This window comes from Massilimicrobiota sp. SW1139, assembly GCF_012027715.1.
In the GTDB taxonomy this organism is placed as follows: Bacteria; Bacillota_I; Bacilli_A; order Erysipelotrichales; family Coprobacillaceae; genus Allocoprobacillus; species Allocoprobacillus merdigallinarum.
This window is the reverse complement of record NZ_SJOR01000012.1, coordinates 1-57547: the sequence shown is the minus strand read 5'-3', so window position 1 is coordinate 57547 and position 57547 is coordinate 1. Positions and strand designations below refer to the sequence as shown.

Sequence of the window (57547 nt, the reverse complement as noted above, 5' to 3'; positions counted from 1 at the left end):
ATGATAATCTAAAATTTGAGCTGCTTCATTAAGCTTAGAAGCAAAATAAGACGTTGTTAAACCACCACTACAACTTAATAATATTTTAATTTTTGGTTTATCAACCAATTGTAGAATATTATTCATCATTTCATTAAAAAGTTCAGTAGCATGTTTCATAGTTTTCATTTGAAAATGAAGATAAAACTCAATATTTTGAGTCATTGTATTGGTAACACTTAATTCAATAATATTTAAGGGATTAAAAATAACTTGACTGAAACTATAATTGGTTTTAATATCTATGATATTTTCATTTTTATCATCAAGATAGATTTGACATTGACTTTGATCTTGAATTAAAATCCATTGCTTAAAAAGCATTGTGTGAATATCTCTTAAAAATTCATCCATAAAAAATCCCCCTTTATCTTTATTATAGAGGGAGAAATGGATAAAATCATATATTTTGCTAAAGTAGAAAATAATTTTTTAAAAAAAGTTCTATTTATCAATATTTTTGATAAAAAACTATCATAAATTGAAGAATGAATTGTTTTGTAAATAATAATCAATGACTTCTAAAACACCTTCATCATTAAATCCTGGTGCCATCCATTGAAAATCTTTTTTCATTTCATCTTTTGCATTTGCCATCACATAGCCATATTTAACTGTTGATAACATCTCTCGATCATTGTCAGCATCACCAAAAGCCATAACTTCATCAGGTGAAATATGAAACTCTTTCATTAACAATTGAATTGCCATGCCTTTGCTGACAAAACGAGGAATAATATCAATACAGGCATGTCCGCTATCAACAATTCTGATATTTTGACTGGCAATTTGAGTCAAATCATGAATACGTTGAGTTGTATTTTGTTGAGGTAAGTAAAGCGCAAATTTCACAATAGGTTCTTTAATGAGTGAAAAGTTTTGAACTTTTTTCACATGAGGAAAATAGGGAAGAAACATTTGATAATAATGTTCAGGTAATGATTCTAATGTGTAAGATTGATTTTTTGTACATACCCAGCATAAAACATCAGGCATTGTTTGAAGTGTATCAATAATCAGTTGACTATCCTGAGAGGATATATGTGCAAAATATAGCTCTTTACCTTCACTGATAATGTAACCTCCATTTTCAGCAATATAAGTTAATTCATTTTGAATATGAGGAAAACAGTTTTGAAGTTTCTTGTATGGATTACCACTTGCTACCACAAAGCGAATGCCTCTATCTTTTAATATTTGATAAATGTGATCAAAACGTTTTTGATTATAAGATGAATTTTCATCTAAAAACGTTCCATCCATATCTACCGCAATCATTTTTATAGCCATGAATTGATTCCCCTTTATTTGATATATAAGCATTATAACATAAAAAATTAAGAAAATATTAATAAATAGACATGAAAAATATGGATAATAAAAAGAGGAGGGATTGATATGAAAACAGTTATCATAAAACCCCATCATTTTATGGATATTTTTAAATTATATGGTACAGGAATTGAAGAATTTGTTCCTGACCAAAAGATGGGACATGATTTTTATGCTATTGCTAATGCTATTATAAAAAATCCTTATTTGCTTTGCCAACTGACAATAGAAGGGGATGATATATGTAAACCATGTCATTATTATCAAAAACATCAATGTCAGGATACTCTTTTTCATATTCAAGGTATTTCAAAAAAAGGACAATATAATCAATTGTTAGATCAAAGAATTATAGAACTGTATCAGCTTTATAAAACCCAATATCAAGTGTTGGAATTATGCCAGATATTTTATCGTCATCATGAACTTATAGCGAAGGTATGGAAAGAGGAAGATGATCAGCAAGTGGAGAAACGTCGTGACTTTTTCGTAAAAGGTGTAGAAAAATACTTTTTTAAATACAAAGATGATGTCATGACAAAATATTTTGAAGATATATAAGAGTCAAAAAGATGCAATCATGTGCATCTTTTTTCTAAATATTCATAAATAGATAGATTTTTTTGTAAAAAGAACTGTTTTAAATTCTGTTCATCAATAATTTTAACATGATGATAATCTAATATCTCATAAACAGATTTTCTATCCTGCGATGTTTCCTGATATAAGGAACTATTTATTTGAAAATGATTCCCATCTCGCATATGAAATTGATAGATAATATTATAATATGTCACAGGTCCAAAACCAATGCCACCAATCTTTTTTTCAACATGGATTTTAACATTGCAAATATCTTTGTATAAATAATGTCTGGCTATTTCATGGGTTGTGTTTTCTAATACTGCTTTTATACTCTTTGCCTTCATTTTATAGCTGTCAAATATATAGAAATCAACAATTCCAAATTCATAGTATTTTTCATGAAATAATATGAATATGAAAATAATTGTCAGGAGGATAACACTCAATAAATATAAACCCCAATGTATATGAGTCATTGTATGAGTATTGATAAAATATAAAAGAAAGCTCATAGTGATCAAAGTTGTAGAAATAAATATGAATATGATTTCTTTTAGAAATTGAAAAGGGGTTGTTTTTCTTCCTAATGTGACAACAGGGTAGGGCTTTATAAATTCAGATGCTTTATGAATAATTGATTTAATTTCATCATGTGAATGAGCAGGCTGATTTTGAAATTCTCCATCAATAATTGCATCTAACAAGGGAATGTTTTTTTGATTTAAATGAAAACATTTCTGTTGAACTTCTTCTAGATTTTCAATCTTTGCTTGTAAAAATTTTAAATGTTTATTTAGTATATTTTGAAATTGATCTGGATTTAGAAGAATTGTTTGAATCATTTCTAGAGGAATATCTAAATCTCTTAAAAAATGTATTTTTCTTAATATCTGGACATCTTCCTGTGTATAATTTCTATAACCATTTTCATCTCTTTTTGGCTTTAAAAAGCCTAATTTTTCATAATAGCGTATTGTTTGAGAATTGATTTGTAATAATTTTTCGACTTCTTTGATTTTCATATGCATATCGTCCTTTCGTCTTTAAGCGTCTATGATTATATTTGAAAAGAGTTATATATGATCTCTTTTATTATAACATACACCTTTCAATAACTATAAGGTCAATATGATTTTATAAAAAAAGAGCTTATAAGCTCTTTCAGGCTGTTGACAAAGTAAAAAAGTCAACAGCTTTTAGTTTTCAAATGAAAGAATATATGGTATTATATCTATTGTCGTGGATGACTTCTTTCCAAGTACGCAAACTTTGAGGCTCCACGACCTTTTATTTTATCATCATGTCATGAAAATATGATATAATGTAAGTGCGTATTTGGAGGTAAAATATTATGGCAATGACATGTTTAAACAATCGTAAAAATGACAGCTTTATTTTGAGTACTATAGATGAATTAGTACCATCAGATCACAAGGTAAGAGAGCTTGAGGAAGCCATTGACTGGACATTTATTTATCCATTGGTAAGACCGCTCTACAGTTCTTTTGGAAGACCAAGTATCGATCCGGTGGTACTTTTTAAAATGCTTTTTATTAACTTTACATTTGGTATTCATTCCATGAGAAGAACATGTGAAGAAATCAAGGTCAATCTTGCCTACAGGTGGTTTTTAGGATTGTCCATTGATGATGAGGTTCCAAACTATTCAACCTGGTCACAGAACTATATCAGAAGATATGGAGATTCAGAAATTTTTGATGAGATTTTCAACAGGATCATCGAAGAGGCCATAGCATATGATTTTGTGGATCTTGATACAGTATTTGGAGATGGAACACATCGAAAAGCCAACGCCAATAGTAGAAAACACGAAAACAAGGTCGTGGAGATCGTCAAGAAACATTATGATGATGAACTTCTGGAAGAAATCAACAAGGATAGAGAAGAACATGGAAAAAAAGCATTAAAGGAAACAAAGGATATAGAGCTTGCATATGATGAAGAAACAGGAGAACTGATTGAAGGAAAAGGGACAAAATCCATAAAGGTAAGCAAGACAGACCCAGAAAGCGGATGCTTCCATAAGGGAGAAAAACAGAAATGCTTTGCATATACAAATCTGACATTCTGTGATAGACATGGATTTGTACTGCATAATACAGTAGCACCAGGCAATCAGCACGATAGTGTTGTTTTTCATGATGCGTATAGAGAGCTACTGAATACCTATGGAGATTCAATACATAACATCAGTCTGGATGCAGGATTCATAACACCTGCAATATGTCGAGAAATCATAGAGGATGGAATCAGACCTTATCTGCCATATAAAAGACCCATGACAAAAAAAGGATTCTTCAAGAAATATGAATATGTCTATGATGAAAAGCTAGATATTTATATATGTCCAAATAATAAGGACTTGAAATATACCACAACAAACAAATCAGGATACAGGGAATACAAATCAAATCCAAAGGATTGTGAAGGATGTCCATTCTTAGAGCAGTGTACACAGAGCAAGAATCACCAGAAGGTCATCACAAGACACGTATGGGAGGAATATAGAGAATTGGCGGATGAAATCAGATATACACCAGAATGGAAGGACATATACCCGTTAAGAAAAGAGACAATAGAAAGAGTCTATGCAGACTGCAAAGAAAAGCATGGATTAAGGTTTACGAGAATAAGAGGACTAAAGAAAAATCAACAGGAATCGTTGATTATTTTTGGCTGCCATAATTTAGGCAAATTGGCGAGAATGAAAAAAAGGAGAGGTCTCATAAATACGACCTCACCGAACAAAAAAGAAAGACATATAAGGAAAATAGTACAAATTTATCAATTTTCATAAAAAATAAAAAGAAGTGGTAGATTTAATAAAAAATTCTACCACTTTGTCAACAGCCTGAAAGAGCTTATAAGCTCTTTTTATTTAATAATTTAATTTTTTTATTTTCTTCTCTATTTCTTTGATGATTTTGATGAATTCATCATCACTTTTTCCAGTAGGGTCATCTAAATTCCAATTATCATCAAAACTTTTACCTATATATGGACAAGTAACGTTACATCCCATAGAAATAGCGATATCTACTTGAGGAATATCTTGGACTAATTTACTATATTGGTTCTGTTCCATATCAATTTGATACATGTCTTTTATAAGTCTGACAGCATCCTGATTAATTTGAGGTTTCAATTCTGTTCCACAAGAGTAAAAATCATATCTGTCACTCATAAACTTTTTTCCTAATGCTTCAGCAATTTGACTGCGACATGAATTATGAACACACACAAATGCAATTTTAAGTTTTCTTTCCATATATTTATTGACCTTTCATTTTTATTGATAAAATATGTTTGACTTCATCTGCTGATAAAACTTTCCCAAAAGAAACAACTTCTCCATTCAATACTAATGCTGGTGTGGACATAACACCATAGGATGCAATTTGAGAAAAATCAGTGATATGTTCAATTGGTAAATTAAAATTGAATTCTGATAATGCTATTCTTACTGATTCCTTTAGTTTATCACATTTTTGACATCTTGAGCCTAAGATTTTTATTCCATCATCTTTTTTTAATTCTTCAGCTTTTTTAACACTTTCCTCATCAATCTGACTACAACAACATTCCTTTTTTTCTTTCTTTTTAAATAGATTCATATACATTCTCCTTTTCATCTTTCATAATCAAACTTTGATTCCACATTAAGAATATGTTCATTGTCTTTGCTTTTTCTAACTCTCATCTATTTTTTATCCAGATACTCATTCATATATTCAATAATTTCATCAATAGGATATTCCTTACCATCTTGTCGAAGTTCTAAGCCATTACATGTACATGCTCCAATAGCATGAATAGAATACTCTATTCCTTTTTCCTTTAATAACTGATTGATATCTACTATCATATTAAAATGAACAACATTTGCCATATACTTTCCTCCTAATACAATAAAAATGAAAATATGTTAAACAAATAACCAACAACTATAATCCCTGTTGTACAGATTGCAATAAACAATGCTAGAAGTTTGGGTTTTACAGCTTTTTTTAACATAATTAATGAAGGTAAACTTAATGTTGTTACTGCCATCATAAAGGCTAATACTGTTCCAAGTAAAGCACCTTTAGCCAGTAAAGCTTCGGCGACTGGGATAGTTCCAAAAATATCAGCATACATTGGAATTCCTACAATTGTTGCTAAAATAACTCCAAAAGGATTATTTCCACCTAAGATTCCTTCTATCCATGCTTCTGGAATCCAGTTATGAATAATGGCTCCAATTCCTACACCTATCAAAATATATGGAAAAACTTTTTTAAAGGTTTCTATAACCTGCTCCTTGGCATACTGAAGACGTTCTGTTTTACTTAGATCTGGTGAGCTAATATCTACATGACTAGATTTCATAATGAATGCTTCAACATATTTTTCCATATGCATTTTTTCAATAACTATCCCGCCAATAACAGCAATAATAAGCCCAACTATAACATAGGCGACTGCAATTTTGATTCCAAAGATACTCATCAATAAAACAAGACTTCCTAAATCAACCATAGGTGAAGAAATCAAAAATGAGAAAGTGACTCCTAATGGCAAGCCAGCACTTGTAAATCCAATAAATAGTGGTATAGATGAACATGAACAAAAGGGCGTCACCGTACCTAATAAAGCAGAAATTATATTTGCTTTTATACCATGAAATCGACCTAGAATTTTCTTGCTTCTTTCTGGTGGAAAATAACTTTGAATATACGAAATCATAAAGATCAATACACATAACAATACTGTAATCTTTATAACATCATAAATAAAAAACTGAATGCTGGCTCCAATATTGGAATTGATATCTATACCAACAGAAGTTAGCAATAAAGCAATCAATTCATTGAGCCAGTTCATTCCTAAAATTTGATTTTGAAAGAATAACCAAATTTCTTTCATAGTTCCTCCTTATATCGATATATTTCGATTTATATATTTGAATTTTTGCCACCCTAATGGTGGCTTTATAAAATGAAAAATCATTTACATGCAATAATTTTTTAAATACTGGATAACTTTTTCAATCCCATCACCTGATAAAGAATAATGTGACCACTTGCCATCCTTTCTTACATTCACAACCCTTGCATCTGTTAATATTTTCATATGGTGTGATAAAGTAGATTGACTTACATCAAGAATTTCTAAAAGTTTACATGCACAATGTTCTCCATCTTTTAAAATATTAAGAATTTTTAAACGATTAGGATCACAAAATGCTTTGAAAACTTTTGCTTCCTGTTCATAATCTTTATCCATATCATCACCTCATATCTATATTCTTCGATATGATATTAACATACATATCGATGATTGTCAATGTGATAAAAATAGGAAGAAATGACAAACTGTTAATTTTATATTTTCAAATATTTTTATATAAAAACAAATGGAAATAGTATACAATATTTAAAGGAGATGATTTCTATGAAAATAATTGCATTTACAGGAGCTGGAATATCAAAACAATCCAATATTCCAACATTTATGGAAAGACCTGATATTAGAGCAAAATTATTTAGAGATTATGCAAATACGCATCATGAAGAATATAACGAAGTCATTAGACAACTGAAAGCCAATATGAATGGAGCGAAACCTAATGATGCCCATTATGCCTTAGCTCAGTATCATATTCCAGTGATTACCATGAATATTGATGGTTTACATAAACTTGCTGGCAGTGATGCTTTAGAAATGCATGGTGGTTTACCTGACGATGATGAAATGGACATTGCCTGGTCATTATATAATAAACCTGTATTATATGGAGATCCTGCACCAAATTACCAAAAAGCTTATGAAATGGTATATCATTTAGAACCGGATGATGTCTTTTTGGTGATTGGGTGTTCTTATCATACAGCGATTGCGGTTGATTTAAGAGAAGTTGCGAAAAGTCGAGGGGCAAGAATTATTGAAATCCAGGAAGATGCTGCTCATAATGTCAGAAAAGTATTAGAAAAACTTATGAAATAAGTAGGTATTGATGGTGAAAAAAGTGATGGAAGAGAAAAAAGGTATTGCTTGATCATATTGATAAGATTCATACGACAGAATTAGGAATAGAAAGAATAAAAAGAAACTTAAAACTTGATACACAAGATGTTGTGGCGTACTGTCGAAATAAGATTTTAGACAAAAATTGTCATATTTATAAACGTGGTAAAAATTGGTATTGTGAGGTTGAGCAAATCAAGATCACTATCAATTCATTGAGTTATACAATTATAACTGCACATAGAATGACATAAACAGTTATCAAATAAAAAATATGAAAGAACGGAGATTCTTTTAATGAAAAAGGATATTCAAAAATGTTTGGAAATATATAAAGAACAGTTAAATCAAGGATATATACAAACTGCTTATTTGACTTTGATTCAATATGTTGGACAATTAAAAATCAAAATTTCCTAAAGATTATAAAACAGGAAATATCTCATTTGGATATTTAGATTATACTTATTTTGCTTTTTTTAATCAGTATTTAAGAGATCAAAAACTAAGGTTTGGAATTGTATTAAATCATGAAAACTTCAATTTGAATTATGGTTGATGGGACAAAATGCAGATATTCAAAGAAAATACTGGAAAATATTACAGAAAACAAAATGGAATCATAATCAAAAAATAATGCCTAAATATTCCATTGTAGAAATTGTTTTAGAAACAAACATAGATTTTGAAAATCAGGAAAGCATGACGCATCATATTATTGAGCGTTCAGTTTCTTTAGCATCACAAATACAAGAATATTTAATACAAATCCATAATGAATAATATATAGTCAAATCATTGTTTTATTCATGAATGGTGTGGATTCAAAAATATTTTCATATAAGTTTAAAAGAATGAGCATCAAAATATAGAGGTGTGTTGATATGGAAATTAAAGAAATTAAGAAAAATAAAAAACAATTTCTTTCATTGTTGCTTTTGGCTGATGAACAGGAAGATATGATAGATCAGTATCTTGAACGTGGAACAATGTATGTATTAGATGATGATGGTATTCAATGTGAATGTGTTGTGACTGATGAAGGTCATGGAATTCTTGAAATCAAAAATATAGCAACTAAGCCAGAAGCACAGGGAAAAGGATATGGGCGTATTTTGATAGAATTTATTGTTGAAAAATATAAAGAAAAATATTCTGTTTTACAAGTTGGTACAGGAGACAGTCCTTTGACAATTCCTTTTTATGAAAAATGTGGTTTTATCCGTTCACATAGTATTCAAAATTTTTTTATAGACCATTATGACCATCCTATATATGAGCAGGGTATTCAATTGATAGATATGATCTATTTACAAAGAAAGCTATAGATAGGTAAGATACAAAGGGTATGTAGAATATGTCGAAATGACATTAGCTAAATTAATAAAGATTTGTGATAAATGATGAAAGATGCATGATTATAGTTGATGATAAGTTCAATTCTAAAAATAGAATAATGATGGTTTATAGTAAACTGTATAATAAAAAAATCAAGTCATTATAACTTGATTTTTTCGTATTGCAATAATTGTTCACGTGCTTTTGTGTAATGCTTTAATTGTATAACAATTTGTTTACGTGTTTGTGTCGTAATATATTCAGCACTCACTATCGCAAATATTAATGCTACAACCATAAAGATAGGTGTAGAATATAAGAAAAATGCACTATGTGTTAATAAATATAAAACAATCAAACATGCAACAATAGATAATGTTTTGATTAAAATACGAATGCTTAAAAAGCGGGCATACATATCATTTCTAATATTCTGATATGTGTCTTGTAATAATGTAATAATTTCAGAGCATTTTTCAAGTGTTAATTCATAATCATTAATATTTGTACGAACATCAACTTTAATTGACATCTCTCAAACCTCCTCTTACACATCGACTACATTATAACACCGTTTGAAAAAAAATAAAGAGATTTACTTCAAATATAAAACATTGTATACTAAATACGGGTGATTCGATGAAAGCTTTAGGCCATTTCAAAACAATAACAAAACATAAATGGAAAGTCATGAAACTATGCTTTCGTATTGGTTTATATAAACAGGGTCTACTACATGATATGTCAAAATATTCATGGTGTGAATTTTCTACAGGAATCAAGTATTACCAAGGGGATAAGTCGCCAAATTCTGTAGAACGTCGTGACAAAGGTTATTCTTTAGCCTGGTTACATCACAAGGGAAGAAATAAACATCATTGGGAATTTTGGGTCGATTTTACACGCAATGGTTTGCAGCCTGCCAAAATGCCGACACGCTATGTTTTAGAAATGTTTTGTGATCGTATAGCAGCCAGTCAGACTTATCAAGGTGATAAATATCAAGATACATTTCCACTCGCTTATTATGAAAGGGGAAAATATTCTTATATTATGCACCCTGATACACGTGCTTTTTTAGAACATCTTTTACATTATCTTCATGATCATGGCTTAGATCAAACCATTGTATATATTCGTACACATCCAGAATGGAAGAAAAAATCATAACATGTATTCTTTTTCATATAGTATTTATAGGTGATACTATGAAAAAAATCATGTTTTTTTTGTGCTTTTTATTATGTATAGTCAATGTACATGCCGTTGATTTTCAAGGTCAATCATATATTGTGATGGAAAGTACTCAACACAATGTATTAGAAGGAAAAAATATTCATGAAGTCCAGAGTGTTGCTTCCATATCTAAGATTATGACAGCAATTGTTGCGATTGAAAATGGACAACTGGATGATGAATATGAGATTGGTGAAGAAGTCAATGAAGCATGGGGAAGTGGCATCTATATACATATAGGTGACCGCATTAATTTAAGAGATTTATTGCATGGTTTATTACTGAGAAGTGGAAATGATGCAGCTAATGTGATTGCAAAAAATGTTGGTGGAAGTATTGAACACTTTGCTGAAATGATGAATCAAAAGGCTCAGGAACTTCATATGACAGATACACATTTTTCTAATCCAACTGGTTTGGATGAAGAAGATGATGGAAATCAGTCCAGTGTTTATGATATGGCTTTGCTTATGTCTTATTGTAGTCAAAATCCTATTTTCAATGATATTGTCATGAAAGAAACTTATAAACGTGAAGATGGTGGGGGAACATGGCATAACAAAAATAGATTGCTGGAAGAATATGAGTATTGTGTTGGAGGAAAAACAGGATATACCAAAAAAGCAAAACGTACCTTAGTCACACGTGCAATTAAAGATGATGTTTCTTTAGTTATTGTGACGTTTAATTGTGGAAATGATTTTGAGTTTCATCAAAAAAAGTATGAAGAATGTTTTCAAAAATATCAAAATGTACTGGTTTTATCTAAAGGAATCTATCAGTATCACGGTCATTCATTTCTCATTGATCAGGATCTTTATTATTGTGGACAGGAAAGCCAAAATGTATCGCTGCAATCACAGGGTGATATATTAAAAGTTTATGTAAATGAAAATCCTATCTATGAAGTCAATCAGCAAAATGCTTTACAAATGATTTTTCAATATGCATGGATGTTGTTTGGAGAATGCATGAATGGCTAGAATCTGGAAATGGAGTGTTGTTGTCTTTTTGTTGATTGGTTTATGTCGTCATCAGGAAGAAGCCATGATGACAGCTTTAATGGATACACCATTTATGGTATGGGATTTACTTTTAAATGTGTTACTGGCAGCTTGTTTATGGGGTGGTTTTTTAAACATTATTCAAAAAACAGGATTCATGAATTATTTTTCAATTATTTTTAGACCATTGTTTTGTGTCATTTATGGACCAGTCATGAAACATGATGATGTTTATACTTATCTCTCTTCTAATGTGATTGCAAATCTTTTAGGTTTAGGAACACTTGCGACTTTGAGTGGTATTAAAGCTTTTCAAAAACTTCAGGAATACAATCCTCATCCACAACGTCCAAGTCGTGAAATGCTGACTTTAGTGATTATCAATACAGCAGGATTATGTTTATTTCCATCAACATTATTTATGATCAGAAAACAAATGGGCTCACAGGATATTTATGCATTTTATCCATATATGTTAGTTATTGGTATTACAATTATTATCATTGGATTGATTATACAAAGGGTGATTGATCATGAATAAGATTGTTTTTATTTTATTACTCTGTGTCTTTATTGATGGTTTAATCAAACATTATCCTTTATTTGATTTGTTTATTGAAGGGGTCAAAGACGCTTTGACATTATTTCAGACACTTTTTACAACATTAATGGCATTTATGGTTTTTGTACAATTACTTCAAAGTAGTGGAACTATTGAACTTTTGAGTCATCTTTTTCAGCCAGTGTTACAATTCTTACAGATTCCCATTGATATACTTGTACTCGGTTTGTTAAGACCTGTCAGTGCCAATGCTTCATTATCATATCTCTATTCGTTTTATGAAATGTTTGGTGTTGATCATCCTTTAAGTTTACTAGCAACACTTATTCAAAGTGGCAGTGATACAACATTTTATGTTGTGACACTTTATTTTTCTTCTATTCATATGAAGAAAACCCGTTATGCTTTACCTGTAGGTTTAACGATGGATTTTTTGTCTGTCATATTTGCGATTGTGATTTATTTAAAAATGTTTGTATAATTTGATAAACTATGTATAATGATAGGGAAAGGACGTGATACTGTGGAAAGACTACAAAAAGCAATTGCAGCGAGTGGATATACTTCAAGAAGAAAAGCTGAAGATCTTATTCGTCAAGGGAGAGTCGAAGTCAATGGTGAAGTCGTAAGTGAGTTGGGCTTTAAAGTCAAAAAAGGAGATTTGATCATGATTGACGGAAAGGCTCTTCAAAGTGAAAATAAAGTTTATTATGTATTTTATAAACCTAAGGGATGTATTTGTTCATTAAGTGATGAACTGGGAAGAAAAACGGTTATTGATTATTTGCCTGATGTGAAGGAACGTATTTATCCAGTGGGAAGATTGGATTATGATACATCTGGTTTATTGTTGATGACGAATGATGGAGAGTTTGCAAATTTAATGATGCATCCCTCATCACATTTAGAAAAGGTTTATGAAGTAAGTGTTAAAGGTTTGGTTAATGGTTTGACTGTTCGTCAATTAGAAAAAGGTATTTATCTTGAAGGAGTCAAGACATTACCTTGTCGCATTAAGATTGTTGGTAAAGATGAAGAACATGGAACAACCATGTTAATGATTAAATTGATTGAAGGAAAGAATCGACAGGTTAAGAAAATGTTTGAAGCTGTTGATCATCCAGTTAAAAGATTACATCGTTTACGTGTGGGAACAGTTGATTTAAAAGGATTAAGACCAGGACAATATCGTATGTTAAAACCTCAAGAAGTTAAAGAATTAAAGACGATGGCATTATCTAAGAAAAATGCTAGAAATCGTTAAATAAAGGGATATCTTGCAAGAGATATCTTTTTTTGTCGTTATTTGTATGATGAAGTTTATTGAAGACTGATATGAAGTGATTATAATAGAAAGCAAGGAGGATGAAATATGCGTAGTGTTGTTTTAGAACCGGGAAAAACAAATGTTTGTGGTATCTGTGGGGCTAAAGAGCCTTTTATTGAATATAAAGAATTAGAAGGTATTCATTTTATATGGTGTAATAAATGTCATACAATTAGCTTTTTTAAACCACCACAAAATGAAATGAAAAAACATTTAATTGAAAACGAAATGAATTCTTATCCATTAAAAAAAGAGCCTTAAGCTCTTTTTTTATCTTATTCATTAACAATTGCATCAACTGGACAAGATGCTGCAGCTTCTTTTGCAGCTTCTTCTAATTCAGCTGGAACTTCACCTAGAATGTTTTCTGCTAATCCGTCAGCGTTTAAATCAAAAACTTCTGGACATACTGCTGTGCAAGAACCACAACCAATACAATTTTCATTAACTTTATACATTTTTATTACCTCCTATTCATACGCCTATTATATACTAAATAGAATTATTTTAAAAGTTTATTTTATAATTTTTTATAGTTATGTTATAATGAGGGCGGTGATGCGAAATGGAGAAACAAACAAGAATTAATAAATATAAAGAATTAAGAGATGAAATGAAAGAAGAGGTAGCAATTGATCGTCAGATGACATATGAACAGGATGATGAAGAAGATGATTTTTTAGCTTTTTTACCTCAAAATCAAAAGAAAGATATTCAGGATACATTGATGGAACCTTTATCATATGAAACATTAAAGCCTGATAATGAGGAAATTAAATCTGCTTTAAATGAAGCAAAAGTGAATGTTGGTAAAGAACAATATAATACACGTTTAGATATTTTAAATAAAATTAAACAATCTGAGGAACATCAGCCTCAACATGCACAAACGTCTCAAACACAGGAAATAAAGGCTGAACCACAAAAGAAAATGTCTTTATTAGAAAAATTAGCTGCAATGTCGCCAGAAGAAGATGCCGAGGAGTTAAAGAAATATGAAGAAGGTTTGACTATTGCGGATTTTATGAAGGAAGATAAGAAAAAAACAAAACGTGAAAAAGTTGAAAAAACAAAACCAGAAAAAGTAGAAAAAACTAAACATAAAGAAGAAGTGAAAGTTAAAAAACAAAGAGAACAAATTGTAGAAGAAGATACAGAAGAAGAAAAAGATAGTAAATTAGTGACAATTTTAAATTATGTGATTATTGTTTTTATTGTGATCTTTATTGTTTTAGCATTCTTTATTGCTAAACAGTTGTTTTTTTAAAGAATTCAGTTGGTTTTGAAAAGTGAGGTTATAGAATATGACGAAAAGAATTTCAATTGCTATTGATGGTCCAGCTGCTGCTGGAAAATCAACGATTGCCAAAATGGTAGCTAAGAATTTAAATTATACATATATTGATACCGGAGCTATGTATCGTTGTGTCGCTTATTATGCCTGGTTAAATCATATTGATTTCCATGATGAACAAGGTGTATCAGCACTTTTAAAGGATATAGATATTCAAATGTTTCCAGATGGAACGATTCAATTGAATCATGAAGATGTCACATCATCTATTCGTGAAAATGAAGTGTCAATGGGAGCAAGTATTGTTTCTCAATATGAAGCAGTCAGAACTTTTCTCGTTGATAAGCAGCGACAAATGGCTCAAGGTGGCGGTGTGATTTTAGATGGTAGAGATATTGGAACGGTTGTTTTAAAAGATGCTGAGTTAAAGATTTATCAGGTTGCCAGCATTGAATGTCGAGCATTACGTCGTCATAAAGAGAACTTGCAAAGAGGTCTTGAATCCAATTTAGAAGACATTCAAAAAGAGATTGCTTTAAGAGATGAACAAGATATGAATCGTCTTATTTCTCCTTTAAAAAAAGCTGATGATGCCATTGAAATTGATACATCAGACATGACATTGGAAGAAGTTGTTGCAAAAGTGATGCAACTTGTAGAACAGAGAGTATAGGGAGTGAATAATCATGAGAAAAGGAATTGTAGCAATTGTAGGACGAGCGAATGTTGGGAAATCAACAATTTTTAATCGTATTGTTGGTCAACGCATTTCCATTGTTGAAGATACTCCAGGTGTTACACGTGATCGTATCTATGCGGATGCATCATGGCTGACACGTGATTTTAAAATCATTGATACAGGTGGAATTGAATTAGAAAATGCTTCTTTTACTGAACAAATCAAAATGCAGGCTGAAATCGCTATAGAAGAAGCAGATATTATTTTATTTGTTGTCAATGGTCGTGAAGGTGTTACAAAAGAAGATCTTTTCGTTGCTCGTTTACTACAAAAATCAAGAAAACCAATTGTATTAGCTGTTAATAAGATAGATGATCAGAAATTTAAAGATAATATTTATGATTTTTATAGTTTAGGTATTGGTGATCCAATTGCAGTATCAGGAAGTCATGGTATTGGTATTGGAGATGTTTTAGATGAAATTATTCATCAATTGCCTGCTGTGGATGAAAAAAAAGAAGATGATGTTATTCGTTTTTCAGTGATTGGAAGACCAAATGTTGGAAAATCTTCTTTAACGAATGCCATTTTAGGTGAAGAACGTGTCATTGTATCAGATATTGAAGGAACAACACGTGATGCTATTGATACACCTTTTGAAAAAGATGGACAGAAGTATTGTGTTGTTGATACAGCAGGAATGCGTAAAAAAGGAAAAATTTATGAAAATGTTGAAAAGTATTCTGTTTTACGTGCTTTATCAGCTGTAGAAAAAAGTGATGTTGTCTTAATGGTTATTGATGGGAATCAAGGAATTATCGAACAAGATAAACATGTAGCTGGATATGCCCATGAAGCTGGAAAAGCTGTTATTCTGGTAGTTAATAAATGGGATCTGATTGAAAAAGATTCTAAGACAATGAAAAAAATGGAAAGTCAGATTCGTGAACAATTCAAATATTTGGATTATGCCCCTATTATTTTTGTATCGGCTAAAGATAAAAAACGTGTTCATTTGTTGTTGCCGATGATTCAGGAGGTTTATGCCAATAGTCAAAAACGTGTTGTGACAAGTGTTTTAAATGATGTTTTGATTGATGCACAAACAATGAATCCAACAACAACATTTAATGGTGGACGTTTAAAAATCTATTATGCCAATCAGGTCAGTGTCTGTCCACCAACATTTGTTTTGTTTACAAATGATCCTCAATACTTACATTTTAGCTATAAGCGATATTTAGAAAATCGTTTACGTGATGCTTTTGGTTTTGAAGGAACACCTATTCATATTCTTTGTAGAAAAAGAGATTAAAAAATACACTTTTTAACATCGAAAGTTCATCGAAAATTTGAATCATATAAAAATAGGAATGACTGTACAATGAAAGCTTTGTCAATGGAAAAGCTGAACAATCATTTATATATGTGCATATATTAATCTTGGGTGATTCAAATGGATAAACAAGATAAATTATTGGATAAGGTATCGCAGAAAACGAATGTGTCTAAAGCTGATATTTTATCATTAGCAAATGATTTACAGACAAAAGACTTAAAAGATGAGCAAAATATCAGAGAATTTGTCAATAAGATTTCACGTTTGACAAATAGACAGGTGAAACCTGAACAAATGGATAAGATCATTCATATTATTCAAAACAATCAGGTCCCTTCCGATATAGATAAGCTTGTAAAATGATATTTTGGCTTGAAAAGGAATATAAGACAAGCTATAATGGAAATGATGAAGGGAAGTGGAAGGATGTATAAATTTTCTTGCAGAAAACTAAAGATTTGCATCTAAAAGATGCACGCAAGAAAATAGCTCTCTTTTTATCATGAATATAATTATAACGACAAGGACTATTTTCTTGTCGTTTTTATTTTATAAAGGAGGGATGTTTGATGTCGTTAATTCAGGTACAACACTTAACATTTGGTTATGAAGGAAGTTATGAACTTATTTTTGATGATGTTTCATTTTCATTAGATACTTCTTTTAAAACAGCATTGATTGGTCGCAATGCACGAGGAAAAACAACGCTTTTAAAGCTTTTGATGAAAGAGTATGATTATCAAGGTCAAATTATCATGAGTGAAGCATGCAGTTATTTTCCTTATACTATCAAAGATCCACAATTATTAACGATAGATATCTGTTATGAGATATGTCCAACACTAGAACAATGGGAACTTGAAAAAGAATTACACTTATTAGATATAGATGGCTTAGATGTCTTTTATCGACCGTTTGATACGCTATCTTATGGTGAACAGACGAAAGTATTATTGGCTATTCTTTTTTTAAAAAAGAATTCATTTTTATTAATTGATGAACCAACCAATCATTTGGATCAAAATTCTCGTGAACGCATTGCTAAGTATCTGCAAAGACAAAAAGGCTTTTTATTGGTTAGTCATGATCGTCATTTTATAGATAGCTGTTGTGATCATATTATGGCGATTAATCCAACAACGATTGATATTGTGAATGGAAATTTTTCTAGCTGGTATAATGATAAGACCAAAAAAGATGAAAGAGAAATGATGCTGAATAAAAAATTAAAGAAAGATATTGTAAAGATGGAAAAATCTAAACAACAAAAAGAAAATTGGGGGCATCAGATTGAAAAATCAAAAAGAGGAGCTGCTGATAAAGGCTATGTAGGCCATATGGCAGCAAAAATGATGAAGCGTTCTAAAAATATTGAAAAACGTCAAATTCAGGCTATTGAAGAAAAAAAGAAGCTTTTAAAGGATATAGAGGAATATGATGATTTAAAAATAAATTGTTTAAAGTATTTTCAAAAACAACTTATTCAGTTTTCACATTTTTCATTGTTTTATCAACAAAAGACTGTTTTTCAGGATTTATCATTAACAATCTGTCAAGGTGATCGTGTGTTATTAAAGGGACCAAATGGTTGTGGAAAATCAAGTCTGATTCATTTTTTATTAGGAGAGAAGATTAATCATAAAGGTGATTTTCATTGTGGCAGTCAACTGAAAATTTCCTATGTTCCTCAGGATTGTACATTTTTAAAAGGGAATTTGAATGATTGGATTCAAAAGTATGGAGCAGATCAGACAATGGTAAAGACTTTACTTAGAAAATTGGGATTTTCACGTTCACATTTTGATATCGCATTAGAAAATTTGAGCCAGGGTCAAAAGAAAAAAATCATGTTAGCTATTTCACTGGCAACCTCGGCCCATTTATATATATGGGATGAACCTTTAAATTATATTGATATTTTCTCACGTATCCAACTTGAAAATGCAATTTTAACTTATCAGCCTACTTTGTTGTTTGTTGAACATGATCAATATTTTCAACAGACCATTGCTACGAAAATAATGGATTTTCAAGAACTGGTTTGACAAATAATGTGTATCCATATACAATAAAAGACAAAGGAGAACACAGATGAAAAATTTAGTTGTTACAGATAGAGATATTTCAACTGACTTTTTTCAAAATTCAGTTATTGTGAATTTAAATAATATTCATTATTCAACATGTACAGGAGGATTATCTTGTTTAAAATGTGAGGGTTCCTGCTATTTTAAAGATGATATGAGTATTATTTCTAAATGGACAAATGATTGTCAGTTGATTATATATATTACAAGGGTGAAATATGGATGCTTTGATATTCCTTTTAAAAAGATGCTAGAAAGACTGGTCGTTAATCATGAGCCTTATTATACAATGGTGGATGGGGAAACCTGTCATTTGGGGTTAAGTCAGTTGCGTAAAAAATTATTGGTGATTGGATATGGTCAGGCAACAGATGCAGAAAAGAAGCTGTTTAAAGACATTTTAGATGATTCAACACTTGGTTTTTCTTATTCATCTGTTGATGCTTATTTTTGTGAAGAAGATGAGCTAGATGAAGTTTTGCGTACGTTTGGAGGTGTTGATCTTGGCTAAAATATTATTATTGAATTCGGGATTGAAACATACTCAAACATTTATGAAACCTTTTTTATCAAGATTAGAAGTTTATCTTGATGATCGTTGTGATTGTTTAGATGTTCGTTATGTATCGACCTTTGATGAACGTACTTTTTTTCAATATGATCAGGTTATTTTTCTTTTCTTCATTGCGCTTGATTCTATACCATCTTCAACATTAGAAATTTTTGAACGTCTAGAGTCACAGCCAAAAGGACCTACTGAAATTTATGCATTGATTGCTTGTGATGAATATGAACCTGAAAAATGTGATATTTCAGAGAAGATTTTACAAAATTGGTGTCAAAGAGAGCAATTACATTATAAGGGCAGCTTAAAAATTGGATCAGCACTTTTTATTATGAAGACGATTTCGCGTTTTGTTGTGTCTAATGAAATGAAGCGCCTTTCTGATGCTATTATTCATCATCAGGATTTTTATAGCAAGACAACAATGTTAACAGATCGTATTTTTATGAAAAAAGCAAATCAGTATTGGAATAAAGAAGTTAAGAAAATGAATAAGTTAAAACGAAAAAGACAAAAGCGTTAATGTGCTTTTGTCTTTTTTTATGAATGAGATTCTAAAATTTGCTTAATATAGTCTAAGGGTAAACGTAAGCGATGAGCAAGTTCTTCATAAGAAAAACCTTGACTCACTAATCTTTTGATAATTTTACGCATACTCTCTCCCACCTCGATAATATGACCATCCGGATCATAGAAACGGACAACTCTTTGTCCCCATGTGCCTTCTTTTGGGGGATGTAGTAAAGTCACATGATATTGGTCTAAAACTAACATAAAAGCATCAATATCTTCTGTTTCAAAGGATAATTCCACTGCATGATTAACCATCATAATATCTTGATCAGTTTTGTGAATGAGATCTTTCCAGATTTCTTTTGATTGAAGAACGATACCAGATGACAATGTGACTGAACCATGAAAATCTAATAAAACTTTTAATCCTAGAACTTGTTTGTAGAATTTTTTAGATTGTTCTAGATTATTGACAATTAAAACAGTATTTTTAAGTTTCATAATATCCTTCCTTTTCACTATGTTTCATTCTACCATAAAAACATGAACTTTTTTTTATCTTTTTGTAATTTGTTCTAAATAAAAAAAGAAATTCATATATTGATGTGTGAGAAGGAGGAAGTCTATGCAGACAATAGATATATTAAAAGATATTGGAAAAAGATGTGATGGTGACATCTATTTAGGGGTTGTTGGACCAGTCAGGGTGGGGAAATCATCATTTATTAAGCGTTTTATGGAAAAAGCTGTTATACCATATATTGATAATCCAGACGCTAAAATACGTGCTACTGATGAATTACCCCAATCTGGTGAAGGAAAAATGATTATGACTGTTGAACCTAAATTTGTTCCTAATCAGGCTGCTCACATTCAAATAGAAGATAATTTGGGAGTCAATATTCGTCTTGTTGATTGTGTGGGTTATGTCATAGATGGAGCGAAAGGTTATCAGGATGAGCAAGGTATTCGTTATGTCAAAACACCATGGTATTTAGAAGCTATTCCTTTTGATGAGGCTGCGAAAATAGGGACACAAAAAGTGATACAGGATCATTCAACGATTGGGATTGTCATGACTTGTGATGGCTCTATTTGTGAAATACCTGGAGCAGATTATGTACAGGCAACAGATGATGTGATTCGTGAACTTAAAGAAATTGGGAAACCATTTGTGATTGTTGTCAATTCAAAAGATCCACAAAGCCTACAGTGTAATCAGCTTGTTGAAGATTTGAAAGAGAAACATGATGTTCCTGTTATGGCATTAAGGGTAACTGAAATGAATGAGGAAGATATAACGCATTTATTAAAAGAAGCATTATATGAATTTCCAATTCATGAAGTTAAAATTGAAGTTCCTCGCTGGATAGCTTTAATGGATTCATCTCATTGGTTAAAACAGACATTGGATGAGTCATTAGAAAAATCATTATTAGAGATTCATCGTTTTAGAGATGTAGAAAAAATAGCAACGCATATGAGTGAATTTGATTTTATTCGCAAAGCTTATCTTTCATCTATTGATACATCTTCTTCATCAGCAACTTTACGTATTCAAGAAAGAAATGGTCTATATCAGGAAATATTAAATGAAATTTTGGGACAGGAAAAATTCGATGCGGCATTATTTTTAAAACAGGTACAGGATTTGAAACAGATGAGTCAGGAGTATCAGGCTTATCAAAATGCCATTAGAATGGTTAAACAGACAGGATATGGATATGCTTTACCTTTAATGGATGATATAGAATTAAGTGAACCTGAAGTGATTAAACAGGGACCACGTTATGGAATGAAACTTGTTTCAACAGCATCAACTATTCATATGATTAAGGTTGATATAGAGTCTACATTTGAACCTATTATTGGATCGAAAGAACAGGCAGAAGCATTTATTCAATATTTACAAAGTCATGGTGAAAATAATAAAGAAGCTATCTTTGATTGTGACGTTTTTGGACGTAAATTGGGTGATTTGATTAATGAAGGTATGCGTGTGAAATTAGCTTCTATGAATGAAACCGCTTGTATTAGAGTGCATGATATTTTAAGTAAAATTGTAAACAAAGGGAAGTCAAATGTGATTGCAATAGTTTTATAAATTTGTTATTGCGCTTAGGTTTTTGAAATGTTATACTACTACTTAGATTTAAGTAGGAGGCAGTATAAAAAATGAATAAAAAAGAGCTTATTGATATCGTTTCACTAAAAAAAGATTTAACAAAAAAGGATGCTGAAGCGTTAGTAGATACAGTTTTTGATACAATGATTGAAAGTATTTTAAATGGGGATAAAGTGCTTATTTCTGGATTTGGAACTTTTAAAGTGAATAATCGAAAAGAACGTAAAGGTGTAAGTCCTAAAACAAAAGAAGCAATGATTATCCCAGCTAGTAAAACTGTTTCATTTAAGCCAAGCAATAGATTAAAAGATGCAATGAATTAATTGCATCTTTTTTGACATACTGAGTTAACATAATGGGTATATTATAATTATTGAGGTGATGAAAAAATGTTTTTTCCGTTTTATGGAGTTTACTATAATAGCTATTATATGATTGGAACAATCTTTGTTATTTTGGCTGCTATATTGGCCTTATGGGCACAAATGAAAGTCACATCTACATATAGTCGTTATAAAAAGATAGCTAATATGCGTGGTATAAGTGGGGCACAGGTGGCAAGAGAAATATTGGATAGTGAGGGATTATATGATATTCAGATTTATGAAGTGAAAGGTCAATTAAGTGATCATTATAATCCTGGTCGCAAGACAATTAATCTTTCCAGTGATATTTATCATGGAACTTCTATAGCTTCTTTAGCTGTAGCAGCACATGAATGTGGACATGCCATTCAGTATAAAGAAAAATATATTCCTATTTCATTAAGAAATGCTATTTTACCAATTGCGAATGTTGGACAGTATTTAGGATGGATTGCCATCTTTATTGGGTTGATTCTTGGTCAAACAGACATTGCCTGGATTGGTTTTATTGCAATGTGTGGAATCTTGGCTTTCCAGCTGGTGACTCTCCCAGTAGAGTTCAATGCATCTTCTCGAGCACTTTCTATTTTAAAAACACGTTACTTAACGACTTTGGAATATGATGGTGCTAAGAAAATGCTATCAGCTGCAGCCATGACTTATGTTGCGGCTTTGATTTCAACATTAATGAGTATGTTAAGAATATTTTTGATTATTTTAGGTAATTCAAGAGATGAGTAAAGACCAGTGATGGTCTTTTCATTTTTGTTTTGCATTTTAGACTTTTTGTTATATAATAGAAACACTGGAGGTGGACAGATTGAAAAAACATACATTTATTATTTCAGTTGTTGTGTTAGTTATTATTTTAGCAGTTGTTTCTTTTTATATGTTATTTGTTCATGTTCCATATTATCAATATCATCATCAACTTGATGAAATTAGAAATGAAATTTGTGAAACAAATCAATATGAATATGATGATTATTTTAGTGAATATCGTGGTAAAGAAACTTATTATATTGTCAAAGTGAAAATAAATGGTGTTGAATCTTATGTGGCATATAATAAGGATTTAAAACTGGTAGATACTTATCAAGGTGAAGTGGCTGATGAAGCAGTTGTCCAAAAAGCTATTCAAGATAAATATCAGGTCAATATAGAAAGTATGGAAATTGGTTATGAAAATGAACGATTTGTATATTATGGACGTTACCAGGATGAGCAATCTTTGTTATATGTATATTATGATTTGGCAACTGGAGAATTTATAAAAGCAGTAAGGCTAGGAGAATAATATGGATGAATTATTAGATTATCGTTGTGTTGATTTTCAGAAGTTATTGATTTTAAAGTCTAAACAACTGCATATTTCTGATCAGGAGTGTTATGTACTATTGTTGATTATGACTTTAGATGATATAGGAGTTAAACCTATTACACCATCACAAATTTCACGTATTTGTTCTTTATCACTTCGAAAGATTGATGATATTTTGATGTCATTGGTTGATAAACATTGGATTTCAAGACAACATGGTTCATTAAATCTCAAGCCTTTACAAAAAATGTTGTTAAATCAACCAACTCAAACAGAAAGCCAGGATATTGATTTGGTTAGTATTTTTGAAGATGCCTTTGGACGTAGTTTAAGTCAAAGAGAAGTACAGTTAATTAATTCTTTAAAGTGTCAGGGCTTTGATGATGAAATGATTGTTGATGCTTTAAATGAGTCAGTGAAATCAGGTGTTATTACTTTTCGTTATATCGAAAAAGTATTGGATAACTGGGCACGTTATGGCGTTACAAAGCGCTATGCTCCTGCAAAGCCACAAACAAGTCATAATGAGGTTGAACAAAGTATAAAGGATTATAAATGGTGGGAAGAAAATGAATAAGGAAAGAGTCAAACGTATTTTAGATGTTTTTGATGAGATGTATCCAGATGCTAAATGTGAATTGGTTCATCATAATGAATTAGAATTGTTAATTGCAGTCATGTTATCTGCTCAAACAACAGATGCGAGTGTGAATAAATTAACAGAACAGTTATTTCAAAAATATCAAAGTGTTGAAGATTATGCGAAAGCCCCTTTATCGCAATTAGAAAATGATTTACGTACTATTGGTCTTTATCGAAATAAAGCGAAAAATGTCAAAGCAATGGCGCAAAAACTCATTGATGATTTTGATGGTCAGGTTCCTTGTGATCATGAAGCCTTACAGACATTGCCAGGGGTAGGGCGTAAAACAGCGAATGTCGTTATATCAGAAGGATTTAAAGTGCCTGCTATTGCAGTGGATACACATGTAGAACGTATTTCAAAAAGGCTTGGTTTTGCTTTTAAGAAAGATTCAGTTTTGGTGGTTGAACAAAAGCTACAAAAAGCTATACCTCAAGAAAGATGGATTAAAACGCATCATCAAATGATTTTCTTTGGTAGATATCATTGTAAATCTATAAATCCTGATTGTCAGCATTGTTCACTCATTGATATATGTAAAGAGCCTAAAAGAAAAAAATATTTAAATATAGAAAAAGACTGAAAACTCATTGTTGAGAATTCAGTCTTATTTTTTATTGCGTTGGAGTTTGTGTCGGTGTTGTAGGCTGAGTTGGGTCAGGTTGTTGTGTTTGACTTGTGGTCATGAATGAATCAGTACCAAGAGTCACAGTTTGACCATCAGCTTGTGTATGTGTAAATGTGACAGAATAAGTTGTTCCAGCGGATAATTGACTAAATGTGATTGTACCACTTTGTTGAAGTGTTTGATTTGTTCCATTTAACGAAGCTGTAATGGAAGTTCCAGAAGGGACAGTGACCTGATATGTAACTGAACTTTCTGTTAATGCAGTACGTGTATAGCTTGCAGGCGTTGTGTCTTCTACTGTGATTGTTTGTGAAATCTTATTAGAAGTTCCATTGCCACTTTCAAAAGCATAGTATCCTGTTACAGTATATGTACCAGGTGATAATGTGTAATTTATTGTTCCAGTGGCACTATTTAAAGTTTCACTATGAACAACATTACCAGAGGCATCTGTAATATCAACTTTATAAACAACTTTTCCATATAATTGATTAATATTACCTAGATATGGAAGTGTGTAACTATTTCCACCAGCTGTATATGTTTTTGTAGGTGTTGCATCTTCTGTCATGCTCTTTGGATCATATTCAGTGAATGTGACATTGAGCTTATCATCAGCAAGTTCAGCTGTAAAAGATGACAGATTATTTAAACTAGAACCATTTGCACTACCACTAGGTGTATTGTTCTTTTTGAATAAACCAGAAACAACACGATTATCAGGCACACCTTCACCTGGAGTCACATATGGATAAATACCTGATACACAGCTTGCTTTTACTAATCCAGATGGTTGAGAAGGATATGAATTTTTCATACCATCTTCATGTAAGAATTTGGCAATCATCGTTGCGATATTATTGGAATCGCGATTGCTTTTTGTATAATAACCTTCTTTTTGATCTTTAGCATTATAACCTGTCCAGACACTCCATGTATAATCTGGAGAAAAAGCTGATAACCAGGCATCTTTATTTTGACCACGAATTTTTTCATTAACACTTGTATCATCAGCATGGTTAGAAGTTCCTGATTTAGCACCAATCTGATAACCTAAATTTAACATACTATACATTCCTGTTCCAGATTTGACATAGTCAGTCATGATATCACGAATCATATAAGCTGATTCTTCAGAAAGGGCTTGTGTTTTTTCTTCTTGATATTTTTGATCAATTTCAATAACTTCACCAGTTGTTAATAATTCGATTTTTTGAACTGTATGAGGTTCAATATAAGTTCCACCATTCGCAATGACAGCATAGGCACCAGCTTCAGATTCAGGAGTGACACCTTGTCGCCATGCTCCAATTGCATAACCAATGTCAACTGATTCGCCTTCCATATCAAATCCCAAGCTTTCAAGATATTGAGTTGCACCATCAATACCAATACCATCACCAACATCATTACCATTACAATCTTTTCCAGTAATGACTTCACTAAATGTTTGTAAAGCAGCAGCATTCCATGAATTGCTTAAGGCACTTGAAATAGAAATATCACCATTATATTTTCTTCCGTTCCAGTTACTAGGAACAAAACCATTTGCATATTCATAAGGAACATCATGGACATAATGGGCTGTTGAATAATCTAAGAATTCAAATGCAGCAGCATATGAAATTAAAGGTTTTAATGAAGAACCAGGCTGGTTCTTTTGACCATAGCTTGCACCTGTTTGAGATGCATATGCATATGTTGTCCCTAAAGGTGTATAATCACGTCCACTTAAAACACCGACAATACGTCCTGTTGTGGATTCTTGAATAACAGCACCCACTTGAATTCTTGAATCCTGAAAATCATATGTTTCACCACTTGCAATATCATCTAATTGTTTTTGAACATCAGTATCAATATATGTATAGATACGCATAGGTGTTTCATATGGATCATAACCAGTTGTTTCCTGAACTTCACGAATGACTTTATCAGCATATGCCTGATATTGTCCGCTTGTTGAAATTGGATTTGATTTCAATGTATTTTCAACTGGAATAGCTTTTGTAGCTTCACATTCTTCTTCAGATATATAACCATGCTGTAACATTAAATCCAAGATTGTATCACGACGTTGTTGTGCTAAATCTAGATTTCTAAAAGGGTCATATCTGTTTGGAGAGTTTAAAGTACCCGCTAACAAAGCCGCTTCTGGTAATGTTAAGTTTTGTACTGATTTATCAAAATAATATCTTGAAGCTGCATAAATTCCAACTGTTTGAGGACCATATCCAAAATAAATTTTATTTAAATAGAGTTCAAGAACTTCTTCTTTTGAAATTTGAGAAGTTGCTTCGATTGAAAGAATAATTTCACCAATTTTTCTTTCAATTGTTTGTTCCTCATCAGGATAGTATGACTTTTTAATTAACTGTTGAGTAATTGTTGAACCACCAGCTGTAATACCACCTGCAGCAATATTACCTACTAAAGCTTTGACAATACGAGGAACATCAAACCCGTTATGTTCAAAAAAACGTGAATCTTCAGCAGCTACAACAGCATCAATCATTACTTGAGGAATGTCATTGTAACTGACATTTTTTTGAACACCACCACGAGCAACGGAAAACCACTCTTCACCGTCTGTTGTACATAAAACAGAAGATTCATCAGAAGTGAGTTTTTCCTTTGAAAAGCCTTCTACCTGTTTGAAAATCCCAAATCCCAAATACATACCAGCAGAAGTAATCATAACCGCAACAATTAAACAAACAACTTTAATAATTCGTCTTTTTTGTTTTTTGTTTTCTGTTTTGGTAGATTTTTTTCGGTTTATTTTTTTCATCATTCATCCTCCTTAAAATACCAATCGTCAACAACTTTTAAATAATCTAATCTTGGTTGATAGCCTTGGGGTATCAGATGTCCAAGATTTTTGATTTTTTCATATGTTATTGATTTTCGCTGGGAATGATAATAATCATTAATGATATGACTTGCGTCAATTAAGTATACCTCATTTAATGAGGTAAATGCAATAATAACAAAAGCAATCCCTCCATGATTGATGATTTTTTGTAGATGATCAATCTGATGTTTTGAAATATTTGCAAAAGGAAAGGTCTTGACTTTTGTTTCTTTAGCTTCAAAATCCACATATTTCCCACGATAAAGTCCATTATAGTCTGTGGTTGAAGGTGTTTTATAATAAGCTTCTACAATTTTAGCGGCTTCACGTCTGGGATAGTCAACTTTGACAATTTGAATAGGCGTTGGCTTTTTATAAATAACCGCAATATCATGTGAAAGATAATATTGATTCGATAATGTAATATCTTCTTCCAATGACATTCCACGATGAGCTGTATAATGTTTTTTATCGTGCGTTGATAATGTTGAAGATTGCCAGCTGCGTTTCATATTAGGGTAATTAACCATAATTATATCCTTTCATTGATTTACCATGTTATTATAACATATATTTTTCCCATCTTGTCTAATTTGTGTGTAAAATCATCTTTTTTTAAAAATATCTTGCATTTATAATTGTTTTTTGTGAAAATATGGAAGAGGAAAGGTGATGGATATGGCAAATAAAATACAGTTAAGTCCAAAAAAAATTTTAAACAAACATTTTCAAATAGATTTTAAGGGTTATAGTGCAACCGAAGTAGATTATTTTTTAGATACAGTTGTTGAAGATTATGAAACATTTGCGCAAATGTTGAATGAATCTTATGAACAGATTGAAAATCTACAAAAAGAAAACGAAGCTTTAAAAATGAAAATAGCAAATATGGAAAGAGAACATTTGATTCAACAGGATAATTTACGTTCTATGGAAGAAAATCTTTCATCTAATGTAGATTTGTTAAAAAGAATCTCTAATTTAGAAAAAGAAGTTTATAAAAATAAATAATGATTGCTTTTTTTTGCGATTTTGAGTAAAATATGCATGCTCATGAGAACCGATTGCTAGAAATAGAGGAAAGTCCGGGCATCCACAATCTGCGATGATTGTAGTGTTTGTACTGCATCTAATAAATGCAGGTAGCATCTTGCTAACGACAGACCTAAGACCTAAACCGTCAGGCATGGTTGATAAGTCATAAAGTGCCACAGAAACAATGTCTTTTGAAAAAAAGAGTGAAAAGCGGTAAACTCTGCAAGGATGAAACCCAAATTTTGGTAGGGGAGCTTCATAGAGGGAATTGAACTGATATGAAGATGTGTTATACACATAGATAAATAATCGGTTGAAAAACAGAACTCGGCTTATCAGAATGAGCAATTTTGTCGATAGAAATGTCGACTTTTTTTCTACCTAAAATAAAAATATTTATTTTTTTGACAGGAAATTATATAGATATAGGATAAAATTCATAACTTGTTCATAAATTCATAAAATAATAGTGTTGGTATTGTAAAAATAACTATTTTATGGTTTAATATGATTATTATTGAAGGTACATTTTCTGGAAATAAGGAGGTATTTTTTTGGATAATTTAGGTCAAAATATTCGTCAAAAAAGAGAAAAGAAACAAATGACGATAGAAGATTTATCAGCAAAAACAAAAATTTCAGTCGCTGTTTTAAGAGATATAGAAAATGGGAAATTTGATCGCTATAAAGGTGATGAAGCTTATGTAAAGATGTACCTCAAAAAAATCTCACAAGCTTTAGAGATGGATGGAGAACAGTTAACAGAGCAATATATAGAATTAACTCGTGAAATTGAGTTGGAAGAATTAAAGGAAAAAGAAATACAGGAAGATCATAATGAAGAAATTGTGAATAAAGGGAAAAAATTCTCTTTTAAAGCACCTCAATTAACTAGAAAACCTTCTGTATATGAAGATAAATCGCATGTAACGATTATTCGTGCGGCTATTATTTTGGTTTTAGTGTGTCTGGTGATTGTCGTTATTTGGTTTGGATTTTATGCAACACGTACTCAAAGTGATGATCCAGCAAAACCTGATAATCAATTGACAGTAGAAGGAAATGTGGAAACAACACCTCCAGATAATCAGCCGTCAAATTCTGGAAATAATGGTAATCAATCACAAACAACACAAGGAACTGTAGAATTTACTAGAAATGATTTTTTAGATTATAATTTCAAATTGCCTGCAGATGCCCAAACATTTACATTGAAAGTTGAATATAATGCACCTTGTTGGGCACAAATGAGAGTCAATGATGAGATATATGATCAGTTTGTATCAAAAATTTATCATGAAAATGAAGATGGTGAAACTGAAACAGTAGAATTGACATTTAATGTAAGTGATTTTGAAAGTTTAGATTTACGTAATGGTAATAATAGAGGACATCGTTATTATATTAATAATCAGGAAATTCCATTAACTGATGAAGATATCAATACTAATCAAGATAGACCAGTAGATCTCATTTTAACATTAGAGAAGGAATAATATGAATTTACCTAATAAATTAACAACAATTCGTTTATTGAGTGTCCCATTATTTATTATTGTTTATTTGATACCATATCAATCATTAGGTATTGAGATACCTGTTTTTGATGTTTTATCAACATCATTATCTTTATTGGATATTATTTTATTTTTGATTTTTGCTTTATCAGCATTGACGGATTATTTAGATGGTTATATTGCACGAAAACAGCATTTGATTACGACTTTTGGAAAGTTTATTGATCCAATTGCTGATAAATTGATTGTCAATACGACTTTGTTATTGTTAGCTTCAACACATGATATTCATATCATTATTCCTATCATTATGATTTCAAGAGATATTATTGTTGATGCTATTCGTTTGGTTGCCAGCCAAAAGAATGTTGTTTTAGCGGCAAGTTATCTAGGAAAAGCAAAAACAATGACACAAATGATTGCTATTTGTTTGCTGTTATTGAATAATATTGTTTTTGCTGGTTTGCATATTCCAATGGATCAGATCATGATTTGGCTTGCAACATTGATTTCTTTTGTGAGTGGAGTAGACTATTTTATGAAAAATAGACAATATATCATGGAGAGTATGTAAAATGGAAGAATTAGCTCAATTATTAATACAAAGAAATATTTCGATAAGCAGTGTAGAGAGTTTTACAGTAGGTGGTTTTGCCAAAACAATTGGTAGTATTAGTGGCATTTCGGCTGTTTATCGAGGAACATTAGTGAGCTATCAGACACGTATTAAAAGAGATGTTTTGCATATTGATGAAAAAATTATTGATCAGTTTGGCGTTGTTTCTAAAGAAGTCGCAGGACTGATGGCCATTCAAGGACAAAAAATGTTTGATAGTGATGTATGCATTTCTTTTACTGGAAATGCAGGTCCATCAGCAATGGAAGGAAAACCAGTTGGTTTGATTTATATTGGTATTGCCTATGGTGAAAATATATATACTTTTTGTTATCGTCTTTCTGGCAGCCGTGATGATATTCAAAAACAGGCTATTTTGATAGGAATTGAAAAAATTTTAGAAATTTTGAAGTAATTTCATAAAAAAGTGTTGTATATAAATAGTAGGAGGAATATTTTATGGCAGAAAAGAAAGTGAAAAAAACAGAATCAGTTGATGATAAAAAAGAAAAAGCATTAACAGATGCCATTCATTTAATTGAAAAGCAGTTTGGTAAAGGGGCAATTATGAAATTAGGCGATCGTGTGGCAGTTGATATTGATGTGATTCCTACCGGTTCGTTAACACTGGATGCTGCACTTGGTATTGGTGGTTATCCCAAAGGACGTATTATTGAAATTTATGGTCCTGAATCAAGTGGGAAAACAACATTAACACTTCATGCGATAGCAGAAGTTCAAAAACAGGGAGGAAGAGCTGCTTTTATTGATGCAGAGCATGCTATTGATCCTATTTATGCGAGAAATTTAGGAGTGAATGTTGATGAACTGATTTTATCACAGCCTGATAGTGGAGAACAGGGGTTAGCTATTGCGGAAACTTTAGTAAAGAGTAATGCGATTGACTTGGTTGTTGTTGACTCAGTAGCGGCTTTGGTTCCACAAGTTGAACTTGATGGTGAAATGGGTGATAATTCAGTTGGTTTACAGGCGCGTATGATGTCTAAGGCTATGCGTCGTTTGTCTGGACTTATGAATAAAACATCATGTACAATTATTTTTATTAATCAGTTAAGAGAAAAAATTGGTGTTATGTATGGTAATCCTGAAACAACAACAGGAGGACGTGCCTTGAAGTTTTATGCTTCTGTGCGTATTGAAATCAGACGTAGTGAAGCTATCAAAAATGGTAGTGAGATTGTTGGAAATAAAGTCAATATTAAAGTTGTTAAAAACAAGGTTTCACCTCCATTTAAAACAACATCTGTGGATATCATTTATGGTAAAGGTATCGCAAGAGATGGTGAAATTATTGATTTGGCAGTTGCTCATGATATTATTGATAAATCAGGAGCATGGTATGCTTATCAAGGTGAAAAAATTGGTCAGGGTAGAGAAAATGTTAAAATTTTCTTAGCTGAACATCCTGATATCATGAATGAAATTGAAGAAAAAGTCAAAGCACAGATTTTTGCTCATGAAGAAGCTTAACCAATATAGTTTTCTATATTGGTTTTTATTGTGGTCAAAAAGCAATCTTTTGATATTTTATTGTCAATTTCACAAAAATACGGTATAATATTTTATGTGTGTAATGCACAACAAGAAATTTGTCATAGGAAATAGGAGGAAGATTATGCAAGAATTTGGTGCCCCTCTTACTATTGTTACCTATGTTCTTTGTGTCGCTTTAGGATTTGGTTTATATTTTATTTTAACAAAATTAGGAGTATCTAAAGCTCATAATGATGCTTCTAGAATTGTGGATGAAGCCAATTCTAAGGCTGATAATATAGTTAAGGAAGCGATTCTTGATGCGAAAACACAGGCTTATGAATATAAGCTTGAGGCTGAAAAAGAAATCAAGGAACAACGCTTAGAAGTTACTAAATTTGAAAATAAACTATTGCAAAGAGAACAAAATATTGATCGTAGAGATATTGCTTTACAAGGTAGAGAAGATGTTTTGGAAGAAAAAGCAGTGCAATTAGAAAAGAAAAGTGAAGAACTAGGGAAATTAGAGGCTCAATTGAAAGTTCAGATTGATGCAAAAATTACGGAATTAGAAAAAATTGCAGCAATGAGCGCTAATGAAGCAAAAGAAGAGTTATTTAAACAAGTTGAACAAAAAATGTCAAAAGAAGTGACAGCTTATATCAAAGAGCAGGAAGATGAGGCAAAATCTAAAGCTTCGCTTTATGCAAAAGATATTATTGCAGCAGCTATTAATCGTTATTCACAGGAAGAAACGATTGAACGAACTGTTAATGTTGTTGCTTTACCAAGCGAAGAAATGAAAGGTCGTATTATTGGACGTGAAGGAAGAAATATTAAAGCAATTGAAAATGCAACAGGAGTAGAATTGATTATTGATGATACACCTGAAGCTATTACTATTTCTTGCTTTGATCCAATTCGTAGAGAAATTGCACGTCTTTCATTAGAAACGTTGATTAGAGATGGAAGAATTCAACCTGGTCGTATTGAAGAAGTTGTTCAAAAGACAAAAAATGAACTTCATGAAGTTATTCAAAAAACTGGGGAAGATGCTATTTTTGAATTAGGTTTATCACGTGTTCACAAAGAAATTATCATGTTGATTGGAAAATTGAAATATCGTACAAGTTATGGTCAAAATGCTTTACAGCACTCATTAGAAGTTGCGCATTTTGCTGGAATGATGGCAGCTGAACTTGGTCTCAACCAACAGCTTGCTAGACGTGCGGGATTATTACATGATATTGGAAAAGCTGTTGACCATGAAATGGAAGGTAGCCATGTTGAGTTAGGTGTGAAGTTTGCAAAGAAATATGGTGAAAATGCAACTGTTATTAATGCCATTGAATCACATCATGGAGATGTGGAACCAACAAGCGTTATTTCTATCTTAGTAGCAGCTGCTGATACTTTATCGGCTGCTAGACCTGGAAGCCGTAGCGAAACAATTGAAAATTATATTCAAAGACTTGAAAAACTAGAAGAAATTTCTAAAGGTTTTGATGGTGTTGATAAAGTATTTGCTATTCAGGCTGGTCGAGAAATTCGTGTTATCGTCAAACCGGATCAAGTTGATGATTTAACAAGCCATCAGCTTGCAAGAGATATTAGAGATAAAATTGAAAACGAACTCACTTATCCTGGACATATCAAAGTGACAGTTATTCGTGAAGTTCGTGCCAATGAAATTGCCAAATAAAAGATAGGATATCCTATCTTTTTTTAGAAAGTAGGAGAGATAATGAACATTCTTTTTATTGGAGATGTTTTTTCAGCAATTGGGAGAGAAATGATTGATCAATATTTACCATTGTTGAAGAAGAAATATCAGATTGATTTTGTCATTGCCAATGTAGAAAATGCAACGCACGGCAAAGGATTAATAAAAAAACATTATGATGAGTTTTTATTTCAAGGTATATCATTTATGACCATGGGTAATCATACATTTGCTAAAAAGGAACTGTTTCAATATATAGACGAAGCAGATCGTTTAATCGTTCCTTATAATCAGCCTAAAGCTTTGCCAGGTGTTGGAAGTCGTGAGATTATGTTTCAAAATCGTAAGATTCGTGTGACGAATCTATTAGGTATTACTTTTATGGATGGAAAGTCACAAAATCCATTTGAAGCTATTGATGAAATTTTGAAAGAAGATCAAAGTGATATACATATTATTGATTTTCATGCTGAAGCTACAAGTGAAAAGGTGGCTTTAGGTTATTATCTTGATGGAAAAGTTGCGGCAGTGCTAGGGACACATACACATGTCACAACAGCTGATGAAAAGATTTTGCCTCATGGAACAGCATTTCAATGTGATGTAGGAATGACAGGTCCTTATCATAGTGCCATTGGATGTGATGTTGAGGGAATTATTAAACGCATGAAAATGGGCATTATGACACCTTTCCAGGTAGCTGAAGGAATGGGTCAATTCAGAGCAACTTTACTATCATTTAATCAAAATAATGAGTGTACGCATATTCAAAGAATTTGTATTGATCCAGATCATCCTTTATAGTATATTTTTCCTCTTTGCTCATATATTAAAAGCAAGGAGGAATTTTTATGGAAATGATGAGAGTATCGTCTTCTTCACAACCAAGCAAGGTTGCTGGAGCATTAACGAGTTTATTAAGAGAACACCAAAAGGTTCAAATTCAAGTGATTGGAGCAGCTGCTTTAAATCAGGCTATGAAGGCTATTGCTATTTCACGTGGCTACATTGCACCAAGTGGATATGAATTGTATTGTATCCCATCATTTTATGATTTGACAATTGATAATCAGGTCATTACATCATTAAGATTAAATGTAGAAATGAGATGAAAAGGCTTTATTTTTTTTAGCAAAGTGTTATAATAGAAATGTGATAATAAGGAGGAAATATTATGGCAAAATGTAAATTATTAATGTCTACTGCTCAAGTTCAAAAATTAATTGATTTCTTTGATGGGTATGAAGATGATAAAGTTAAATGTAAATTTATAAAGAAAACAGGAATTAAAGCTGAAATTGAATGTGAAACAGAATTAAGCCCTGATGAAGCTGCTTCATATTGCAAAGGTTTATTTAAGAAAACACCAGAAGGTGGAATCTTATATTTCTCAATTCAGCCAGATGGATTCTTTGGTTAATGAAAAATAAGGACAATGTCCTTATTTTTTTCTTTCTTATTTTGATTTATTTGGTATAATAAAGCAGAAAGTGGTGAGAAAATGAAAGATTATAGTCAATATTTTAAAGGTCCATCTTTAAAAGATGCCAAACATAGAGGAAAAGATGAAATACATCATATTAAAGATGCTTATGAAATACCAGCAGATATGGTTGGTATTGGAAAAGGACAGAAATACTTTATTCAGACATATGGTTGCCAAGCTAATGAACGTGATAGTGAAACACTAGCAGGTATTTTAGAAAGTTTAGGATACAGTGCAACTGATGAAATTAAAGATGCACAGGTTGTTTTACTGAATACTTGTGCAATAAGAGAAAATGCTGAAGAAAAGGTTTTTGGAAAAATTGGATATCTTAAAAAAGTCAAAAGAACAAATCCCAATATTATCTTTGGAATTTGTGGATGTATGGCTCAAGAAGAAGTTGTTGTTAATAAGATTTTAGAAAAACATCCACAAGTAGATTTGATTTTTGGAACACATAATATCCATCGTTTGCCTGTTTTATTAAAACAAGCTATGTTAGATAAAGAAATGGTTTTGGAAGTCTGGTCTAAAGAAGGGGATGTCATTGAAAATCTACCAAGTCATCGTGCGCATCCTTATAAAGCTTGGGTTAATATTATGTATGGATGTAATAAGTTTTGTACATATTGTATTGTGCCTTACACACGTGGTAAAGAAAGATCACGTTTAAAAGAAGAAATTCTTCAAGAAGTTTTAGAATTAAAAGAACAGGGATATCAGGAGATTACATTATTAGGCCAAAATGTGAATTCTTATGGTAAGGATTTTCAAGATGATTATAACTTTGCTTCATTGTTAGAAGATGTAGCTAAGACTGGCATTCCACGCATACGTTTTACAACTAGTCATCCATGGGATTTCAGTGATGAAATGATTGATGTTATTGCTCAATATGATAACATTATGCCAGCGATTCACTTACCTGTTCAATCAGGAAATAGTGAAGTTTTAAAACGTATGGGAAGAAGATATACAAGAGAGGATTATTTAAAATTATTTGATAAGATTAAATCAAAGATTCCTGATTGTACTATCACAACTGATGTTATTGTAGGATTCCCAGGAGAAACAGATGAACAGTTTGAAGATACATTATCTTTATATGAATATTGTGAATATGATTTAGCATATACATTTATTTATTCACCTCGTGCGGGAACACCAGCAGCGAAGATGGAGGATGATATTGACATTCATACAAAAGAACAACGTCTATATCGTCTCAATGATTTGGTGAATGAAAAAGCACTTAAACAAAATCAAAAATTTCTAAATCAGGTTGTAGAAGTTCTCGTAGAAGGAACATCTAAAAAAGATAATGAAATGTTAACAGGATATACAAAACATCAAAAACTTATTAATTTTAAAGGAAATCCTGAACATATTGGTCAAATAGTTCCTGTTAGAGTCACAGAAGTCAAAACATGGGCATTGAAAGGTGAAGAAGTTGAATAAACAAGTTCAAGAAAAGGCTGAAGCTTTAAATCAATGGATTTTAAATCAGGATATTGTCAAAGAATATCAAAGATATGAAAAGAAGATACAAAATGATGAAGTGTTGAAAGCTTTGGAGAAGGAGTTAAAACAAATGCAGCAGGCTATTGTAAAAGCTAAACATTTGAATAACGACTGTGAAAGTTTAATCCAAGCTTATCAGAAAAAGAAAAAATCGTTTGATGAAAATCCGTTAGTATATAATTATTTAGTGTTAAAAGAAGAAGTGAATGCATTATTAAATCAGATTCAAAATGATATTAATCTGGAATTGAAGAAAAAGAGTTGACGAAATTATGAAAAATCTATATAATTTCTTCAATAAATGACAATATAAGAAAAAAGGAGAGAGATTATGGCATATTTTTTTGAAGAACCATCACATACTTTTAATGAATATTTATTGGTACCAGGATACTCAAGTGCTCAGTGTCAACCAAAAAATGTCAGTTTAAAAACACCATTAGTTAAATTTAAAAAAGGTGAAGAACCTGCATTATCGTTAAACATCCCACTTGTATCAGCAATCATGCAATCTGTATCTAATGATACAATGGCTATTGCTTTAGCAAGAGAAGGTGGAGTTTCATTTATTTATGGATCACAAACTGTTGAAGCACAGGCTGAAATGGTTAGAAAAGTGAAAAATTATAAAGCTGGATTTGTTCCAAGTGATTCAAATATTGCTCCTGATCAGACATTAAAGGATGTTATTGCGTTAAAAGAAAAAACTGGACATTCAACTATGGCTGTGACTGAAGATGGAACACAAAATGGAAAATTAGTTGGAATTGTAACAGGAAGAGATTATCGTATTTCACGTATGTCTTTAGATACAAAAGTATCTGAGTTTATGACACCATTTGATAAATTGATTACTGCTAAAAGTGGTGTTTCATTGAAAGAAGCTAATGATATTATCTGGGATAATAAGTTGAATGCTTTACCAATTATTGATGATGATCAGAAATTAGAATATTTTGTATTTAGAAAAGATTATGAATCAAGAAAATCTAATCCTAATGAATTATTAGATGCATCTAAGAGATATGTTGTTGGTGCAGGTATCAATACAAGAGATTATGCAACACGTGTTCCTGCGTTAGTAGAAGCTGGAGCAGATGTATTATGTATTGATTCTAGTGAAGGATTCAGTGAATGGCAAAAATTAACAATTGAATGGATCAGAGAACATTATGGTGATAGTGTAAAAGTTGGTGCTGGAAATGTTGTTGATGCTGAAGGATTTAGATTTTTAGCTGAATGCGGTGCTGATTTCGTTAAAGTTGGAATCGGTGGAGGTTCTATTTGTATTACACGTGAACAAAAAGGAATTGGTAGAGGACAAGCAACTGCAACTATTGAAGTTGCTAAAGCTAGAGATGAATATTTTAAAGAAACTGGAATTTATGTTCCTATCTGTAGTGATGGTGGAATTGTTCATGACTATCATATGACATTAGCTTTAGCAATGGGATCTGATTTTATCATGTTAGGAAGATATTTCTCTCGTTTTGATGAATCACCTACAAATAAAGTCAATATCAATGGACAGTATATGAAAGAATACTGGGGTGAAGGAAGCGCTCGTGCACGTAACTGGCAACGTTATGATTTAGGTGGAGATGCAAAACTTTCATTTGAAGAAGGTGTTGATTCTTATGTACCATATGCAGGTCCATTAAAAGATAATGTTGGTTTAACACTTGCCAAAATTAAATCAACTATGTGTAACTGCGGTGCTTTAACAATTCCTGAATTACAGGAAAAAGCCAAAATCACTCTTGTTTCTTCAACAAGTATTGTTGAAGGTGGAGCACATGATGTTGTGTTGAAAGATTCAACACCATCACATAATCAATAAGATACTTCATTTGAAGTATCTTTTTTTATCATGTTTATGATTATTGATTAAGGGAATTCACGAACTCACTGGTTAATATTTGATGAATATATTAAAAAATTGTGGTAATTAAGGAGATTTATCATATAGTATATAGAGGTGGGTTTATGAGTCATAATATTAGAGAGATCTATACAAAAGCGATTGTGGCTAAAGGCAAAAAATTATCTAGGAATACTTACAATTTTACTTTGAGTCATTTACCTGATGATATACTGGGGTGCTGGATTACTAATCATCACTATGAAGCCGCTATTAAAAATAAGATTCCTAAAATTGTTGGTACTTTTGATATTCACATTTGGTACAGTTATCATGATGAAATGGATTCAATTGTAGAAAAACATCAGGTCACTTATATTGACGACATGCAGGTTACTAAAAAGGAAGATCGTGAATTTGAAAATAATGATCAGGTCAAAGGGAGATGTTTAGAAAAACCAAAATGTTTATCGGCTACGCATGCATCAAAAGAAGTGACAATTGAAATTGAAAAAGAAATGCAAATTGAAATTAGTGGAGAAACATGTATTAAAGTAGAAGTGAAAGATGAAGAAGAAATTTGGGATGATTTAGAAGATATTGAAATCAATCCGCATTTTATTAAAGGCTAGTATAGGAAGATGCTTTTTGCATCTTTTTTTTGTATGGAATCTTTTCTTTATTTTACAAAATATGCTATAATGGGGAAGTTATAAAGGAGGAATATTATGAAGCAAAAATATTCACCAATGATGATGCAATACTTGGAAATTAAAGAACAAAATCAAGATGCTATAGTGATGTTTCGTTTAGGTGATTTCTATGAAATGTTTTTTGATGATGCTATTGTTGTATCTAAAGCATTGGATTTAGCTTTAACTGGAAAAAATGCTGGGGTTAAAGAAAGAGTTCCTATGTGTGGAGTTCCTTTTCACTCAGTCAGTGGCTATATTCAAAAACTTATTGATTTAGGACATAAAGTAGCAATTGTAGAACAATTATCTGAACCTGGAAAAAAGGGTATTGTTAAACGTGGCGTTGTTCAAATTATTACTCCTGGAACGATTATGGATACGTCTTTAAATGAAAAAAGAAATAATTATATTGGGGCTTTAGGTATTTTTGATTTTAACTATACTTTGGCTTATTGTGATATTTCAACAGGTGAATTCTATGTTGTCAATATTGATAAAAAGGAACATGTTCTTAAAAACTATATTGATTCTTTAGGATTGAAAGAAATTGTTGTTCAAGATGATTGGACAATGGATGGTTTATTTATTTCACATTTTGATAATGATAAATTTAATGAAAACTATAAAAAAATCTTCGATTCAATAACTGATCTAAAACAAATCAAAATATGCTCTTTATTATTAAATTATATGTTGGATACTCAAAAAAGAGAGTTAGAACATATACAAAAAATTCAGGAAGTTAAAACTGAAGATTATATTTATATGGATTCTTATACAAAGAAGTCATTAGAATTAATAAAGAATTTAAATAATGAAAGTTATGGGACTTTGCAATGGTTATTAGATGATACAAAATCAGCAATGGGTGGTCGTTTATTAAGACAGTGGATTGAAAGACCATTGGTTAATCAGGAAAAAATTGAAAAACGTATGGATATCATTGAAATATTAATTGATAATTTCATTGAACGTGAAACTATTAAAGATATTATTAATGATGTATATGATTTGGAAAAATTAGCTGGACGTATTGCTTTTGGAAATGTTAACGCCAGAGATTTAAAATGGATTGCTTCTTCTTTAAAGGTAATCCCAGAATTGAAGCATCAGCTTTTATCATTAGATCATCCTTATACGCATGAATTGGCGAATCAACTCATAGATTTATCACATTTAACACAGACCATTGATGAGGCCATTATTGATAATCCTCCATTGACATTAAAAGAAGGTGGATTGATTCGCTCAGGTTATAATCAGGAATTAGATGAATTGAGATATATTCGTGAAAATGGAAAACAATGGTTAAGTGAATTTGAAGCTAAAGAAAGAGAAAAAACAGGCATCAAAGGATTAAGAATAGGTTATAACCGTGTTTTTGGTTATTATATTGAAGTCACAAAAAGTTATTTACCAATGATTAAAGATGAGTTTGAATATACACGTAAACAAAGTATTTCTAATGCTGAACGTTTTGTGACACCAGAGCTTAAAGAAATGGAAGCTAAGATTTTAAGTGCTAATGATAAAATTGTTGCGCTAGAATATGAAATTTTTGTACAAATGCGAGAATATATTAAAAAAGATGTTCATTTGATCCAAGATGTTGCCGCAGTAATTGCACAAATTGATGTCTATCAATCCTTGGCCTCAAAAGCAAGTGCATATGGATATGTCAGACCAACTTTTAATCAAAATCATACTTTAAATATTGTCAATGGCAGACATGCAGTGATAGAACAAGTTATCTCTCGACAAAATTATGTACCTAATGATATTCATATTCCTGAAGATCAATCTATTCTATTGATTACAGGACCTAATATGGGTGGTAAATCTACGTTTATGCGACAAATTGCATTAAGTGTGATTATGGCACAAATTGGTTCTTTTGTTCCGGCAGATGAAGCGAATATGCCTATCTTTGATCAAATTTTTACCCGTATTGGTGCTAGTGATGATTTGATTTCTGGACAGTCAACTTTCATGGTAGAAATGCTTGAAGCGAATAATGCTTTACGTTATGCAACCAAAGATTCATTAATTATTTTTGATGAAATTGGTCGTGGGACAGCAACTTTTGATGGTATGGCCATTGCTCAATCCATTATTGAATACATTGCGACATCTATACAATGTATAACTCTGTTTTCAACACATTATCATGAACTGACAATGATGGATGCATCTTTCCATATTCAAAATGTACATGCCAGTGCTTCAATAGAAGATGATCATATTGTTTTCCTTTATAAGATTAAACCAGGAAAAAGTCATCGTTCTTATGGTATTAATGTTGCTCAATTAGCGAAGTTACCAGAAGAAGTTATCCAACGCTCTCAAGTGATTTTAGAATCTTTAGAAAATAATAATATTGAAAAAGTTATTAGTGAAAAACAGGAACCTCAAATGATTACAAAAGAAAGTGCAGTGGAAAAAGCATTAGAACGTATTGATCCAATGTCATTATCTCCATTAGATGCTTTAAGTACATTAATTGAATTAAAAAAATTATTATAGTGAGGTGAGAAAATGGGGAAAATCAGACAATTAGATGATATTCTTTCTAATAAAATTGCAGCGGGAGAAGTTGTAGAAAGACCATCAAGTGTCGTCAAAGAACTGGTTGAAAATAGTATTGATGCCGGTGCTTCAAAAATTGATATATTTATTGAAGATGGTGGTATGCAAAAAATAAAAGTTTGTGATAACGGTGAAGGTATGGAAGCAGTGGATGCACGTTTGTGTTTTTCTAGGCATGCGACAAGTAAAATTAAGGATGATCGAGATTTATTCAATATTATGACATTAGGTTTTAGAGGAGAAGCTATTCCTTCTATCGCCTCAGTCAGTCGCTTTGATTTAAGAACTTCAACGGGCTTCCAGGGAACATCTATTGTTTATGAATTTGGTAAGTATCAGCAAGAGGAAGTCTGCGACTTGCCTAAAGGGACACAAATCACTGTCACGAAACTCTTTCAAAATGTTCCTGCCAGGTTAAAATATTTAAAATCTGTGAATAGTGAATTTGCGGCTATTCATCAATATGTAGAACGTATGGCATTGGCTTATCCTAAAATAGCTTTTCATCTTTATCATAATGATAAGGCTATTTTTCAAACGAATGGAAAAGGACAGCTCTTAGAGGTCATTGCTAATATGTATGGAATTGCAACAGCTAAAAATATGTTGCCATTGCATCTGCAGACTGATGAATTTCAAATAGATGGATATATCAGTAAAATAGATACATCACGTGCATCTAAAGCTAATATTATTACTTTGGTTAATCATCGTTATGTTAAAAATGTCATGAGTATAGATGCTATTAATAATGCCTATCGTTCTTATTTGGCTGATAATCGTTACCCTATTGCTGTTGTCAATATTGAAGTTGATCCTTATTTGGTTGATGTCAATGTTCATCCGTCTAAATTAGAAGTTCGTTTTTCTAAAGAATATGAATTAAGAGATTTAATTTATAATGGTGTCAGTGAAACATTGAGACAGGTCGATTTAACATATGAAGCTAAAAATAAGCAAACAGAACGAGAAACTTTCAAACCACAATTAGATCAAATGACATTGCCAATTTCAGAAGAACCGCCAATTCAAGAAACACCTTTATGGACTCAGTCAACTGTTTCAAAAGACAATCATAGTGTTGAAGAACCTGTTTTGGCATATCAAAGTCAAGAGGTACAACAGGATGTTATCATACCTGAAAATCCACAACCTGTGATGAAGGAAGAAAAAATAAAACCTATAAAGGAAAAAATATATGCGAAAGTACAGATTCATGGAACTTATTTGATTGGTGAAAATGAAAAAGGAATGTATCTGGTTGATCAGCATGCTGCTCAGGAAAGAATTAATTATGAATATTATAAAGATAAATTTGCCAATCTTGATTTGACAATGCAACCATTGATTGTTCCATTACAATTTGAATATCCAATGAGTGAATTTCTTATTTTAGAAGAAAGAAAAGAGATGCTAGAAAAAGTAGGTATTCATTTAGAAGTATTTGGGCAACATGGTTATATTGTAAGAAGTTTACCACTGTGGATGAAAAAAATTGATGAAAATGTATTTGTAGATGAAATGATTCAAGAGGTTTTGCATAAAAATCATTTAGATGTTGTTGCCTTGCAAGATCATGCGATTGCAACACTTAGCTGTAAAGCATCATTAAAAGCAAATACGTATTTATCACAAGCGGATATGCAGACTATTTTTGATAATCTTATGCGATGTGATAATCCATATGTTTGTCCACATGGTAGACCAACAATTATTTTTTACAGTAGTTATGAATTAGAAAAATTATTTAAGAGGGTGGTTTAATGCGTAAAAGTATTTTTCGTTTAGTCTTAGAATTTCTTTTAGGTGGTGCTGTTATTATGCTTACAACATATCTATTTCCAGAAGTGTATGTGAAAAACTTTGGTGTTGCTTGTTTGATTGCTATTGTTTTAGCCTTGTTAAATACGTTTATTAAACCTCTATTAAGTTTTATAGCTTTTCCCATCACATTATTGACTTTAGGATTGTTTCAGTTGATTATTAATGGTTTTGTATTAGAAATAGCTGAAATGATTTTGGCTCCAGATTTTTATATTCCTTCTTTTGGTCTCACAATTATTATATCGGTTATTATCTCTATTTTATATAGTTTACTGGGAATTGGTAAAATCAATGAATAAAGTGATTGTTGTTGTAGGACCAACAGGTGTAGGAAAAACAAGAATGGGAGTTGCTTTAGCAAAATATTTCAATGGTGAAGTGATTAGTGGAGATTCTATGCAAATCTATAAAGGAATGGATATTGGTACGGCTAAAGTGACTCATGAAGAAATGCAGGGAATTGTTCACCATTGCATTGATATGTTAGAGCCGGATGCTTATTATAGTGTGAAAGATTTTCAAACTCAGGTTAGAAAAATGATTGATGAAATTGTCCAAAGAGGAAAAATGCCTATTATTGTTGGTGGGACTGGTCTTTATATTAAAGCGGCCTTATATGATTATACTTTTAATGATACAGAAGACCATCATGAATTCTTTAGAAAAAAATATGCTCATTATAGTCACGAAGAACTCTATGAATATTTAAAATCAATAGATCCTAAGAGTGCTTTGGAGCTTCATCCACATAATCGTCAACGTGTTTTACGTGCTATTGAAATATATGAGCAGACTGGTCAAAGAAAAAGTGAAATTATTGATGCTCAACAACATATTTGCTTATATGATGCCTATTTTGTTGGCTTGACTATGGAAAGAGAATGCCTTTATGAAAGAATTAATCAGCGTGTTGAATCTATGAAGCAACAAGGATTAGAACAGGAAGTTTATCAATTATATCAAACAGGATTGACGAGGGAAAATCAAAGTATGAAAGCTATTGGATATAAAGAATGGTTTGATTATTTTGATCAATTGATTAGTCGTGAGGAAGTGTATGAAAATATCAAAAAACATTCACGACAATATGCCAAAAGGCAATATACATGGTTTAGAAACCAATTTCCTGTTCACTGGTATGATGTGGATTTAGATTGTTTTGATCATACGATTCAATCAGTGTGTGAACAAATCAATAAATGGACTCTTGTATGAGTCCATCTTTTTATATGATATAAGAAAAAAGTAAGTATTGATAGAAAACTTTTTAAAATATAGAATCTTTCTTATGTTATAGAGTTTCTTTATTTTTGAAAATGAAAATGATAAAAATGTACAATTTTATGAGGATAAAATTGTACATTATTAAGTTTGTATTTGATATAGGATTGTTGATGATGATAAGGTTTTATGCTTTTATTCAATGGATTGAATAAGAAAGTTATCATGATCATTTTGATGCAATCTTTCATCGTTTGTATTTGATTGACGGTATTGTAGAGGTGTTAAACCAAGAGTTTTTTTAAAAATTTGTGCAAAATAAGACTGAGAAGAAAATCCAACTGCTTCAGATATTTCTGAGATAGATAGACTGGATGTTCTTAAAAGTGATTGACATTCTTTAATGCGTCGTTCAATAAGATATTGAATAGGTGAAATATGCATGTATTTTTTAAATTCATGAGACATGTAATACTTATTCATTTTCATATATTGAGCAAGAGATTCAAGTGTTATATTATTTGCATAATTTTGGTCAATATATTGACAAATCATTTTTATTTCACGTCTTATAGGTAATGAAGATTGATGTGAATGAAGTTGAATGTTGAGCTTTCTAATGATTTTAAGTAATAAAAGTTCTAATAGTTTTTGACAGACAGTATCATATCCTATTTCTTTATTTTTACTTTCAACTAATAGATGCGAAAAATAATAACGAATATCACCACTATCCTTATTAAAATTTTGATAAATAAAATGTGGATTGATTTCATCTATTTGAAATAATAAGTCTTTTACACCTAATACAACATATTCTAAAGGTTTATCTTCTTGTGAATTCTCATAATGGTACACATTAGGAGAAACAACAATGAGATCATTTTCTTTAATTGGAAAGGTTTTATTTTCAACAGTGAATTTGCCTCTTCCATTCAAAACAAAAAAAATTTCTGTAAAAGGGTGAAAATGTTTTAAAGATTTCCAATCACTTCCGTATTTAGAATGCGAAATATACATTAATTGTGATTTATGGTCAAAAAATTGATCATCAACGATATTGATGCGATTACTGCTCATATTATATTCCTCTCTTTCGTTTCCTTTTTAATTATATCGCATTTTTAAATAATAGCAAGATATATAAAAAAATAAACAATTTCGATATAGATAAAACGCTTACATTTATATATATTGTTATTAGAAAGATATCATGGAGGAGGAAAATAACAGATGAAAATGAAAAGAATGTTATCTTTAGGTCTTTCATTATTGATGTGTGCAACATTAATTACAGGCTGCAGTAATAATAGTAGTACATCTAGTAATGAAAGTAAAACTTTAAAAATCGCCGGATTAGATGGTGGTTATGGAACAAAAGGTTGGGAAGAAGTTATTAAAAAGTTTGAAGAAAAAACTGGTGTTAAAGTAGAATCTACATTTGATAAAAAGATTAGTGATGTTTTAAGACCAAAAATGACTTCTGGAAAAGATGTTCCTGATATTATTTACTTAAGTGTTGGAGCAACTGGGGGATTAACTGATACACTTATTAAAGAAAAACAAATTGCTGATATTTCTGCGTTATTGGATGAAACAGTTCCAGGTGAAGACGTGAAAGTGAAAGATAAAGTTTTAACATCATTTGTTGAAGGAGCAACTGCTGATCCTTATGGTGATGGAACTTTACGTTTAGCACCACTTAATAACGCACCTTGTGGATTATTTTATAATGCTGGATTATTTAAAGAAAAAGGTTGGGAAGTACCAACTGATTGGGATGGAATGTTTGAATTAGGAGAAAAAGCAAAGAAAGAAGGAATTTACTTATTTACTTATCCAACTGCTGGATATTTTGATGCGTTCTTTACTTCTTTATTAAATGCAACTGCTGGCCCTGAAGTTTATGCTAAATTAATTGCTTATGATACAGAAGCATGGAAACTTCCTGAAGTTAAAGAAGCATTTGAAATTGTTGGAAAATTAAAAGATTATACATTACCTACAACAGTAGCAAATGCTAATGGTGATAATTTTGTTAAAAATCAACAAGCTGTTATTGATGGAGATGCATTATTTATTCCTAATGGAACTTGGTTACCTGGTGAAATGGCAGCAACGACACCTGAAGGTTTCGAATGGGGTATGACTGGAATTCCAGCTGCTAAAGCTGGCGGAGATTCTTATTCAACAAACTTTGTTGAACAAATGTATGTTCCTGAAAAAGCTGAAAACAAAGATCTTGCATTACAATTCTTAGCTTATTGTTATAGTGATGAAGCAGCAGACTTATTCTATAAATATGGTGCTTTAGATGAAGAAGCAATGAAAAAGAATGATGATGGTAAAGAAGTTTATAAAGCAGGATATTTAATTCCTATTAAAGGTTCTGAAAAGAGAGTAGCTGAATCAGATGCATTTATGTATACATTATCTGAAAAAGGTATAAAAACAAATAGTGCAACATTCATGGCTGCTGAAGCTGTTGAAGGTGTGACTTTAACAGGTGAAACTGGTATTTTATTTGGATCAGTTAACTCTGTAATGAACGGAGATAAATCTGTTGATCAATGGTATCAAGAATCTGTTGATGCAGTTGCAAAAATAGCAGAAGCAAATGCAAAAGCAGACAAATAGTCAAAAAATATAGAAGGTAGGCGGTGGGAAAATCGCCTACCTTTTAAAGGAGGTATTTTATGAATAAAACTAAGGAAAAAAGACGTTTTGTGATTTTATGTCTTGCTCCAGCAGTTATTTTATTTGCTATATTTATGATTTATCCTACAATCAATGTCTTTTTAATGTCGACATTAAAATGGGGTGGATTTTCAGATATCAAAGAATTTGTCGGAATTAATAATTTTGCCATTTTATTTCAAGATATGAATTTTATTCGCGCGTTCCAAAATACAATATTTGTCATTGTCGTTGTGACAGTTTTTACTCTTGCTTTAGCCATTTTATTTGCTGCCATTTTGGTAAGAGAGAAATTGAAAGGTCAGAATTTCTTTAGGGTTATTTTCTATATTCCTAATATATTATCTATTGTCGTTATTGGAGCCATTTTTAGTGCTATCTATGACCCTTCAACAAATGGATTATTGAATAGCTTTCTGAGTCTGTTTCATGGAGAAGGTTGGATTGGTGTCCAATTTTTAGGTAATCAGTCTATTGTTATGTATTCCATTGCTTTTGCTTTAATATGGCAGGCTATAGGTTATTATATGGTTATGTATATGGCAAGTATGTCATCTATTCCAGCCCATTATTATGAAGCTGCTGAATTAGATGGATGTGGTAAAATCAAACAATTCTTTATGATTACGCTTCCTTTGATTTGGACAAATATTCGTACAACATTAACATTTTTCGTTATTAGTACAATTAACTTGAGTTTTTTACTTGTGCAAGTTATGACAACTGGAGGACCAGATGGAGCAAGTCGTGTTTTATTATTCTATCTTTACGATCAGGCATACAATAATGCAAGTTATGGATATGGTATGGCCATTGGGGCTGTAACATTCTTATTTTCTTTCTTGTTAAGTGCTACGATTAATAAGATAACTGAACGTGATGAATTGGAATACTAGGGAGGTAGACATATGAAAAAAATGAGTACAGAAAAGTTATATAAAATATTTGTCTATGTAGCATTGATTTCTTTGGCTATTTCTATTATTGTTCCTGTTGCCTGGGTGTTTGTTTCTTCATTAAAAACAAATGCAGAGTTTCAAGGGAGTCCATGGACGTTACCAATGAGTTTTTATTTTCAAAACTTTATTGATGCTTTTGAAAAAGCACATATGGCTGAATATTTATTGAATTCTGTGATTGTAACAGCATTAAGTTTAATTTTACTGGTTATCATTGCTTTACCGGCTTCTTATGTTCTAGCAAGATTTGACTTTGCTGGTAAGAAAATTATTAATACTTTATTTATGGCAGGACTTTTTATTAATGTTAACTATATTGTGGTGCCTATTTTCTTGATGTTATTAGATTGGGATGATGTGATTTATAATTTATTTGGTCAAACTTTCTTTTTGGATAACATATTTGTTTTAGCAGTTGTTTATGCTTCTACAGCTTTACCATTTACTATCTATTTATTAAGTGGTTATTTTAAGACATTACCAAAAGCTTATGAAGAAGCAGCATTTATTGATGGATGCGGTTATTTTAAAACTTTAATTAAAGTTATGGCTCCAATGGCTAAACCAAGTATTATTACTGTTATTCTATTTAACTTTTTAGCTTTTTGGAATGAATATATCATCGCTTTAACATTAATGCCTGGGGCTTCAAAAACTTTACCAGTAGGTTTAGTCACTTTATCTAAAGGACAGATGGCAGCAGCTAATTATGGACAATTATATGCGGGTCTTGTGATTGTCATGTTGCCTACATTAATACTATATATCTTAGTTCAAAAGAAATTAACGCAAGGTATGACGCTTGGCGGATTAAAAGATTAGAGGTGTGAAAGTATGAGTCAAATAACAAAAAATATTATCGCAATTGTTTGTTTTGTTGTTTCCTTTGCTTTAGTCTGTTATGGTCAAAGTCTGGTGGGATATACAGGTTTAGTTTTAGAGTTGATTGGTTTAGCAGGACTATTGATCTTGCTGTATATGTACAATAAAAAATATAAGTAGGAGGAATTATATGGCAACACTATCTTTAAAACATATTGATAAAATATATGATAATCAGGTACAGGCGGTTTTTGATTTTAACTTAGATATTGCCGATAAAGAATTTATTGTTTTTGTAGGACCATCTGGATGTGGAAAATCTACAACATTAAGAATGATTGCAGGATTAGAAGATATTTCTTCAGGAGAACTTTATATTGATGGTCAATTGATGAATGATGTAGCACCTAAAAATCGTGATATAGCAATGGTGTTTCAGTCTTATGCATTATACCCTCATATGTCTGTTTATGATAATATAGCATTTGGATTAAAAATTGCAAAAGTTCCTAAGGATGAAATAGATAGACGTGTAAGAGCAGTAGCAAAAGCAATTGATATTGAACAATATCTAGATCGAAAACCAAAAGCATTATCTGGTGGACAAAGACAGCGTGTAGCATTGGGAAGAGCAATTGTTCGTGAACCAAAAGTCTTTTTAATGGATGAACCATTAAGCAATCTTGATGCAAAATTAAGAGTACAGATGAGAGTTGAAATTTTAAAAATTTATCAACAATTAGGGACAACTTTTATTTATGTCACACATGATCAAACTGAAGCGATGACAATGGGAACAAGAATTGTTGTTATGAAAGATGGTCGCATTCAACAGGTTGCAGCCCCAACATTTTTATATGAACATCCAATTAATAAATTTGTAGCTGGATTTATTGGAAGTCCGCAAATGAATTTTAGAGATGGAAAAATCGTTGAAAAAGAAGGCAAAATGTATATTGAACTTTCAGATATCAGTTTGAAAATTCCTGAAGATAAAGGAACAATATTAAAAGAAAAAGGATATATAGGTAAGGTTGTCACAATGGGCATTCGTCCAGAAGATATATCAACACATCCTCATTATATCATGTCGCATCCTGAATCATCATTTCAAAGTGAAATAGATGTTGTAGAATTAATGGGTGCAGAAAGCTATATTCATATGACAAAAGATAATCAGCCATTTGTGGTGAAAGTTCCTGGAAGTACCGCTTTAAGAACTGGGGATCAGGGCTCATTTACATATTTGATGAATAAAGCACATTTCTTTGATAAAGAGAGTGAATTAAATATATTAGAAAATGGAGAAAAAGAATCATGAAAAATTATGGACGACTTACACTCCCTACTGATTTAGATGTTATTGATGAAACAATAGCACTTAAAGAAAGTCTAGGAGCTGATGCAATTAGAGATTGTGATGGAACGCAAATGCCACAAGAATTGTTGGATATGGATGCAAAGGTTTATGCTACTTATTATACAACAAGAAAAGATAATGAATGGGCACTCGCGAATCCTGAAGAAATTCAACAAGAGTATCTTATAACAGATCGTTATACAGCAAAACAGTCATCTTTAACAATTACTTTAATGAAAGGATTTCATACTGAACAGTTAAAGCCTAATTTTATTGATGACCCAAAAGTTTGGTGGGAAGTTATTGATCGTACGACAGGAGAAGTTGTTTCACCTGATTGTTGGGAATATGATCAAGATCAAGGAACTGTTACAATACAAACAATCCCATATCATGTATATACAGTTAGTTTTTTAGCATTTTTAATTTGGGATCCTGTTCATATGTATAATTTTATAACAAATGACTGGAAAGATGCCCCACATCAATTGACATATGATGTGAGACAACCGAAAACACAAAAATATGTAAAAGAGAAATTAAAAAAATTCTGTGAAGATCATCCTCAAGTTGATGTCATTCGTTTTACAACTTTTTTCCATCAATTTACTTTAACTTTTGATGAACAAAAAAGAGAGAAATTTGTTGAATGGTTTGGGTATAGTGCTAGTGTTTCACCTTATATTTTAAGAAAATTTGAGAAATGGGCAGGATATAAATTTAGACCTGAATTTATTGTTGATCAGGGATATCATAATTCATTGTTTAGAGTTCCGTCAAAAGAATTTAAAGATTTTATTGAGTTTCAACAGCAGGAAGTTTGTCAACTAGCTAAAGAACTTGTAGATATTGTTCATAGTTATGGAAAAGAAGCTATGATGTTTTTAGGAGATCACTGGATTGGGACAGAACCATATGGCCCTTATTTTGAATCAATAGGACTTGATGCTGTTGTAGGCTCTGTAGGTGATGGAGTAACGATGAGGATGATTTCGGATATTAAAGGTGTTAAGTACACTGAAGGACGTTTACTTCCATACTTTTTCCCAGATGTTTTCTGTGAAGGTGGCGATCCTATTGGGGAAGCTCATAATAATTGGCTAAAAGCACGTCGTGCTATTTTACGTAGTCCATTAGATCGTATTGGTTATGGAGGGTATTTAAAGCTGGCGTTAGAATGGCCTGGATTTATTGATACAATTAAACATGTTGTAGATGAATTTAGAGAAATTCATCAGACTATTCAGGGAACTCAAGCATATGTATCTCCATTTAAAGTCGCTATTTTAAATTGCTGGGGAGCATGTAGAAAATGGATGAATAATCAAGTTCATCATTCAATTTGGTATCGAGAAATTTATTCTTATGTGGGAATTATTGAATGTTTAAGTGGTATGCCAATTGATATTGAGTTTATTAATTTTGAAGATGTGAAAAAGGGTGCATTAGATCAATATAAAGTTATTATTAATGCAGGAGCACAATATACTTCATGGTCAGGAGCTGAGAACTGGATTGATGAAGAAGTTGTTACACGTATTAGAAAATGGGTAGATCAAGGTGGTGGATTTATCGGTGTCGGTGATCCAACAGCTTATCAATATCAGGGACAATTTTTCCAATTGAGTGATGTTTTAGGTGTTGATAAAGAAGTTGGTTTTACTTTGAGTCATGACAAATATAATCAAGTGAATTCAAATCATTTCCTATTAGAAGATATTGATGAAGACATTGATTTTGGAGAAGGAATGGATGGAATTTATGCTCATGGTGAAAATTATCAGATTTTGAGTCAACATCATGGTTATGCACAGCTCGTTACTAATACTTATGGAAAAGGACGAAGTGTCTATTTTGCTGGATTGCCTTATTCACCACAAAATTGTCGTTTATTATTACGTGCTATTTATTGGGCTGCTGGTAAAGAGAGTGAAATGAAGAAATTCTATGTAAGTAATGTGAATACAGAAGTCGCTGCTTTTGAAAAAGTAGGAAAAATAGCTGTTATTAACAATACAACAGATTCACTATCAACGGATTTATATATTCATGGTGAAAAAGTAGAAACATTAGATTTAGAACCAATGGAATTAAGATGGGTAGAAATTTAAGAGAGGAGAATAATACATGGAAAAACCAGTTCTTGTCATTATGGCTGCAGGATTGGGAAGTAGATATGGTGGATTGAAACAAATAGATCCTGTTGACCAAGATGGACATATTATTATTGACTTTTCTCTTTTTGATGCCAAAAGAGCAGGATTTGATACAGTTGTTTTTGTCATTAAAAAAGAAAATGAAGACATTTTCAAAAATACGATTGGTAAACGTATAGAAAATATAATGCATGTTCATTATGCTTTTCAACAGATTGATGATTTGCCAGAAGGATATCAGATGCCTGATGGACGTTATAAACCATGGGGAACAGCACATGCACTTTATTGTTGTCGTCAATGGATTCATGGACCTTTTGCAGTGATCAATGCGGATGATTACTATGGCTTTGAATCTTTTCAAATGATTTATCATTATTTGGCTAGTCATCAAGATGATGAACTATATCGTATGGCTATGGTAGGTTACTGTATTGAAAATACGCTGACTGAAAATGGAACAGTAGCACGAGGAATTTGTGAAGTTGATGAACAAAATTATTTATGTAGCATTACTGAGCGCACAAAAATTAAAGCTGATTTAAATGGTGCAATGTATCAGGAAGATGACCAATGGTTTGCAGTGCCTAAAGGAACAATTGTTTCTATGAATTTATGGGGATTTAGTCAAAAAATCATTGAAGAAATTGTTCAAGGATTTCCAACATTTTTAGATCAGAATTTAAAAGATAACCCATTGAAATGTGAATATTTTATTCCTGATGTTGTGAGTAGATTATTGCAGGAAAAAAAGGCAACTGTACAAGTTTTAAAATCACCTGCTAAATGGTATGGTGTCACATATAAAGCTGATAAGCCAGTTGTGGAAGAAGCGATTCAACGTATGAAACAGCAGGGTTTATATCCTCAAAAGTTGTGGGGTATTTATGATGAATAATCATTTGAAAGTAAAAGAAGTCATAAACCAATTTGATTTTTCAGGCGAATTATTTACAATAGAACCATTTGGTAGTGGACATATTAATGATACTTATTTAGTTAAATTTAAAATAAAACATATGGGCATTGTTCCTATTATTTTACAACGCATGAATACAAAAATTTTTATAAATCCTGAACAATTAATGGAAAACATTTTAAATGTTACAGCGTTTTTAAGAAAAAAAATTATTGAGAATGGTGGAGATCCAGAAAGAGAAACACTTACTGTTATTTTGGCAAAGGATGGAAAACCGTATTGTAAAGATAGTGATGGTGATTATTGGCGCGCTTATCATTTTATTGTTGGGGCAACGGGTTATGATGAAGTCAGAACAGAAGAAGACTTTTATCAAAGTGGTTTAGCTTTTGGAAAGTTTCAAAACTTACTAAGTGATTATCCTGCGAGCACTTTACATGAAACAATTGCTGATTTTCATAATACAAAAGCTAGATTTGAAGTGTTTAAAACAGCAGTAGAAGAAGATAAAATGCATCGTGCAAAAGATGTGCAAGATGAGATTCAATTTATTTTACAAAGAGAAGACATAGCAAATATATTAACAGAAATGCAAGAAAACGGGGAACTTCCATTACGTGTAACTCATAATGATACAAAATTAAATAATATTTTGATTGATGATAAGACACATGAGGGCATTTGTATAATTGATTTAGATACAGTGATGCCTGGGTTGGTTGTTAATGATTTTGGTGATTCTATTCGTTTTGGTGCAAGCACTGCTTTAGAAGATGAAAAAGATTTATCAAAAGTTGAGTGTGACATGCATTTATTTGAAATATATACAAAAGGATTTCTTGAAGGTTGTCAAGGGAAATTGACATTATCTGAAATTAAAGCTCTTCCTATTGGGGCAAAAGTGATGACATTTGAATGTGGAATGCGTTTTTTAACTGACTATTTGCAAGGTGATACTTATTTTAAAATTCAATATCCAACACATAATTTAGTTCGTTGTCGTACTCAATTAAAACTGGTGTCAGATATGGAAAAGAAATGGGATCAGATGAATGAAATAGTAGCAAAGTATACAAATTAAGAAAACAAAAAAACATCTATTGTTTTGATTGATGATAAAACGATAGATGTTTTTATTTTTTGTTAAGTTCTTTAAGGTGATGAGTTCTTCCGTGTTTAAGTATACGACGATAGTTTTCAGCAAGTGCTTTTTCATAAGAACTTGTCATCCATGGAATATAAAATTGTTCTTTTTTGATTGGATCAGGAAGATATTGAATATATTCCCAAAGTTCAGGACGATTATAGTTATATTTTTCATCTTCTTCAAGTCCTACAGGTGTTAATCGTAAATAGTTTGGTGCTGGATAAGGGTGTTTAGCTAAAGATGCTAAAGCAGCATCAATAGCCGCTTCAGATGACTTCGATTTTGGTGATAGGCATAAATCAATAATAGCGCTTGCGATAGGAATGCGTGCTTCAGGGAAGCCAATAACTTTAGCTGCTTGAAAAGCGATGACGGTACGCATGCAGGCATTTGGATTGGCTAAGCCTATATCCTCATATGCTGTTGTAATCACTCTTCTTTCTAAAGATTCTATGTCACCAGCTTCTATTAATTTTCCTAGATAGTACATTGCACCATTAGGGTCACTACCACGTATAGATTTTTGTAAACCACTTAATGTATCATAATATTGATCTTCATCTTTATCAAATTGAGCATTAGCCTTAAATAAAGATTTTTGAACAGTATCTAAAGTAATAAGTGAATCCTCAGAAAGAATAGTGCTGATTTCTAAGCAGTTATAAGCATAACGAATATCACCACTACTTAATTGAGCAATATATGATAAGACACCATCTTCAACTTGATATGCATTATTCAAACCATTTTCTGCAGTTAAAGCACGGTTTAATCCAAGAATAATATCGTCTTGACTTAAAGGTTTAACTTCTACTATCTGACAACGCGAACGAATGGCAGGATTAATAGAGTGATAAGGATTTGCTGTTGTACATCCAGCAATAATAAGTAATCCATTTTCAATATGGGGTAAAAGGTGATCTTGTTTATCTTTATTAAGACGATGAACTTCATCAATAATGACAAAGAGTTCACCGGAAAGTTTTGCTTCTTCAATAATTATATCCATTTCTTTTTTGTTTCCAGTGGAAGCATTAAAAAGGCGATATGGAATATTTAAATCGTTAGCTAGAGCTGATGCAATTGTTGTCTTTCCGCATCCAGGTGGACCATAAAGAATAGTAGACATAGGATGTTTTTTTTTAACAAATTGAGAAAATAAAGCATTTTCTCCGACTATATGTTTTTGACCAAGAACATCTTTTAAAGATGTTGGACGCATACGATGTGCTAAAGTTGTTGCCATAAAATCTTTCCTTTTTCTATAATTTTGATATAATGATTATAGCATTTTTCAAGGTATAAGGATAGGTGAAAAATGCGAAAATGAAATTTGTTGTGAATATTGATAATAAAAATATTTTATAGAGAAATGTACTCAATTGATTTGAATTAATGCAAAATTGGGTTTTAATTATAGAGTTTGTATCTTATTAATGAAGATACAGGGAAATGGAGGATATAATGAAAGTTGTTGTTCAAAGAGTTAAAGAAAGTAGTGTTACAATTGATGGGAGTGTATATGGACAAATTCAAAAAGGATTTATGGTTTTGGTGGGTTTTTGTCAAGATGATACAAAAGAAATTGTCGATAAGATTGTTGATAAGATGATTAGTTTACGTGTTTTTGAAGATGAAAATGGAAAAATGAATCTATCTTTGCAAGATGTTCATGGGAGTATTTTATCTATTTCTCAGTTTACATTGTATGCGGATTGTAAAAAAGGAAGAAGACCTAGTTTTATTCATGCTGCAAAACCTGAATATGCTATACCATTGTATGATTATTTTAATGAAAAAATTAAAGAACACGGGATTGAGTTGCAGACTGGTGTGTTTGGAGCTGATATGAAAGTTTCGCTTATTAATGATGGACCAGTAACAATTATTTTAGATAGTCAGGAAATTTGTAAGTAAATTTATATTATAAATAAGAAAATTGAATGTTTTAAAGGAAAAGACGTTTATTTTCTAAGAAAAATGTGATGATTAAACCATCAAAAAACAAAAAAACGAAAAAAAGTAAAAAAAAGACTTGCAAAGGC

At 31.4% G+C, this 57547-nt stretch carries 66 protein-coding genes, 1 other RNA gene and 1 pseudogene (1 of these 68 cut by a window edge); 53 read left to right on the top strand and 15 right to left on the bottom strand.

Going from position 1 to position 57547, the window contains the following annotated elements:
- Both E0K96_RS08045 and E0K96_RS08040 read right to left on the bottom strand, forming a co-directional pair.
- On the bottom strand, window positions 1-393 hold the beginning of the coding sequence (locus E0K96_RS08045) for an ROK family protein (protein WP_168082450.1). Its footprint begins 1020 nt before the window's first position; 393 of the gene's 1413 nt are visible here — the first part of the coding sequence; it begins with the start codon at window positions 391-393; its stop codon lies off the left edge, out of view.
- Between the two features lie 120 nt (window positions 394-513).
- Window positions 514-1329, bottom strand: coding sequence for a Cof-type HAD-IIB family hydrolase (locus E0K96_RS08040; protein WP_168082448.1), 816 nt, complete (start codon window positions 1327-1329; stop codon window positions 514-516).
- Between the two features lie 108 nt (window positions 1330-1437).
- On the opposite strand from E0K96_RS08040, the gene E0K96_RS12115 reads away from it, so the two are divergent.
- Window positions 1438-1932 carry a hypothetical protein gene (locus E0K96_RS12115; RefSeq protein ID WP_206080659.1) on the top strand — a complete coding sequence of 165 codons (495 nt, stop codon included), beginning with the start codon at window positions 1438-1440 and terminating at the stop codon, window positions 1930-1932.
- Window positions 1933-1949: 17 nt separating this feature from the next.
- On the opposite strand, the gene E0K96_RS08030 is transcribed toward E0K96_RS12115, so the two are convergent.
- Window positions 1950-2978, bottom strand: a complete 1029-nt coding sequence (locus E0K96_RS08030) for a MerR family transcriptional regulator (protein WP_158097296.1) — start codon at window positions 2976-2978, stop codon at window positions 1950-1952.
- A 329-nt stretch (window positions 2979-3307) separates the two neighbouring features.
- Here E0K96_RS08030 and E0K96_RS08025 point away from each other — a divergent pair, with 329 nt between their 5' ends.
- Window positions 3308-4774, top strand: coding sequence for an IS1182 family transposase (locus E0K96_RS08025; protein ID WP_370519895.1), 1467 nt, complete (start codon window positions 3308-3310; stop codon window positions 4772-4774).
- An 81-nt stretch (window positions 4775-4855) separates the two neighbouring features.
- On the opposite strand, the gene E0K96_RS08020 is transcribed toward E0K96_RS08025, so the two are convergent.
- The 5 genes from E0K96_RS08020 to E0K96_RS08000 all read right to left on the bottom strand — a co-directional run bounded on the left by E0K96_RS08020 (window position 4856) and on the right by E0K96_RS08000 (window position 7242).
- Window positions 4856-5245, bottom strand: a complete 390-nt coding sequence (locus tag E0K96_RS08020; protein WP_168082446.1) for an arsenate reductase/protein-tyrosine-phosphatase family protein — start codon at window positions 5243-5245, stop codon at window positions 4856-4858.
- Between the two features lie 4 nt (window positions 5246-5249).
- Entirely contained in the window at window positions 5250-5591 is a 342-nt protein-coding gene (locus E0K96_RS08015; protein WP_168082444.1) for a thioredoxin family protein, read from the bottom strand.
- A gap of 86 nt (window positions 5592-5677) precedes the next feature.
- Complete coding sequence (locus tag E0K96_RS08010) at window positions 5678-5866, bottom strand: RDAC family protein (RefSeq protein WP_240924473.1); 189 nt, start codon at window positions 5864-5866, stop codon at window positions 5678-5680.
- A gap of 11 nt (window positions 5867-5877) precedes the next feature.
- Window positions 5878-6882, bottom strand: coding sequence for a permease (locus tag E0K96_RS08005; RefSeq protein WP_168082442.1), 1005 nt, complete (start codon window positions 6880-6882; stop codon window positions 5878-5880).
- 84 nt (window positions 6883-6966) lie between these two features.
- Entirely contained in the window at window positions 6967-7242 is a 276-nt protein-coding gene (locus E0K96_RS08000; protein WP_087304882.1) for an ArsR/SmtB family transcription factor, read from the bottom strand.
- Window positions 7243-7410: 168 nt separating this feature from the next.
- Between E0K96_RS08000 and E0K96_RS07995 the strand changes: the two genes are divergently transcribed.
- The 5 genes and pseudogenes from E0K96_RS07995 (at window position 7411) to E0K96_RS07980 (ending at window position 9311) form a co-directional block, all read left to right on the top strand.
- Complete coding sequence (locus E0K96_RS07995; protein WP_168082440.1) at window positions 7411-7962, top strand: Sir2 family NAD-dependent protein deacetylase; 552 nt, start codon at window positions 7411-7413, stop codon at window positions 7960-7962.
- Between the two features lie 44 nt (window positions 7963-8006).
- Entirely contained in the window at window positions 8007-8237 is a 231-nt protein-coding gene (locus E0K96_RS07990) for a DUF3781 domain-containing protein (RefSeq protein ID WP_168082438.1), read from the top strand.
- A gap of 43 nt (window positions 8238-8280) precedes the next feature.
- Window positions 8281-8403, top strand: coding sequence for a DUF7000 family protein (locus E0K96_RS12260; RefSeq protein WP_255456844.1), 123 nt, complete (start codon window positions 8281-8283; stop codon window positions 8401-8403).
- 19 nt (window positions 8404-8422) lie between these two features.
- A pseudogene (locus E0K96_RS07985) lies at window positions 8423-8766 on the top strand (DUF7000 family protein).
- 101 nt (window positions 8767-8867) lie between these two features.
- On the top strand, window positions 8868-9311 hold the full coding sequence (locus E0K96_RS07980) for a GNAT family N-acetyltransferase (protein ID WP_087244170.1): 444 nt from the start codon (window positions 8868-8870) through the stop codon (window positions 9309-9311).
- Window positions 9312-9481: 170 nt separating this feature from the next.
- On the opposite strand, the gene E0K96_RS07975 is transcribed toward E0K96_RS07980, so the two are convergent.
- The gene (locus E0K96_RS07975; protein WP_087244171.1) at window positions 9482-9853 is read right to left on the bottom strand and encodes a hypothetical protein; all 372 of its coding nucleotides are present in this window, start codon (window positions 9851-9853) and stop codon (window positions 9482-9484) included.
- A 107-nt stretch (window positions 9854-9960) separates the two neighbouring features.
- Between E0K96_RS07975 and E0K96_RS07970 the strand changes: the two genes are divergently transcribed.
- From E0K96_RS07970 to E0K96_RS07945, 6 genes are all read left to right on the top strand, one after another.
- The gene (locus E0K96_RS07970) at window positions 9961-10491 is read left to right on the top strand and encodes a DUF5662 family protein (RefSeq protein WP_087244172.1); all 531 of its coding nucleotides are present in this window, start codon (window positions 9961-9963) and stop codon (window positions 10489-10491) included.
- A 38-nt stretch (window positions 10492-10529) separates the two neighbouring features.
- Window positions 10530-11540, top strand: coding sequence for a D-alanyl-D-alanine carboxypeptidase family protein (locus tag E0K96_RS07965; protein ID WP_168082434.1), 1011 nt, complete (start codon window positions 10530-10532; stop codon window positions 11538-11540).
- Window positions 11533-12102 (top strand): hypothetical protein, encoded by a 570-nt coding sequence (locus E0K96_RS07960; protein ID WP_168082432.1) that lies wholly within the window; start codon window positions 11533-11535, stop codon window positions 12100-12102. Before E0K96_RS07965 ends, E0K96_RS07960 begins: the two co-directional genes overlap by 8 nt.
- A complete protein-coding gene (locus E0K96_RS07955) occupies window positions 12095-12604 on the top strand; it encodes a spore maturation protein B (protein WP_168082430.1) in 510 nt (169 codons plus the stop codon). The genes E0K96_RS07960 and E0K96_RS07955 overlap by 8 nt, the downstream gene beginning before the upstream one ends.
- 42 nt (window positions 12605-12646) lie before the next feature.
- Window positions 12647-13387: a pseudouridine synthase gene (locus E0K96_RS07950; RefSeq protein WP_087244176.1), complete on the top strand. Its 741-nt coding sequence runs from the start codon at window positions 12647-12649 to the stop codon at window positions 13385-13387.
- Window positions 13388-13495: 108 nt separating this feature from the next.
- The gene (locus tag E0K96_RS07945) at window positions 13496-13711 is read left to right on the top strand and encodes a hypothetical protein (RefSeq protein WP_087244177.1); all 216 of its coding nucleotides are present in this window, start codon (window positions 13496-13498) and stop codon (window positions 13709-13711) included.
- A 14-nt stretch (window positions 13712-13725) separates the two neighbouring features.
- Here the strand turns inward: E0K96_RS07945 and E0K96_RS07940 are convergent, their stop codons facing one another.
- The gene (locus tag E0K96_RS07940; protein WP_087244178.1) at window positions 13726-13908 is read right to left on the bottom strand and encodes a ferredoxin; all 183 of its coding nucleotides are present in this window, start codon (window positions 13906-13908) and stop codon (window positions 13726-13728) included.
- 107 nt (window positions 13909-14015) lie between these two features.
- Between E0K96_RS07940 and E0K96_RS07935 the strand changes: the two genes are divergently transcribed.
- The 7 genes from E0K96_RS07935 (at window position 14016) to E0K96_RS07905 (ending at window position 19937) form a co-directional block, all read left to right on the top strand.
- A complete protein-coding gene (locus E0K96_RS07935) occupies window positions 14016-14717 on the top strand; it encodes a hypothetical protein (protein ID WP_143746774.1) in 702 nt (233 codons plus the stop codon).
- 37 nt (window positions 14718-14754) lie between these two features.
- Complete coding sequence (cmk, locus tag E0K96_RS07930; RefSeq protein WP_087244179.1) at window positions 14755-15417, top strand: (d)CMP kinase; 663 nt, start codon at window positions 14755-14757, stop codon at window positions 15415-15417.
- 13 nt (window positions 15418-15430) lie between these two features.
- A complete protein-coding gene (gene der, locus E0K96_RS07925; protein WP_168082428.1) occupies window positions 15431-16738 on the top strand; it encodes a ribosome biogenesis GTPase Der in 1308 nt (435 codons plus the stop codon).
- A 141-nt stretch (window positions 16739-16879) separates the two neighbouring features.
- A complete protein-coding gene (locus E0K96_RS07920; RefSeq protein ID WP_087297584.1) occupies window positions 16880-17125 on the top strand; it encodes a stage VI sporulation protein F in 246 nt (81 codons plus the stop codon).
- Between the two features lie 206 nt (window positions 17126-17331).
- Window positions 17332-18807, top strand: coding sequence for a ribosomal protection-like ABC-F family protein (gene abc-f / locus E0K96_RS07915; protein ID WP_168082426.1), 1476 nt, complete (start codon window positions 17332-17334; stop codon window positions 18805-18807).
- A 46-nt stretch (window positions 18808-18853) separates the two neighbouring features.
- Window positions 18854-19360 (top strand): hypothetical protein, encoded by a 507-nt coding sequence (locus tag E0K96_RS07910; protein WP_087297582.1) that lies wholly within the window; start codon window positions 18854-18856, stop codon window positions 19358-19360.
- Window positions 19353-19937 carry a hypothetical protein gene (locus E0K96_RS07905; RefSeq protein ID WP_168082424.1) on the top strand — a complete coding sequence of 195 codons (585 nt, stop codon included), beginning with the start codon at window positions 19353-19355 and terminating at the stop codon, window positions 19935-19937. The genes E0K96_RS07910 and E0K96_RS07905 overlap by 8 nt, the downstream gene beginning before the upstream one ends.
- 17 nt (window positions 19938-19954) lie before the next feature.
- Here the strand turns inward: E0K96_RS07905 and E0K96_RS07900 are convergent, their stop codons facing one another.
- Window positions 19955-20428: a VOC family protein gene (locus tag E0K96_RS07900; RefSeq protein WP_087297580.1), complete on the bottom strand. Its 474-nt coding sequence runs from the start codon at window positions 20426-20428 to the stop codon at window positions 19955-19957.
- Window positions 20429-20552: 124 nt separating this feature from the next.
- On the opposite strand from E0K96_RS07900, the gene spoIVA reads away from it, so the two are divergent.
- From spoIVA to nth, 6 genes are all read left to right on the top strand, one after another.
- Window positions 20553-22031: a stage IV sporulation protein A gene (gene spoIVA, locus E0K96_RS07895; RefSeq protein WP_087244187.1), complete on the top strand. Its 1479-nt coding sequence runs from the start codon at window positions 20553-20555 to the stop codon at window positions 22029-22031.
- A 71-nt stretch (window positions 22032-22102) separates the two neighbouring features.
- Window positions 22103-22375 carry an HU family DNA-binding protein gene (locus E0K96_RS07890; RefSeq protein WP_087244188.1) on the top strand — a complete coding sequence of 91 codons (273 nt, stop codon included), beginning with the start codon at window positions 22103-22105 and terminating at the stop codon, window positions 22373-22375.
- A gap of 66 nt (window positions 22376-22441) precedes the next feature.
- The gene (locus E0K96_RS07885; RefSeq protein WP_087304870.1) at window positions 22442-23158 is read left to right on the top strand and encodes a zinc metallopeptidase; all 717 of its coding nucleotides are present in this window, start codon (window positions 22442-22444) and stop codon (window positions 23156-23158) included.
- Window positions 23159-23237: 79 nt separating this feature from the next.
- On the top strand, window positions 23238-23714 hold the full coding sequence (locus E0K96_RS07880; RefSeq protein ID WP_087244190.1) for a hypothetical protein: 477 nt from the start codon (window positions 23238-23240) through the stop codon (window positions 23712-23714).
- A gap of 1 nt (window position 23715) precedes the next feature.
- Window positions 23716-24315 (top strand): DnaD domain protein, encoded by a 600-nt coding sequence (locus tag E0K96_RS07875; protein ID WP_168082422.1) that lies wholly within the window; start codon window positions 23716-23718, stop codon window positions 24313-24315.
- Complete coding sequence (gene nth, locus E0K96_RS07870; protein WP_129737916.1) at window positions 24308-24964, top strand: endonuclease III; 657 nt, start codon at window positions 24308-24310, stop codon at window positions 24962-24964. Before E0K96_RS07875 ends, nth begins: the two co-directional genes overlap by 8 nt.
- Window positions 24965-24995: 31 nt before the next feature.
- Here nth and E0K96_RS07865 read toward each other — a convergent pair whose 3' ends face one another.
- The gene (locus E0K96_RS07865; RefSeq protein ID WP_240924471.1) at window positions 24996-27800 is read right to left on the bottom strand and encodes a transglycosylase domain-containing protein; all 2805 of its coding nucleotides are present in this window, start codon (window positions 27798-27800) and stop codon (window positions 24996-24998) included.
- A complete protein-coding gene (recU, locus tag E0K96_RS07860; protein ID WP_087297574.1) occupies window positions 27800-28393 on the bottom strand; it encodes a Holliday junction resolvase RecU in 594 nt (197 codons plus the stop codon). The genes E0K96_RS07865 and recU overlap by 1 nt, the downstream gene beginning before the upstream one ends.
- Before the next feature lie 148 nt (window positions 28394-28541).
- On the opposite strand from recU, the gene E0K96_RS07855 reads away from it, so the two are divergent.
- From E0K96_RS07855 to miaA, 18 genes are all read left to right on the top strand, one after another.
- The gene (locus E0K96_RS07855; RefSeq protein WP_168082418.1) at window positions 28542-28874 is read left to right on the top strand and encodes a DivIVA domain-containing protein; all 333 of its coding nucleotides are present in this window, start codon (window positions 28542-28544) and stop codon (window positions 28872-28874) included.
- Window positions 28875-28914: 40 nt separating this feature from the next.
- An RNA gene (gene rnpB / locus E0K96_RS07850) (RNase P RNA component class B) lies at window positions 28915-29236 on the top strand.
- Between the two features lie 216 nt (window positions 29237-29452).
- Window positions 29453-30394, top strand: coding sequence for a helix-turn-helix domain-containing protein (locus tag E0K96_RS07845; protein ID WP_087297573.1), 942 nt, complete (start codon window positions 29453-29455; stop codon window positions 30392-30394).
- A gap of 1 nt (window position 30395) precedes the next feature.
- Window positions 30396-30989 carry a CDP-diacylglycerol--glycerol-3-phosphate 3-phosphatidyltransferase gene (gene pgsA / locus E0K96_RS07840; protein ID WP_087244196.1) on the top strand — a complete coding sequence of 198 codons (594 nt, stop codon included), beginning with the start codon at window positions 30396-30398 and terminating at the stop codon, window positions 30987-30989.
- Between the two features lies 1 nt (window position 30990).
- Window positions 30991-31446 carry a CinA family protein gene (locus E0K96_RS07835; RefSeq protein WP_087244197.1) on the top strand — a complete coding sequence of 152 codons (456 nt, stop codon included), beginning with the start codon at window positions 30991-30993 and terminating at the stop codon, window positions 31444-31446.
- A 44-nt stretch (window positions 31447-31490) separates the two neighbouring features.
- A complete protein-coding gene (gene recA, locus E0K96_RS07830; protein ID WP_168082416.1) occupies window positions 31491-32522 on the top strand; it encodes a recombinase RecA in 1032 nt (343 codons plus the stop codon).
- Window positions 32523-32667: 145 nt separating this feature from the next.
- On the top strand, window positions 32668-34227 hold the full coding sequence (gene rny / locus E0K96_RS07825; protein WP_168082414.1) for a ribonuclease Y: 1560 nt from the start codon (window positions 32668-32670) through the stop codon (window positions 34225-34227).
- 42 nt (window positions 34228-34269) lie between these two features.
- Window positions 34270-35052, top strand: coding sequence for a TIGR00282 family metallophosphoesterase (locus E0K96_RS07820; RefSeq protein WP_087244200.1), 783 nt, complete (start codon window positions 34270-34272; stop codon window positions 35050-35052).
- Between the two features lie 47 nt (window positions 35053-35099).
- Window positions 35100-35360: a stage V sporulation protein S gene (locus E0K96_RS07815; RefSeq protein WP_087297571.1), complete on the top strand. Its 261-nt coding sequence runs from the start codon at window positions 35100-35102 to the stop codon at window positions 35358-35360.
- A 62-nt stretch (window positions 35361-35422) separates the two neighbouring features.
- On the top strand, window positions 35423-35668 hold the full coding sequence (locus tag E0K96_RS07810) for a hypothetical protein (protein WP_087244202.1): 246 nt from the start codon (window positions 35423-35425) through the stop codon (window positions 35666-35668).
- Window positions 35669-35749: 81 nt separating this feature from the next.
- The gene (gene miaB / locus E0K96_RS07805) at window positions 35750-37192 is read left to right on the top strand and encodes a tRNA (N6-isopentenyl adenosine(37)-C2)-methylthiotransferase MiaB (protein ID WP_168082412.1); all 1443 of its coding nucleotides are present in this window, start codon (window positions 35750-35752) and stop codon (window positions 37190-37192) included.
- Window positions 37176-37520, top strand: coding sequence for a YlbF/YmcA family competence regulator (locus E0K96_RS07800; protein WP_087244204.1), 345 nt, complete (start codon window positions 37176-37178; stop codon window positions 37518-37520). Before miaB ends, E0K96_RS07800 begins: the two co-directional genes overlap by 17 nt.
- A gap of 66 nt (window positions 37521-37586) precedes the next feature.
- Window positions 37587-39095 (top strand): IMP dehydrogenase, encoded by a 1509-nt coding sequence (locus E0K96_RS07795; protein WP_168082410.1) that lies wholly within the window; start codon window positions 37587-37589, stop codon window positions 39093-39095.
- A gap of 146 nt (window positions 39096-39241) precedes the next feature.
- The gene (gene cotE, locus E0K96_RS07790) at window positions 39242-39748 is read left to right on the top strand and encodes an outer spore coat protein CotE (protein WP_129737930.1); all 507 of its coding nucleotides are present in this window, start codon (window positions 39242-39244) and stop codon (window positions 39746-39748) included.
- 96 nt (window positions 39749-39844) lie between these two features.
- A complete protein-coding gene (gene mutS, locus E0K96_RS07785; RefSeq protein ID WP_168082408.1) occupies window positions 39845-42334 on the top strand; it encodes a DNA mismatch repair protein MutS in 2490 nt (829 codons plus the stop codon).
- A gap of 12 nt (window positions 42335-42346) precedes the next feature.
- Window positions 42347-44161 (top strand): DNA mismatch repair endonuclease MutL, encoded by a 1815-nt coding sequence (gene mutL / locus E0K96_RS07780; RefSeq protein ID WP_168082406.1) that lies wholly within the window; start codon window positions 42347-42349, stop codon window positions 44159-44161.
- Entirely contained in the window at window positions 44161-44520 is a 360-nt protein-coding gene (locus tag E0K96_RS07775; protein ID WP_168082404.1) for a phage holin family protein, read from the top strand. The genes mutL and E0K96_RS07775 overlap by 1 nt, the downstream gene beginning before the upstream one ends.
- Window positions 44513-45436 carry a tRNA (adenosine(37)-N6)-dimethylallyltransferase MiaA gene (gene miaA / locus E0K96_RS07770; protein ID WP_168082402.1) on the top strand — a complete coding sequence of 308 codons (924 nt, stop codon included), beginning with the start codon at window positions 44513-44515 and terminating at the stop codon, window positions 45434-45436. Before E0K96_RS07775 ends, miaA begins: the two co-directional genes overlap by 8 nt.
- A gap of 201 nt (window positions 45437-45637) precedes the next feature.
- Here the strand turns inward: miaA and E0K96_RS07765 are convergent, their stop codons facing one another.
- Complete coding sequence (locus tag E0K96_RS07765; RefSeq protein WP_168082400.1) at window positions 45638-46522, bottom strand: AraC family transcriptional regulator; 885 nt, start codon at window positions 46520-46522, stop codon at window positions 45638-45640.
- A 153-nt stretch (window positions 46523-46675) separates the two neighbouring features.
- Here E0K96_RS07765 and E0K96_RS07760 point away from each other — a divergent pair, with 153 nt between their 5' ends.
- From E0K96_RS07760 to E0K96_RS07725, 8 genes are read left to right on the top strand one after another with little or no spacing between them, the layout of a single operon-like run.
- Window positions 46676-48079 carry a carbohydrate ABC transporter substrate-binding protein gene (locus E0K96_RS07760; RefSeq protein WP_168082398.1) on the top strand — a complete coding sequence of 468 codons (1404 nt, stop codon included), beginning with the start codon at window positions 46676-46678 and terminating at the stop codon, window positions 48077-48079.
- Window positions 48080-48138: 59 nt separating this feature from the next.
- Window positions 48139-49035: a carbohydrate ABC transporter permease gene (locus E0K96_RS07755; protein WP_168082396.1), complete on the top strand. Its 897-nt coding sequence runs from the start codon at window positions 48139-48141 to the stop codon at window positions 49033-49035.
- 12 nt (window positions 49036-49047) lie between these two features.
- A complete protein-coding gene (locus E0K96_RS07750) occupies window positions 49048-49920 on the top strand; it encodes a carbohydrate ABC transporter permease (RefSeq protein ID WP_168082394.1) in 873 nt (290 codons plus the stop codon).
- 12 nt (window positions 49921-49932) lie between these two features.
- On the top strand, window positions 49933-50100 hold the full coding sequence (locus E0K96_RS07745; RefSeq protein ID WP_168082392.1) for a DUF6903 family protein: 168 nt from the start codon (window positions 49933-49935) through the stop codon (window positions 50098-50100).
- A gap of 10 nt (window positions 50101-50110) precedes the next feature.
- Window positions 50111-51241 carry an ABC transporter ATP-binding protein gene (locus E0K96_RS07740; protein WP_168082390.1) on the top strand — a complete coding sequence of 377 codons (1131 nt, stop codon included), beginning with the start codon at window positions 50111-50113 and terminating at the stop codon, window positions 51239-51241.
- A complete protein-coding gene (gnpA, locus tag E0K96_RS07735) occupies window positions 51238-53391 on the top strand; it encodes a 1,3-beta-galactosyl-N-acetylhexosamine phosphorylase (protein ID WP_168082388.1) in 2154 nt (717 codons plus the stop codon). The genes E0K96_RS07740 and gnpA overlap by 4 nt, the downstream gene beginning before the upstream one ends.
- Before the next feature lie 16 nt (window positions 53392-53407).
- Entirely contained in the window at window positions 53408-54334 is a 927-nt protein-coding gene (locus E0K96_RS07730) for a nucleotidyltransferase family protein (RefSeq protein WP_168082386.1), read from the top strand.
- Window positions 54327-55436: a phosphotransferase enzyme family protein gene (locus E0K96_RS07725; RefSeq protein WP_168082384.1), complete on the top strand. Its 1110-nt coding sequence runs from the start codon at window positions 54327-54329 to the stop codon at window positions 55434-55436. The genes E0K96_RS07730 and E0K96_RS07725 overlap by 8 nt, the downstream gene beginning before the upstream one ends.
- Window positions 55437-55488: 52 nt before the next feature.
- Here E0K96_RS07725 and E0K96_RS07720 read toward each other — a convergent pair whose 3' ends face one another.
- Window positions 55489-56748, bottom strand: coding sequence for a replication-associated recombination protein A (locus E0K96_RS07720; RefSeq protein WP_087298166.1), 1260 nt, complete (start codon window positions 56746-56748; stop codon window positions 55489-55491).
- 218 nt (window positions 56749-56966) lie between these two features.
- On the opposite strand from E0K96_RS07720, the gene dtd reads away from it, so the two are divergent.
- On the top strand, window positions 56967-57419 hold the full coding sequence (dtd, locus tag E0K96_RS07715; RefSeq protein ID WP_168082382.1) for a D-aminoacyl-tRNA deacylase: 453 nt from the start codon (window positions 56967-56969) through the stop codon (window positions 57417-57419).
- Window positions 57420-57547 lie beyond the last annotated feature (128 nt).

Bases quoted from the DNA above. Each gene is read 5' to 3' on its own strand.
- der (WP_168082428.1), top strand. From the start codon at position 15,431: ATGAGAAAAGGAATTGTAGCAATTGTAGGACGAGCGAATGTTGGGAAA.
- E0K96_RS07765 (WP_168082400.1), bottom strand. From the start codon at position 46,522: ATGAGCAGTAATCGCATCAATATCGTTGATGATCAATTTTTTGACCAT.
- E0K96_RS07960 (WP_168082432.1), top strand. From the start codon at position 11,533: ATGGCTAGAATCTGGAAATGGAGTGTTGTTGTCTTTTTGTTGATTGGT.
- E0K96_RS08025 (WP_370519895.1), top strand. From the start codon at position 3,308: ATGGCAATGACATGTTTAAACAATCGTAAAAATGACAGCTTTATTTTG.
- E0K96_RS07760 (WP_168082398.1), top strand. From the start codon at position 46,676: ATGAAAATGAAAAGAATGTTATCTTTAGGTCTTTCATTATTGATGTGT.
- E0K96_RS07945 (WP_087244177.1), top strand. From the start codon at position 13,496: ATGCGTAGTGTTGTTTTAGAACCGGGAAAAACAAATGTTTGTGGTATC.
- gnpA (WP_168082388.1), top strand. From the start codon at position 51,238: ATGAAAAATTATGGACGACTTACACTCCCTACTGATTTAGATGTTATT.
- E0K96_RS07910 (WP_087297582.1), top strand. From the start codon at position 18,854: ATGAAAAATTTAGTTGTTACAGATAGAGATATTTCAACTGACTTTTTT.
- spoIVA (WP_087244187.1), top strand. From the start codon at position 20,553: ATGCAGACAATAGATATATTAAAAGATATTGGAAAAAGATGTGATGGT.
- E0K96_RS07900 (WP_087297580.1), bottom strand. From the start codon at position 20,428: ATGAAACTTAAAAATACTGTTTTAATTGTCAATAATCTAGAACAATCT.
- E0K96_RS08030 (WP_158097296.1), bottom strand. From the start codon at position 2,978: ATGAAAATCAAAGAAGTCGAAAAATTATTACAAATCAATTCTCAAACA.
- E0K96_RS07750 (WP_168082394.1), top strand. From the start codon at position 49,048: ATGAAAAAAATGAGTACAGAAAAGTTATATAAAATATTTGTCTATGTA.
- E0K96_RS08005 (WP_168082442.1), bottom strand. From the start codon at position 6,882: ATGAAAGAAATTTGGTTATTCTTTCAAAATCAAATTTTAGGAATGAAC.
- E0K96_RS08000 (WP_087304882.1), bottom strand. From the start codon at position 7,242: ATGGATAAAGATTATGAACAGGAAGCAAAAGTTTTCAAAGCATTTTGT.
- E0K96_RS07815 (WP_087297571.1), top strand. From the start codon at position 35,100: ATGGAAATGATGAGAGTATCGTCTTCTTCACAACCAAGCAAGGTTGCT.
- E0K96_RS08010 (WP_240924473.1), bottom strand. From the start codon at position 5,866: ATGGCAAATGTTGTTCATTTTAATATGATAGTAGATATCAATCAGTTA.
- recA (WP_168082416.1), top strand. From the start codon at position 31,491: ATGGCAGAAAAGAAAGTGAAAAAAACAGAATCAGTTGATGATAAAAAA.
- miaB (WP_168082412.1), top strand. From the start codon at position 35,750: ATGAAAGATTATAGTCAATATTTTAAAGGTCCATCTTTAAAAGATGCC.
- E0K96_RS07745 (WP_168082392.1), top strand. From the start codon at position 49,933: ATGAGTCAAATAACAAAAAATATTATCGCAATTGTTTGTTTTGTTGTT.
- mutS (WP_168082408.1), top strand. From the start codon at position 39,845: ATGAAGCAAAAATATTCACCAATGATGATGCAATACTTGGAAATTAAA.
- E0K96_RS07720 (WP_087298166.1), bottom strand. From the start codon at position 56,748: ATGGCAACAACTTTAGCACATCGTATGCGTCCAACATCTTTAAAAGAT.
- cotE (WP_129737930.1), top strand. From the start codon at position 39,242: ATGAGTCATAATATTAGAGAGATCTATACAAAAGCGATTGTGGCTAAA.
- E0K96_RS07835 (WP_087244197.1), top strand. From the start codon at position 30,991: ATGGAAGAATTAGCTCAATTATTAATACAAAGAAATATTTCGATAAGC.
- E0K96_RS07775 (WP_168082404.1), top strand. From the start codon at position 44,161: ATGCGTAAAAGTATTTTTCGTTTAGTCTTAGAATTTCTTTTAGGTGGT.
- E0K96_RS12115 (WP_206080659.1), top strand. From the start codon at position 1,438: ATGAAAACAGTTATCATAAAACCCCATCATTTTATGGATATTTTTAAA.
- rny (WP_168082414.1), top strand. From the start codon at position 32,668: ATGCAAGAATTTGGTGCCCCTCTTACTATTGTTACCTATGTTCTTTGT.
- E0K96_RS07755 (WP_168082396.1), top strand. From the start codon at position 48,139: ATGAATAAAACTAAGGAAAAAAGACGTTTTGTGATTTTATGTCTTGCT.
- E0K96_RS07980 (WP_087244170.1), top strand. From the start codon at position 8,868: ATGGAAATTAAAGAAATTAAGAAAAATAAAAAACAATTTCTTTCATTG.
- E0K96_RS07995 (WP_168082440.1), top strand. From the start codon at position 7,411: ATGAAAATAATTGCATTTACAGGAGCTGGAATATCAAAACAATCCAAT.
- abc-f (WP_168082426.1), top strand. From the start codon at position 17,332: ATGTCGTTAATTCAGGTACAACACTTAACATTTGGTTATGAAGGAAGT.
- miaA (WP_168082402.1), top strand. From the start codon at position 44,513: ATGAATAAAGTGATTGTTGTTGTAGGACCAACAGGTGTAGGAAAAACA.
- E0K96_RS12260 (WP_255456844.1), top strand. From the start codon at position 8,281: ATGAAAAAGGATATTCAAAAATGTTTGGAAATATATAAAGAACAGTTA.
- E0K96_RS08020 (WP_168082446.1), bottom strand. From the start codon at position 5,245: ATGGAAAGAAAACTTAAAATTGCATTTGTGTGTGTTCATAATTCATGT.
- E0K96_RS07725 (WP_168082384.1), top strand. From the start codon at position 54,327: ATGAATAATCATTTGAAAGTAAAAGAAGTCATAAACCAATTTGATTTT.
- E0K96_RS07865 (WP_240924471.1), bottom strand. From the start codon at position 27,800: ATGAAAAAAATAAACCGAAAAAAATCTACCAAAACAGAAAACAAAAAA.
- E0K96_RS07740 (WP_168082390.1), top strand. From the start codon at position 50,111: ATGGCAACACTATCTTTAAAACATATTGATAAAATATATGATAATCAG.
- E0K96_RS07730 (WP_168082386.1), top strand. From the start codon at position 53,408: ATGGAAAAACCAGTTCTTGTCATTATGGCTGCAGGATTGGGAAGTAGA.
- E0K96_RS07955 (WP_168082430.1), top strand. From the start codon at position 12,095: ATGAATAAGATTGTTTTTATTTTATTACTCTGTGTCTTTATTGATGGT.
- E0K96_RS07935 (WP_143746774.1), top strand. From the start codon at position 14,016: ATGGAGAAACAAACAAGAATTAATAAATATAAAGAATTAAGAGATGAA.
- E0K96_RS07885 (WP_087304870.1), top strand. From the start codon at position 22,442: ATGTTTTTTCCGTTTTATGGAGTTTACTATAATAGCTATTATATGATT.
- E0K96_RS07975 (WP_087244171.1), bottom strand. From the start codon at position 9,853: ATGTCAATTAAAGTTGATGTTCGTACAAATATTAATGATTATGAATTA.
- E0K96_RS07965 (WP_168082434.1), top strand. From the start codon at position 10,530: ATGAAAAAAATCATGTTTTTTTTGTGCTTTTTATTATGTATAGTCAAT.
- nth (WP_129737916.1), top strand. From the start codon at position 24,308: ATGAATAAGGAAAGAGTCAAACGTATTTTAGATGTTTTTGATGAGATG.
- E0K96_RS07920 (WP_087297584.1), top strand. From the start codon at position 16,880: ATGGATAAACAAGATAAATTATTGGATAAGGTATCGCAGAAAACGAAT.
- E0K96_RS07820 (WP_087244200.1), top strand. From the start codon at position 34,270: ATGAACATTCTTTTTATTGGAGATGTTTTTTCAGCAATTGGGAGAGAA.
- mutL (WP_168082406.1), top strand. From the start codon at position 42,347: ATGGGGAAAATCAGACAATTAGATGATATTCTTTCTAATAAAATTGCA.
- E0K96_RS07940 (WP_087244178.1), bottom strand. From the start codon at position 13,908: ATGTATAAAGTTAATGAAAATTGTATTGGTTGTGGTTCTTGCACAGCA.
- dtd (WP_168082382.1), top strand. From the start codon at position 56,967: ATGAAAGTTGTTGTTCAAAGAGTTAAAGAAAGTAGTGTTACAATTGAT.
- E0K96_RS08040 (WP_168082448.1), bottom strand. From the start codon at position 1,329: ATGGCTATAAAAATGATTGCGGTAGATATGGATGGAACGTTTTTAGAT.
- E0K96_RS07875 (WP_168082422.1), top strand. From the start codon at position 23,716: ATGGATGAATTATTAGATTATCGTTGTGTTGATTTTCAGAAGTTATTG.
- E0K96_RS07855 (WP_168082418.1), top strand. From the start codon at position 28,542: ATGGCAAATAAAATACAGTTAAGTCCAAAAAAAATTTTAAACAAACAT.
- E0K96_RS08015 (WP_168082444.1), bottom strand. From the start codon at position 5,591: ATGAATCTATTTAAAAAGAAAGAAAAAAAGGAATGTTGTTGTAGTCAG.
- E0K96_RS07810 (WP_087244202.1), top strand. From the start codon at position 35,423: ATGGCAAAATGTAAATTATTAATGTCTACTGCTCAAGTTCAAAAATTA.
- E0K96_RS07795 (WP_168082410.1), top strand. From the start codon at position 37,587: ATGGCATATTTTTTTGAAGAACCATCACATACTTTTAATGAATATTTA.
- recU (WP_087297574.1), bottom strand. From the start codon at position 28,393: ATGGTTAATTACCCTAATATGAAACGCAGCTGGCAATCTTCAACATTA.
- pgsA (WP_087244196.1), top strand. From the start codon at position 30,396: ATGAATTTACCTAATAAATTAACAACAATTCGTTTATTGAGTGTCCCA.
- cmk (WP_087244179.1), top strand. From the start codon at position 14,755: ATGACGAAAAGAATTTCAATTGCTATTGATGGTCCAGCTGCTGCTGGA.
- E0K96_RS07890 (WP_087244188.1), top strand. From the start codon at position 22,103: ATGAATAAAAAAGAGCTTATTGATATCGTTTCACTAAAAAAAGATTTA.
- E0K96_RS07970 (WP_087244172.1), top strand. From the start codon at position 9,961: ATGAAAGCTTTAGGCCATTTCAAAACAATAACAAAACATAAATGGAAA.